This window comes from Achromobacter sp. ACM04 (assembly GCF_014851465.1).
Lineage (GTDB): Bacteria > Pseudomonadota > Gammaproteobacteria > Burkholderiales > Burkholderiaceae_B > Achromobacter > Achromobacter aegrifaciens.
The window spans coordinates 55442-111409 of the sequence record NZ_JACUZS010000002.1 but is presented as its reverse complement, the minus strand read 5'-3'; the positions used below and the strand labels follow the sequence as shown (position 1 = coordinate 111409).

Here is a 55968-nt window from a genome sequence, read left to right as displayed (position 1 = left end):
ACGAAGCGCTGGATGATGTGCCGCAGCTGTTCGGCTATTTGCAGCAGCTGCTGCGCTACGACCTGAAGCTGGAAGAGGAGGAACAGATCCTCAAGGGCGACGGCACGGGCAACAACCTGCCCGGCATCATGACCCAGGCCACCGCGTTCACCGCCTCGCTGTCCAAGGCCGGCGATACCTCGATCGATACGGTGCGGCGAGCCATCTATCAGGTGCGCAAGCAGGCCAAGCTGGCAGCCGATGCCACGGTCATGACCGAACTGGACTGGATGGACATCGAACTGCAGAAGGACTCGCAGAATCGTTACCTGTTCGCCAACCTGCAGGGCTTCGTGACCCCGATCCTGTGGGGGCGCCCGGTGATCACCTCCGACAGCATGGACGAAGGCAACGGCACGGACACCGGCGGCGAATTCCTGGTCGGCAACTTCCAGCGCGGCGCAACCATCTACGACCGCATGTCCTTCCTGTTCAAGGTGGGCATGATCAATGACGACTTCATCAAGAACCAGCGCGCGCTGCTGGTGGAAGAGCGTCTGGGCCTGGCGGTGCGTCGCAACTACGCCTTCGTGAAGGGTCGCTTCGCGGCCTAAGCCACTACCGGCGGGGGAGCACTTAGTGCGACCCCCGTCGCGGATCTATGGAGAGAACATGAAAATCAAGGCACTGTGGGGCTTTCGTGGAGATCCCGCGAAACTCGGCAAAGGCGATGGCCGTGTCCGCGCTGGCGAAATCTTCGACGACGTGAACCCCGAGTATGGCCATACGCTGGTCGGCAAGGGTTTGGTCGAAGAATTGGACGGTGGCAAGGTTTCGTCGCGGGCGTCGGACGGTATGACACCCGCGCAGCTGAAGAAGGCGCTGACCGAGAAGAACATCGCCATCCCCGAAGGCGCGACCAAAGAGCAACTGGTGGCGCTGCTGGACGGCGCGGAGGTGCAGTAATGGACATGGCCCAGGTGAAGGCGCACCTTCGCCTGGATCCGGGGTTCACTGATGACGATGCGTTGATTCAGGGCTATATCGACGGCGCTGTGGCGCACGTCGAGCAGCACTGCGACAGGAAGATCGTCACGGGGGATCCCTCCGGGCCCGGCGAGATGGCAATGACCAAGGACGTCGAGCAGGCTGTCCTGCTGCTGGTGGGCCATTGGTACTCCAACCGGGAAGGCGTTGTGGTCGGTGCGGTGGCGAACCAGGTGCAGCTTGGCGTCGAACGGCTCCTCTGGTACCGCAAACAGTTCTAAGGGAGGCGCCATGCTCCAAGCAGGAAGCTTGAACTGCCGCATCGTCATCTTTCGACGCGACAAGGTGCGGTCCCCTGGTGGGCAAGTCGTTGACGAATGGGTGGAGCACGCTCGCGCCTGGGCGAATGTGGCGAAGTTGACGGGTCTAGGAGCGATCAAAGCAGAAGGCGATGTGTCGCTTGTGAAAGCGAGCTATCGCGTCCGGTACCGGCGCGATGTGACCGCGGCGATGCGGCTGGCCCACGATGGCGCGATTTACGACATCAAGGCGGTCCTTCCCGATCACGCACGGCGGGAGTACGTAGACCTGGTGTGTCAGTCCATTCCAGGTGAGACGGCATGAAAATTTCCACCACGATGACGGGCGACATAGAAGGCAGTCTGATGGCGCTGGCCGAATCGCTGGAGCAGCGTGTCGTACGGCCGGCGGCGCATGCGGGCGCGCTGGTCTTCTACGACCGCGCCCGAGAACTGGCGCCGCTGTATGTCGGCCCGGAGAAAAAGGGAATTAAGCCAGGGCAGTTGAGGGCGGCGATCTACCGAGTGTTCTCGGAAGATCGCTCATCCGATGACCTGAAGGTTTATCAAATCAGCTGGAACCATGCCAAGGCCCCTCACGGCTACTGGATGGAGTACGGCAACAGCCGGCATGGGCCCAAGCCCTTTATCCGGCCAGCTTTCGATTTCTACGAAAGAGCGCTGGACGCCTCTCGCAAGCGGGCGCGCGAGCTGACGGCGGAGATCATCGCGGAGCATTCCCATGGTTGAAGAAGACATTTTCGCGGTACTGGGGCCGCTCGTGAGCGACGAGGTATATCCCGGAGTGGCGCCGCCCGAGGCAAAGTCGCCTCGGATCACATACCACTGGATAGGCGGGAAGCCGCTGAACTTCCTTGAGGGCGTTCCCGACAAGCGCAATGGCCGGTTGCAGGTCGATGTCTGGGCAAAGCTGGACACCGAGGCGGCCAGGCTAATCCGCTTGGCGGAAGACGCCATCCGTCTGGATCCGCGCTTGCTCGGAATGTCGGAGTCGGGCGCGCAATCCGATCACGAGCCCGACACGGGCCTGTACGCACGCAAACAGACTTTTTCCATCTGGTTCAAAGACTAGCCCGCCCTGGGCTTTCAACACAGCCGCCTCCGGGCGGCTTTTTCTTTTTCAGGAGGCCCAAATGGGCGTGAAACTTCCCAACGGCGCGATCTTCTCGATTGCGAAGACCTATGCGGCTGTGGCGCTGACCACGGCGGTTTCCAATGCCAATCCCGCGGTGGTGATGGCGGCAGCCCACGGCGCCGCGGATGGTGACGTGGTCGAAATGGCCTCGGCCTGGACGGCGCTCGATGGCCGCGTGGCCCGCGCCGATGCCGTCACAGCGGACCAGCTGTCGCTGGAAGGCATCGATACGACCGACTTGAACCGCTACCCCGCGGGCGGCGGCCTCGGTTCGGTTCGTCGAGTCGTCGACTGGATGCAGATTTCGCAGGTCATGGAATCGGCAAGCCAGGGCGGCGAACAGCAGTTCTACAACTTCTCGTTCCTGGAAGACACGGGCGACGAGCGTCAGATTCCGACCACGCGCAGCGCACGTTCGATCAACCTCACTATCGCCGACGACGACACGTTGCCGCAGTACCAGGTGTTGAAGGCCGCGAACGATGACCGCCTCCCGCGTGTGATCCGTTTCCGCCTGCCGTCCGGCTCCACGATCTATTTCCGGGCCTACGTGACGTTCAGCGAAATGCCCACCACCACCAAAAACGAAGCCATGACGCAGCAGGTGACGCTGTCGCTGACCGGCGCACCGACGCGCTATAGCGCCTAAGAGGAATCAGAACCATGAAGAAGACTGCCGCTGCCCGTGCCGTTGCCACCGTCTTTTCGTTGACTCCGCCGCCCACGTTCCCCGCGGTTGTGGAGATTCCCCGACCAGGCGCCGAGCCTGCGGAGCTGCACCTGGTGTTTAAGCACAAGGATGACGACCAGTTGAAGGAATGGCTGGCCAGCGCCAGCGGGGCCAAGTCCGACGCTGAATGGCTGCTTGGCATCGTGGATGGTTGGGAGGGTGTCAGTGCGAAGTTCTCGCCTGATGCCTTGGCGACGTTGGTACGCAATTACCACGCCCCGGCGGTCACGGCCATCGTGGACAAGTACCTGGCTGAACTGACGGAGGCCCGCCGGGGAAACTGATCGCGGCGGCGCGGCGTAGGTACTGGCGCCCTCCGCCGGAGGATCAGTACGCATGGCTCGGGCTTACGGTCGCCGACCTTGAGCCCGAGCCGGTGGCCCTTCTACCCGTCAACGAACTGCCGTTTGGCGTCTTCTGCGCGATGGACACGCAGTGGCGGGTGGGAGTGACTGGGCCTACCGGCCTGGACTACGGAGTACTGCCCACCGTTCTTCGGCTGATGGGTGTTCAGCGGTCGCAATGGCCGCGGATCTGGGATGCGCTGCGCGTGATGGAGCGTGCCGCCCTGGAAGCAATGCACGAGGATTGAAATGTCAGACGTTGTAGGCAAAGCCACACTGGAGTTTGCCGCAGACGGCAGCGGCGTCAAATCCGAGGTGCGTGAGATTGGCCGGGAGGTCGACGGTCTTGCGGCTACCGCGGCGGCCGCGTCCGTCAAGGCTTCGGGAAGCCTGGCAGGGGTCGGAAAGACGGCCGACGGTGCGGCGCAAAAGCTCACCGCCGCCCAGCAGCGCGTGCAGCAGTCTCTGGAGCGGACCGCAGCGACCTTCGGGAAGTCACGCGCCGAGGTGGCCGAGTACCGCGCCATTGCGGCCGGTCTGCCCCAGGCGGTATACGCGCCTCTGGTGGCGCGGATCCGCGAATCGGAAGCCGCAATGGGCGGCATGTCTGCGGCGCAACGGTCCGCTGCTGCCTCGGGTGCGCAGTTGGCCGAGTCCGAGGCGGCCGCTGCCGTTCGCCTGAAGTCCGTAGCGACCGCCGCCGTCGAGCGGGCCCAGGCGCTGCACCGGCAGGTTGAAGGCGCCCGCGCTGCGGTCGCGGCCGAGCGCGAGCTGGCGGCTGTAGCGGGAGGATCTGTCCGGCAGCAGTTTCAGCCGGCCATTCCGGCCCAGAATCGCGGCTTCCAGGAGCTAACCCGCGATATCAATGAGGTCAATGCTGCGCTCGCTGCCATCGAGCGGGGGGCGGGGTCGCAGTCGGCGATCAACGCGCAGACCGAAAAGCTGGTTTCGCTGTGGAACCAAGGCCGAATCTCGGCCGAGCAGTACGGTGCAGCGGTGAAGCGCCTGGACGCTTCGGAAGCGGCCCTGGCGCGCTCCAGCGCCCAGGCTGCCGCCCAAGGCGATCGCTTCATTGCGGGCTTGCGCGAGCAGGCGGAAACGGCCGGCTTGAGCGCGCGGCAGTTGTTGGAATACCGGGCCGCTCAGCTTGGCGTTGGCGACCGTGCCGCGCCGCTGATCGCCAAGCTGGCGCAGGTGAATAAGAACCTGGACGGCACGGGGATATCTGCGCGGCAAACGGCGGCGGCGATGCGCATGGTGCCGGCGCAGATGACGGACATCGCCACGCAGCTTGCCGGCGGCCAAAGCCCGTTCCTGATCTTGATCCAGCAGGGCGGGCAACTGAAGGATAGTTTCGGCGGTATCGGCCCGATGTTCCGCGCGTTGCTGGGCATGGTGTCGCCGTTCACGTTCGCGGTGGGTGGGGTGGCGGCCGCGCTCGCCGCGGTGGGATACGCGGCCTACAAGGGATCGAGCGAATCACGCAATTTCGCGAACTCGTTGGCATTGACGGGCGACTTTGCCGGCAAGACCACCGGCCAGCTGGTGGATATGTCCCGGCGCGTGGGCGAAGCGCATAGCACGATTGGGCGCTCTGCTGATGTGGTCAATAAGCTGGTTTCGTCCGGCCGCATAACCGGGGGTGCGCTGGAAACGGTGGCCGGCGCTATCGTGAACATGAGCGAGACCGGCGCCAGGTCCGTCGACGACCTGGTGGCCGAGTTCGCGCGCCTGGGCGACAGCCCCAGCCAGGCGATCGCCAAGATCAACGAATCCATGCACTTCCTGGATGCGGCGACCTATGAGCGTATCCGCGCCCTGGAACAGCAAGGCCAGAAGGAACAGGCGGTGGCGCTGGCACAGGCCACTCTGGCCGACGCTACGAACCGCGCGGCGGATCGTGTCCGTGCTAGCGCTGGTGCTCTGGAGCGCGGCTGGGACAGCCTGGGCCTGGCCGCCCGTCGCGCCTGGGACTACATGCTCAACATTGGGCGACCGACGCCCATCGGGGAGTTGCGTAAGCAACTTGGCGAGCTGGAACGCCAGGCTGAGGGTCTCCAGAAAAATCAGGGCTTCTATACGACCGATGGGGGCGCCGCCGTCGGGGCAGGTCGAAATCGGGCCGCCCAGCAGTTGAAGCGACTGCAAGACGACATAGCAGCTAGAAAGCTCGAGATTGAGCGCCAAGAGAAGGCTGAGGCGGACGCCCGCGGCGAAGCGTTGCGCGGTCAAGCCACCCAGGAAAAGATCGCGGCGGGTGACCGCCTGCGGGAAATGATGAAGGCCACGCGCGACCGCAGCCAGATTCGTGCCGACGAGATCAAGTCGATGCGAGAGGACGCGGCGCTTGCCGGCTGGACTGCGGAGAAGATCGCCGAGGCGGAAAAGCGGATCAACGAGAAGTACAAGGATCCGAAGGGCAGCGGGGGCGCATACAAGGACGACGCGGCCACGCGTCGGCTGGCCGAACTGCGGGAGCAGGAAGCCTCCCTGACCGCACAGCTGGTCGGCGAGCGGAAGCTGACCGACGCCGGTAAGGCGCGTGCGCAGTTTGAGCAAGAGATTGCCGACCTCAAGGGTAAGGCAATTCTCACTGCCGAACAGCGTAGCTTGCTGGCGAATCAAGATGCCATTCGTGCTCAGCTGACGAAGAACGAGGGAGTGGCGAAGGAGCTGGCGGCCAAGCAGGAAATGCTCAAGCTGGACGAGCGCGCCGCCCAGATCCAGCAGGCAATCGCCTCTTCTGCTGAGTCCCGTCAGGAGCAGTACGACAGGCAGCTTGGGGCTGCGGGCTTGGGCCAGGTGGCCCGACAGCGCGTCGAAGCTGAAAACGCGATTCGGCTGGAGTTCAAGCGGTATCAGGACCAGCTGGCGAAGGCGACCCCCAAAGATCAGCTTGGCTCGGAACGCTTTAGGGAAGAGCAGTCGAAGATCCGCGAAGCCCTTCAAGGTGCTTTGGGGGAGCAACGCGCCTACTACGACCAGCTGGACAAGCTTAACGCTGATTGGAGCGTGGGCGCCCGCGAGGCCTTGTCCGACTATGTGGAGTCCGCCGCGAACGTTTCCCAGCAGGCGCAGGGCCTGTTCTCGGGCGCGTTCAAGGGCATGGAAGACGCCCTGGCGCGCTTCGTCACTACCGGGAAACTCAGTTTCAAGGACCTGGCGACATCGATCCTAGCGGACTTGGCACGCATTGCCGCCCGCCAGGCAATCGTGGGGGCGATCGGCAGCATCGCCGGCGCGTTCTCCAGCGGGGCTTCTGCCGGTATCGGCGGCGCGACTGCTTCTGACGTTGCCAATGCTTCTGCCCGCTCAGGTGGTGGCCTGATGTTCCTGTCCTCGGGTGGCTACACCGGCAACGGCGACAAGTATGAGCCCGCAGGCATTGTCCACAAGGGCGAATACGTGCTGAACGCCGCGGCTACTTCACGGATTGGCGTGGAGCAGCTGGACCGCCTGAATCGGATGGGATACGCGGAGGGCGGGCTGGGCGGCCGCCCGCCCGGAACCTGGTCTGGTGGAGGTATGGGTGCCGGGCCCGCATACCAGATCACCAATCAGGTGATTTTCAACGACACGGGGCGCGAAACGCGTCAGACCGGCCAGGACGAGGCGGTAGGACGGGAAATGCTCCGGCAGATGGAAGCGGTCGCGCAGCGTGTTGTGGACCGCTCCTATCGCCAGGGCGGTACCGCCTGGAATGCGCGAAATGGGAGGGCCTGATGGCTGAAAGATTCACTTGGAAGGCCACCGGTCAGCCGAACGGGACAGTCACGTTTCGGCGGCTGACCGCCCAGTTTGGCGATGGGTACCGCCAGGTGGCGGGCGACGGCATCAACAGCAAGGTGCAGTCCTGGCCCCTGACATTCTCCGGCAGCAAAAAGGAGATGGACCTCATCGCGGCCTTTTTTGACCGGCACGCCGGCATCCGGTCGTTTCTCTGGACGCCGCCACTCGGTGAAGAGGGGCTGTACGAGGTGCCTGGATACAGCATCAACCCGGTGGGCGGGGTGGCTTACACCATCTCCGCCACCTTCCAGCAAGTTTTCAAACCGTAAGAAAAATGCAGACACTCGAAATGATCAACGTTGGGCAATCGCCCAATGACGGCACCGGCGAGCCTCACCGCGATGCGTTTGAGAAGATAAATCGCAACATGACTGTCTTGAAGGCGGCGTTGGAAGACGCATTCAAGGCTGTCGAGATTCCGGCGTCCGCAAACCTGAACACCTACACGACCACCGGCACATTCCACCAGTCCGCGGACGCTGGCGCCGTGGGTGGTACGAACTATCCCGAGGGTGCCGCAGGCTTGCTGCAGGTCGTGGCGGCCGGTACGTCGTTTGTGTACCAGCGCTATGTCACCACAGCACGCAGGAGCTACTGGCGGACGCGCGTCGGCAGTGAGTGGACTGGCTGGGTGCGAATGCTGGACGCGTCGATGCTGGGGGCTGCAAATGGCCTTGCTTCGCTCGGCACCGACAGCAAGATCCCGCGCGAACAGCTGCCGGTCATGACGGCGCAGGTTATCGTAGCCGGCACCGACGCCAATGCGGTCACCGACCCAGGCTCCTACTACATCAACAGCGACGCTGACGCGGCGGCGGATCTCAACTGGCCGGAGCTGCGGGCAGGCACGCTGGTGGTGGAACGAGCTGGCACCGGCAACCTGCAGGTCACCCAGACCTACACGACTCGCGGCGGTTCTGGTGGCATATCGCGCACCTACAAACGCGTGCGGTTTACAACGTCGAATACCTGGTACGCCTGGCAGGAGCTGGCCCGACTCGACGAGGCGATGAAAAACGTCGCGCTCTCTGTCGGTACCGACGCCAACACGCTGACGGCCGCTAACACTTTCTACACCTGGGGCGCAGGCGCTGTGGTGTCCCAGGGCACGAATTGGCCTGCGGTCATCCCGGGATCAGGTGCGTTGACCGTAGCCGTGATGGCCGCGACGACCGTCATCCAAAGCTTGGAACTGCTATCGGGTGTTGGCCGCCGCCCTCTCTGCCTTCAGCGGGCGCGCATCAACGGAGCTTGGGACTCTTGGTACGTGGTCGCACCGATTAGCGCTGTGGTGGACCTGCCCACAGCGAATCTCGGCGATGTTTATGTGGACGGCGACGGCTGGTACACCTGGAACGGGTCGGCTTATGCGCGCCGCAGCTTGGCCAAGACGTTGGTCGGCGTCGACTTGAATACGGTAGATGCCCCGGGATCCTACGCCTGCAACGTCAGCCTGGAGGCCACACCAGCCCTGAACTACCCGGTGCAGCTGGCCGGCATTTTGGAGGTCGTCGCCTCTCAGGCGAGCAACCTGCAGGTCACTCAGACCTACACTGCTTTCCCCGAAACCAGCCCGGTGACCTACAAGCGCGTCCGCTTTGGGGCCTCCAAGGTGTGGGGGCCGTGGCTTGAGCAGGCTCGCCTTCGAGACGCGATGCACCGGGTGGCCTTGAGCACTGCCGGCGTGAATGCCAACACGCTCGTCGCGGATAACACGTTCTACAGCTGGGAGTCTGGCTCTACCATCACGGGCAGCGGCGGCGCCAACTGGCCTCCCGTGGATAACGGTACGGTCGGTGCAGGCTTCCTGGAAGTGTTCTATATCTCTTCTGGCGCGATCGTGCAGCGTTGTACGCTGCTGGGTAACGCCCAGAAGCCCCGTGTGTTCCAGCGGTTCGGCGCAGGTAGCTCCTGGGAAAGCTGGAAGATCACAGCAAGTCTCAGCTCGTCTGCGTTCCTGCCCGTGGCCGACTGCGGCGAGGTGTACGTGGATGGCGTTGGCGTATACCAGTGGAATGGTTCGACTTACACGCCCCAGACCCCGCTTACTGGCGTGTTGCTGATGAAGCCAAGCGCGGTGGTAATGGGCGAATTTCCTGGTCAGGCGTCGTCTACGGGCAACCGTTTCATGTCCTACTCGGGGGATACCTATCTGGCAGCTGTACCCGGTTCAGGCGGGACGGTTGCGGGGCTTATTGCGCGGGGCGCCGACTCCGCTAATTCGCAATTCGTGGGTCTGTCTGTCAGCTCGTCCGCGTGCTACCTGCTTTTCAGCCGACACGGAAGTGCTGCGGTTCCCCCTAATCTGATCATCACGTCGGCGACTGGGGAATGCGGCCGCGTGGTCGAGGACGGCCGCTGGCAGTTTGGCCGCTTCATCATGCCCAATGTGCAAACGAAGCTCCACGTCTCCTTCAATGGCGGCGGCCTGGAGTACGGCATTGTGACCCGTCCAGTCAACGCATCGGATTCCACAGCCATCCAGTTCCAGTCCTCCACAGGTGGCGTGGCAGGCTACATCTATTCGACGCAGGCGCTGACCACGACCTACGCCACCACCTCGGACTACCGCGCCAAGACCGACCTGGGGAACCTGGACCCCGAGAACTCGCTGGCCACCATCAACGCGCTGCGGCCCATCCTGTTCCGCATGAACGAGGCGCCGGAAGGCTCCGAGATCCAGCGGGGCTTCATCGCGCACGAACTACAAGAGAAAGTCCCCAACGCGGTGGTGGGCAAGAAGGACGAGATGATGGCCGGGCCTGGCGGTCCCGATGCGCCGGAGGTGCCCAGATACCAGGGCGTGGACATGTCACGCATCATGCCCGACATGGTGGCTGCGGTGCAGCGCCTGACTCAGATGCTGGCGGAGTCCAATGCGCGGATCGCACAGCTGGAAGCTGCGCGTTCATCCGCAGCCCAGGAGTAAATCATGGGTATCTATGCAGATGTTCAAAAGCTGGAGGTCGGGGAGGAAATTCAGCTGTTCGAGCTGGACGCAAGCAACATCGGCGGCACGCTACAGCGGTTTCACGGATACACGCAGATTGGGCCAATCTGGTGGCAGGGCAATCAGTACGACCCCTGGGCGGTCCAGGCTGAAGGCATTGAGGAGGTGGGGGAGGGACAGCAGCCCACCCCCACGCTGTCTGTGGGCAACATTGGCCAGGACGCTGACGGCAATCCCATACCGGGCGTGATATCAGCCCTGTGCATTCAGCTTGACGATCTGGTAGGCGCTCGCGTGGTTATCCGGCGGACGCTCGGGAAGTACTTGGATGCGCGCAACTTCCCCGATGGCAATCCTACCGCTTCGCCCGACGAGGAGCTGGCGCAGGAAATCTGGATTGTCCAGCAGAAGACGAGCGACCTTCCCGAAGTCGTGGAGTTCGAACTATCGAGCGCGCTGGATTTCAACGGCCAGCAGCTTCCCGGCCGCCAGATCATCGCCGGCGTCTGCGGTTGGCTGACGAGGGGCGGATACCGCGGCACGTACTGTGGATACACCGGCTCGCGCATGTTCGATTTGGAAGGGAACCCCGTCACGGATCCCGCCCTTGACCGTTGCTCTGGCCTGTTGAGCGACTGCAAGAAGCGCTTCGGCGAGTTCGAAGTTATCAATTTCGGCGGCTTTCCCTCGGCTGACCGGATCAGAGGTTAACCATGCGTAAGAAGACTTTGACGGCCATCCGAGCTCACGCGATGGCCGAGTACCCGCGCGAGTGTTGCGGCCTGGTCGTCATGGCGGCCAGGCGCGAATCGTACTGGCGGTGCCGGAATCTGGCGACCGGGACAGACCATTTCGTGATGGATTCAGAGGACTACGCCAAGGCAGAGGACGCTGGGCGGATTACCGCCATCATCCATTCCCACCCGGACGTACCTATTGACCCCAGCGAGGCGGACCGCGTTGCATGCGAGGCGAGCGGCTTACCGTGGTTCATTGTCGGGGTGGAGAAGGATGCCGCCGGCGCCGTCGTGGCAGGAGACGTACGCGGGTTCGCGCCCGAGGGGTATGTGGCTCCGCTGCTTGGGCGTCCCTTTGCCCACGGTGTCCTGGACTGCTACAGCCTGATTCGTGACGGGTACGCGCGCGAGCTGGATATCTCCTTGCCGGACTTCCACAGGGATGATGGCTGGTGGGAGCCAGGCAGGGAAGGAGACCTTTACATGGACCATTTCGCCGAGGCGGGCTTCCGACCTCTGACCGTCGGCGAGGAATTGCAGTTTGGTGACGTGGTGCTGATGCAGATCCGTTCGGATCGTGTCAATCACGCCGGCCTGTTCATCGGAAGCCGCCCATTGAAGGAAGCGCCCGATCTCTTTCCGGTGCCCAACGCGATGCTCCATCACCTGTACGGACGGGATTCTGAACGCGTGGTCTATGGCGGCTACTGGCGCGAAGCCACGCGCCTGGTGCTTCGGTATGAGGGCTTGCAATGAGCGAGATTCTGCGTGAAGTTCGGTTGTATGGCCGGCTGGGCGCGCGATTCGGGAGAGTTCACAGGCTCGCCGTACGCAGCACCGCTGAAGCAATCCGCGCGCTATGCGTGCTGATACCAGGGTTTGAGCGCGAGTTATCGGAAAGCGAGCTGCACGGCGTGCGCTACGCCTGTTTCCTCGGCAAGCGCAACATCGGCGAGGACGACATTCGGCATCCAGTGGGTTCCGATTCGATCCGCATCGCACCCGTCTTGGCTGGCGCCAAGCGCGGAGGCCTTTTCCAAACCATTCTCGGCGCGGTCCTGATTGTGGCGGGGGCGGTAGTGAACGTCATTACCCCCGGGGCCGGTACGCCGTTTATGCAATTGGGAGCGGCGATGGCGCTTGGCGGCGTCATTCAGATGCTTTCGCCGCAGCAGCGTGGGCTGAGTGCGCGGGATAGTCCTGAGAATGGCGCCTCCTACAACTTCAATGGCGCGGTCAACACTTCAGCGCAGGGCAATCCTGCGCCGCTCTTGTATGGCCGGATGATCGTGGGCAGCGCGGTGATCTCGGCAGGGATTTACGCAGAGGACCAGGTATGACGATGCAATTCAATCGAGCCAGCGGGGCGCCTTCGGGCGCCCTTTTCGTTTCTGGTGGCTCGCGTCGAAGAGGTAGGCCCGTGGTCGGCCACGGGGGCGGGAAGAGTGGGGGCGGCGGCCGCTCTCCGAAGGAGGCGCCCGACAGTCTCCATAGCACTGCCTACGCCCGCATTATCGACTTGGTGTCGGAAGGGGAGATTTTTGGGCCAACCCATGGTTTAGGCGGCGCGTTGCGTGATGTGTACTTGGACGGTACGCCAGTAGCGAATGAAGACGGCTCGCTGAATTTCCAGAATGTCGCTATCGACTTTCGCACTGGCACACAGACGCAGGACCCGCTGCCGGGATTTCCTGCATCCGAGGTGACTACCGCTGCCAACGTCGAACTGACCGCGGCGTTGCCATGGGTTCGTTCGTTCTCTGACACGCAGCTGTCTGCAATTCGAATAACGCTCGCGGTCAACGGCCTGTCCCAAGCGAACACGAGCAATGGCGACATTACAGGCTATCGCGTTGAGTATCGAATCGAAGTCAGTACAGACGGGGGCGTGTATCAAACTGCGCTTACATCGGCCTTTGACGGCAAGACTACGCAGCGCTACGCCCGATCGCACCGGATTGATTTGCCGGCGGCTCGTTCTGGTTGGTCAGTTCGCGTGGTGCGCATCACAGCCAACGCAAGCAGCAGCACCGTTTCTGATCGGACTTTCGTAGAAGCCTATACCGAAGTGATCGATGCGAAGCTGCGCTACCCGATGTCGGCCGTGTTCGGTATCAAGGTCGATGCATCCCAGTTTCAGAACGTGCCTGTTCGGGCGTATGACTTGAAAGGGCGCATCATTCGCGTTCCGTCAAACTATGACCCGGAGTCGCGCGCCTATTCGGGGACATGGGACGGCACATTCAAACTCGCATGGACGGATAATCCAGCCTGGATCTTCTTTGATCTGGTGAGCAACGACCGATACGGCTTGGGCGAGCGTATCCCGGCCGGATGGTTGGATAAGTGGGGTCTGTACCAGATCGCTCGCTATTGCGACGAACTGGTGCCGGACGGGTTCGGCGGGCAGGAACCGCGTTTCACCTGCAATGTCTATCTGCAAACGGCCGCTGACGCGTATCGCTTGCTCCAAGATCTGGCATCTGTGTTTCGCGGCATGTCGTACTGGGCTAGCGGTTCCGTCTTTGCAGTGGCGGACATGCCTGGCGACCCGGTCTATACGTTCACGTCCGCGAACGTCATTGAAGGGCGCTTCCACTACGCCGGATCGGCCCTTAATACCCGCTACACCGTGGCGCTGGTGTCGTGGAACGACCTTTCCGACATGGGGCGGCAGAAGGTTGAGTATGTGGAAGACCGCAGCGGCCTGGTGCGATATGGCCTCCGGCAGATCGAGGTCAGTGCGTTCGGGTGTACATCGCGAGGGCAAGCGAACCGCGTAGGAAAGTGGCTTTTGCTGACCTCCCGGATGGAAACGCGGTCCGTTTCGTTCTCGGTAGGCCTGGATTCCTGCCGTGTTCATCCGGGCAGCATTATCCGCGTGGCAGACCAGCACCTGGCTGGCCGTCGTATCGGAGGGCGGATTCATGCGGCGACCAGAACGGTGATTACTGTTGACGCCGCGCTGGGTGTCCGGCCAGGCGATCGCCTGACGGTCAACCTGCCCAGCGGTGTGTCCGAGACGCGAATCATCAGCACCGCGGTGGGCCAGGGGCTGACTGCGGACATGACGACCTTTACAGTCGATTCCACCGAGTTGACTGCGGATATGGTGGGTCTTCCGGGAACGGTCCTTATCCTGACCGTTACGGCACCCTATTCGGAGGTTCCCGAGGCCGAATGCGTGTGGACACTGGAATCCGAGACGCTATCTGCACAACGCTTTCGAGTGTTGAAGGTGAAGCGCAAGGAAGGGCTTGTCGCCGAGATTTCTGCGATCCAGCACGAGCCGGGAAAGTTCGATAACGTGGATTTCGGCACGCGGCTGGAACCGGTGCCGATCACGGTTATCCCTCCTGGCGTGCAGCCGCCTCCGACCGAGGTGGCCATCACGTCCTATCCGGTGATCAGTCAGGGCTTCGCCAGCCATACCGCCGTCTTCTCTTGGAAGCGCGCGGAGAGTGCGGTTGCCTACGAGGTGCAGTGGCGCCGGGATAACTCGGAATGGGTGAATATGCCGCGCACGGGGTCGACGAGCGTCGAGGTGCCGAACGTCTACGCAGGGGCATTCCTATGCCGGGTGCGCGCCTTGAATGCGCTGGATATCGCTTCTGTGTGGGCCTCGTCGACGCTCACGCAGTTGGACGGCATTCTGGCTCCGCCTCCGACCGTCACCAGCCTGGTGCCGACCGCGCTGGTCTTCGCTATTCGATTGAAGTGGGGATTGCCTGCGGGGCCGTCCATTCTGGAACGGACGGAGATCTGGTACAGCGCTTCGCCTGCATTCGAGTCCGCGCAGAAGTTGGGTGACTATGCGTTCCCCCAAGACAGCACGACGCTGATGGGCTTGTCCGCCGGCGCGCGGCTGTACTTCTGGGCGATCCTGCGAGACAGGAACGGCGTGGCGGGGCCGCGCTATCCGGCGGGGAATGGCGTGCTTGGCCAGGCAAGCTCCGACGCCGGCGAAATTCTTGAGTACCTCACCGACAAGATCACCCAGACCCAGCTGGCGCGAGACGTCCTCGCGCCGATTGAGCGGATCCCGGTGCTTGAAACTCGGATAGCTCAGGAAGAGACGACTCGGCAGAGCCAAAATGAGGCGATGGCTCAGACCATCAGTACCGTCAGCGCGAAGGTCAACGAGAACACCGGCCTAATTCAGCAGGAATCGCTTACCCGCGCGAACGAGAATGAAGCGATGGGCCGACGCGTCACGGACGTGCAAGCGACGGCGGGGGCAGCGTCACAAAAGGCAGATCAGGCGTTCGCCGGAGTGCAAGAGACAAGCCAGGCCATCGCCAAGACCAATGGCGATTTGTCGGCGATGTGGACGATAAAGGCGCAGACCACTGCGGGAGGCCGCAGCTACATGGCCGGCATCGGGGTTGGTGTGTCGAACACAGGCGGCATCCGCGAATCGCAGGTGCTGGTGATGGCGGATCGCTTTGCGGTGTTGCATCCGAACGGAAGCAGCGTTACGTCGCCCTTCGTTATTCAGGGTGGACAGGTCTTCATGAGCCAGGCCCTGATTGGTACGGGCTGGATCACCAACGCAATGATCGGCAGCTACATCCAGTCCGACAACTATGTGCCGGGGGTTTCTGGCTGGCGCATTGATAAGGCGGGGAACTTCGAGATGAACGGAAGCAATGGTGCCGGCCGGCTGCTTATCTCTCCCGGGCTCATGCGCGTCTTTGACGCAAATGGGGTGCTTCGCGTTAGGGTTGGGAACTGGTAATGCCGAGCGGAATTGAAACCTTCGACGCGCAAGGCCGTATTACCTGCGGTGTTCTTGACGAGATGGGACGGCTCGCTGTCCATGCAGACCTTGGTGGCTACAACCAGGTTTGGTCGTTCACGGTACCTCCCGAGGTGGAGTGCAGGGAGATCATCGGGTTCACCATGATGATCTATGGCCCCGGCTCGATGTGGGGGTACTACCCTCCGGTGATAGCCCAAAGCGGGCGGACAGTGACATTCACGACCAGCCCGTATACGGCATTGCCTGCCGCGACTTGGCGCTGCTTTGTTATGGTGATTTGACATGCCTAGTGGACTGTATGTGAAAGGCGATCTTGGGCAAGTGCAGATCGATGAGAATTATCGGAATGTGGCGCTGATCGCGCGTGGAAGCGTGTCATTGCCGGCGGCCTGGGGCTCGGCCATCCTCCAGGTGCCTGCATCGGTCGTGATGGTGGCGTTCCGCAGTGAGAAATGGATCTACGTCCATGAGACACAGCTGTCTGGCGCGACCATCAGGTACGAACTGCGCAACGGTGAAGTGGGCGGAAGTGCGCCGGTTTATTGGTACGCGTTCGGCGCGCCGGCCGGCGGCGGGAACAGTGGCATTGAGGTGTTCGATGCGGCGACCCGCCAGGTGTTCCATTCCGATTTTTCGTACTGGAACTACTACGGCTTTTTCACCTCCCAGGGCGCGGGGCAGGAGATCGATATCACGACCCCATTCGTGCCGCTCGTGGTCCAGTTGGGCGTGTCCACGTACATATCCATGTACAACGAGGTCGACGCCTATCAGTCCATCACCTATTTCCGAACTATCGGAAATCGAGTCCAGACGAAGAATGATGGAGGTATCTCATCCGGGAACTGGCCGGGAAACTACACGTATGGGGAGGATGGCGCGTCATTGCTGGTCTTGAATTCGTCGCGTATCTATTGAGAAGGCCTGTTGCCCCGCCTCGCGCGGGGCATTTTTTTGGAGTTCGGATAAATGGCAGAACCTGCAAGCACAGGTGTTGTGGCGGCAGCGGCTGCGGGCGTGACGCTCGCCGGCCTGCTGCCGGGGATCGATGGCAACGCCCTCATTGGGGCCTTTGCTGGGGCGTCACTTTTTGTGGTGTCGCGAAAGGAGGGGGGCTTGCTCTCGCGCGGGATCTACTGGGCTATTTCCTTCGTGATTGGTTACTTGGCAGCACCGGACGTGGTGGCGCTGACACCCATCAAGGAAACGGCCATCGCCGCGTTCGGCGCTGCTGCGCTAGTCGTGACTATCGCTCTGGCCGCGATCGAGCGCGTCAAGACGTTCGACTTCACCACGGTCTTCAAGAAGGGGGGCTGAGATGCAACCTGCCGAAATGATCAGTATGGGCCACCAGCATCTGGTGGCCCTTTTGTTTGTGGTGGCGAATTTCGCTTCGGCCGTGCGGCTGCTGCTTTACCGGCGCAACGGCGCACGGTTCCGGAGAGGGATGTCTTGGCTGGCCTACCTGCTGATTGTCGGCACGGGCGGCCAGGCCCTGGATGTGCTCGTGCGGCATGAGCCTGTGACGGTGTGGCAGGCGGTGGTAGCGGTGCTGATCGCCGTGCTGGTTTATCGCGCCCAGGGGAATGTGGCGTGCATTGTGAGGGTTAATTCATGACGCTGAAAGAGATTGTCGCGGGGGCGATCAACCCGGCGCTGGCGCTGTTGCCAGCCGATATGGACACGCCTGCGGCACGCGTCCAGATGCTGGCTACCGGTCTGCAAGAAAGTCGCTTTGTGGACCGCCGTCAACTGGTCGGAAGCCCGCCGCGGCCGGTTGGTCCCGCCAAGAGCTTCTGGCAAGCGGAGCGGGGCGGCGGCATGGTGCACGGCGTCCGGCTGCATGCGGCAACGAGCGCCGCGGCTGCCCACCTCTACCAGGCCCGGGGCGTGCTCGCGCGCGATGGCGCGATCTGGGACGCCATCGAGCATGACGACGTGCTGGCGGCCGGCCTGGCCCGTCTGCTGTTGTGGAGCGACCCAGGCCGGCTGCCGCTTATGGGTGACATAGAGGGCGCCTGGCGGTTGTATCTGCGCACCTGGCGGCCCGGCGCTTACGACCACGGCACACCCGCCCAGCGCGCAGAGCTTCGCGCCAAGTGGGGCCGCAACTACGCCCAGGCAGTTGCAGAGGTGGCTCCATGACCGCCTTGACGCGCGCGGCCGACGTGCTGGCAGGGTGGAGGGGCTACGCGGTCGTCGCGCTGCTGGTGGCTGGCGTGGTAGGTGGTTCGGCGTGGACGGCTCGCGGCTGGCTGGCCGACGCGTCCGAGGCCAAGGCCGCCTCGGATCGCGACAAGGAGCGGCTGGCCGAAGCCCAAGCCAAAATGACCGCCATCGAGGCGGCACGAGAGGAAGGAAGACGGCGCACCGCCGAAGTGGAGAAAGCCCGAGATGATGCCAAGAAACAAGCCGCTGCCGCGGTTGCTAGTGCTGCTAGCGCTCGTACTGAGCACAACAGGTTGCGCGACCGCGCCGACGCACTGGCTCGCGCCGCAAGCGGCCGAGATCCCGCCGCTGCCGGCGGAAGCCCGCCAGGGGCCGACGGCGTCGACCTGCTCGCCTACATGCTCAGACGCGTTAGCGACCGAGCTACGCAGCTTGCGGACATTGCAGACGGTGCCCGTGTCGCGGGACTGACCTGCGAGCGGATATATGATGCACTACGTCAATAGTGATGCAACTGAATCGAGAGGTCGGCGAAGCAAACAGCGCAAATCGTCATAGAGCGAAAGTGCGACAACAATACCCACGCCGCCGTCCGATATTGTGATAGCGTCACGAAATCCCTCTATCAATTGGTTACACCATACGGGAGAAGGCGATGTTTCGTGCGAGCGATTGGACTAAAGCCGGAGAAGTATGGGAGGGTTGGGGAGAGGTCGCATTCCTCACAGTGGCATATTTGCTTGTCGGCCATCAGGTCTTAGTGGGCGCGGATGCCTATGAGCTGATCCGGATCCTTGTAATTCAGCATGAGCACTCTCAACTCGCTGAGGTCTTGCTTCTTTCAGCAATGGCGTTTCCCGTCGCCTGTATCGTGCTCTTCATCCAGCTGCGCCGCCTACAGCTGGAAACTCGGCGCCGAAGGGCGCTAGACGCGCGCATCACTGAGCTCTTTAAGCGGGTGCGGGATGCGAGGCACGGCAAAATCAGCCGTAGCAACCCCTAGCGGGCGCCATCCCCTTGCGCAGCTTGCGGCGATTCCAAGTCTTGGGCCCCATGCCAGACGTAGCGGATGGCAACACCCGAGTCTTTAGCTCGTTGTATGTCCAGTGCTACCCTGGGTATGAATCTTGCTGCTCTCAACAAGAACTCTTGGGGATCGATGTGAATACGGACGAGTTTGTTTCTAAGATGATTGTGACCGCCGGCCCTGAGAATTTGGGATTCGGAGACTGGACGGAGGTGCTCTACGCCTACGCTGCAGTGTTGGAGCGGATAGAAGCGCGGTTGACCGTGGAGGAGACTCACGAACTGGTTGGCGTGGGCGGCCAGTTCTATCGGACTCTCGCGCGTGCTGAAGACTATCGCCGCACGTTTACGCGTAATTCTTCCGCGGAGTGAACCTCGCGGCGATTCAGGTACGCGCCCCGTAATGGGCGCGTGCTTGAGACTTACACCGCATGTAGGCCTGCAAATTGAACGGGGCTCGGCGGCGGTCTTGTCACTTCCTTTTCCTTCGCCCATCCTGCTTCCCACGCATCGACCTTGGCCTGCCAAACTCTGGGTGATTCTCCCGTGTGCCCGGGCATTGCCTGGGCCTTGAGGTAGGGGCAGTCCCAAAGGGTCAATCCTTGGCGGGCGGCGGCTCCTCCCTGCTTTCGGATGTCGTCATACATTCCTGAACCCTCCAAAAGTAGATGGTCGAATAGAAAGTATGAAATGAGTTGGGATGCGAGTGCAATGGTGTTTCCGTACCAGAGTACGACGTCAACACGTACTAGGGCTGCACCAACCCTTTGCGCAGCTTGGTTGTTAGGGAGCGATACACTGCCTCCACCATCGCTATCTTTTCGAAGCGCACGTTCGCTATGCCGCAACTTCGACTTGGGGTACGCGCTCGAGCCTATCCAGCCAATTTCATGGAGACATCGACGTGCGTACCGCGATCCAGATCGACTCCTGGCCCCGCCGTACACTCGGGAAGGTCAAGCTGTTCGCTCGTAATTTCACCGGCCTCAATTCGCTTAGTGATGTCATCGAGCAGCAGCGTGCGCGAAGCGAACCCCCGGCCTGTGAGACCTTTCACGAACAGCCGATAGGCTAACGTGGGCTCAGCTCCTTTCATAATGCCGAAGTCAAAGATTCGGCCTTGCTCATTCCGGAGAAACAGGCGCCCAGGGCGAGCATAGATTCTGTACACACGCCAAGGCGACAAGGTCGCAGCCTGGGGGGAGGGCCGATGTTCTCGGTGGCCACCGTCGTGATTGAACGATGTCGTTGCAGGGAGGAACTTTCGGCAGGCAGAAACGACGCGTGAAAATGACTTACTAAAAAGCTTCATGATGGGTAGCGGCCTAAATGAATCGCAGCGCGGCGTATCCGCGAAATAGCAAATCAGCCGACCAGATCTGAGTTTTTGTTTTCTGGGCCGATAGGCCTCTATCGTGGCCTTTGAACCGGTGCAGAAGTATCGTGTCGGGATGGATACGCGACAACGCTGGCCCTCGCAATCACGCGATGAGTCAGCGTCCGCTCACAAGCTTTCAGTCATCCATCACCGGCCAAGCAGCTGCACTTTCCGTGACGGGAAGGGGCCGAAAGCGTGCGATTCGCTACTGAGGGGTACGCTGTTTCAGAGGGTCGTCCTGTGCTTGTTTACGAGCTGCCTCTTCTTTTTGTTCTTGGCTTTGCTGTTCTTGCTGCTTGTTAGGCACGTCCGATTGACCAGGTTGGGCGGGAGGACCTGCGGCGCTGAAGCGGGTAGGAAATGTCATGATGTTTGCCTTTTTGGTTGTCGTGGTGAGTACCACATACCCACAGTACGCCCTGTGGTAGGTCTGGCCTAAGACTAAATTGAAACAGGCGTAAGTCGTCGAGCAGTGCCTGCCCTACACTGGTTGTATGCAATCCTCTGGGAGGCTGCAGCATGTCACAGACAATCGGTACTAAAGCGCTAGAGCGATGGGACGATGAGGGAGGCTCGCAACTTGCTTCTCTGGCTCAGGCGTTCGCTATTGAGGAATTCGAGGTGTCTGAACGTCGAATTCTCGCTTTTCTAGGGGCGTCGGTGTTGAGCCTTTGGGATGAGCTCCCGCTCGACGCGCGTCGGCGGGTATTGAATAGCGAGATCGCTCAAGCAGCATTCGACAGGTCTGCACTCAAGGCGAGGATTGCGCGCATCGCTGAAGGGGCTTTTTCGGGGCAGAAAACATGATTCACGATCATGATGACTCGGACATTGAGCGCTGGCTAAATGAAGGTGGCGTACGATTGCCCACGTCGGTTGAGATGTTAGACACTGGGGTGCTTGACGAAGGCGAGCGGCGAGTCATTGCTTGCCTTGGGGCTGCGATCTTGAGCATCTGGCGTGAAATGCCGACTGAAATCCGGAGAAAGGTGCTACAGAGTGCACTCAGCACTTCTACCTATGATGCCTCGCTGCTAAAAGCAAAGGTTGCAGTGTTTCTCAGGGGAAACAAGAATTCTTAGCGAAAGTTCCAGCTACCGCGCGATTGAGGGTGAAGACTTCTTCCAGCGTCTCTGCCAAGAGGCTGCCGCGTGGAATACGTCGCGAACGGTAGGTCTCTACTTGCAGCATATACGTGGGCTGTCGGAAGGTGCGGGTTGTACTGAATTGTTGGCTTGGCTCGAGCGTGCGGAGCAAGCCGCGAAAAACTGGATCCGACGAATCGTCGTCTCGGAACGGTGTAATTGATCTGAGCAGTCTTCTATACATCACTGGATGGGAGCCAGCCGACCGGCTGTCCCAGTAGTGTGGTGAGATGTAGCCCAAGGGCTTCGAACGCATCTTTCCGCTGGGGCAGCATTGTCTGGCGTTGATAGGTCCGGGTGGTCTTCTTCGCCTTCTTATGGTTTAGGCACAAGTCAATAACGTCGGACGAGATTCCGAGCTCACCCATGATCGTGGCGCCCGTGCGGCGCAGGTCATGCTGACTCCAGTGGCCGCCGGGCAGATCAAGCACCGTGCTGTTCTTTCGCCCCTTGACCGGCTTGGCGCGAGTTTGGCGATCGGTCAGTCGGCGAGTTACCTCGGTTTCCGATAGGTGGCCGCCATCGCGCCCTTCAAATAAATACTCGCCTTCGCCGGGCAGCTCACACATTCGGTCCCACACCGCCAGGGCGAATTCACTCAGGTGCACCAGGTGGGGCTTCTTGTTCTTCGACACATCGGCAGGAATGGTCCACGTGGCAGCTTTCCGATTGACAGCACCCTTGCGTTTGATGGTAGCGACCTCGACTGCGCGGCCCAGTGTCGCCAGCGTCCACCACACGGCAAGCTCGGTATGAACAGGCAGTACCCGGCGCGTTGCCGTGTAGTAGCGCGATTTCGACTCGGGTGGTGTTGCCAGGATGTCGCGCAACATGACGATTTCCGCATCATCCAAGACGCGATCGCTTTCGTTGTCTTGGCCGCCAGCGTCCTTGCGCGTGATGGCGGCAGTGGGGTCACCCTGCATCCACTCTCGCGCCGCAGCGTATCGGAACATCTGGCCAAGCTCGCCAAGGAGTAGGTTCGCGGTCCGCATCTTGTTCGCGTCGCGGGCTGCATCAATGACGACCATGAGCTGTCCGCGGCGGATCTTGCTCAGGGGGATATCGCCTACCCTGGGACGGACATAGTTCTCAAACCGGCTCTTGATCGAATCCTTGTCGCTTTTGCTGGAGCGATTGCGCTCGACGTGCTTGGTGTACCAAATGTCGTATAGCTCGCCCACAGTACTCGGGGTATCCCCATCTTCCGCCAGCAGAACCGCAGCTGCGTCGGGGCTTACGCCTTGCGCTACAAGCGTCTTTCGTTGGGATGCCTTCTCGCGCGCATCTGCGAGGCGAAGCGCCGGATAGGCGCCGATGTACTCACGCACGCGCTTTCCGGTGGTCGGACTGGTGTACCGCACCGCCCACATCCTGGTGCCATTGGTCTTGATGCGAAGGGCGAGGCCTCCGCCGTCGGTGAGTTCATATTCACGGTCTTTCGGCTTGGCTGCCAAGATCGTGCGGTCGGTTAATAAGTTCGTTGCCATTGCCGAATCGTCAGAGCGCGTGGGAAGGTGGACCAAAAGTGGACCACTGAAACGCCGCTTCAGTCAATCGATAACAAACTGGTGCAAACTGTGATTTCATCTATCCTATTGAAATATCGAAAAAAAATCGCCTATAACAAACTGCGTCACACCCTCAAAAACGCGACTAAAAACGATTTGGGAGCAGAGGGTCGTGAGTTCGAATCCCACCGCCCCGACCAATGAAAAAAGGCCGTCAGCGACATGTCGCTGACGGCCTTTTGCCATTTCCGGGCCGACCCTCAGGTCAAGCGCAGCATCCGCCGCATCCTGTCCGTCAGCAGCTGCTTGATTGCATCATCCGGGAGGCGCATTGGACCCGGGTCCGTCAGCATCATGGCACTGAGCGTTCCCAGCAGCATCTGCATGGCGATCTGGATTTCCAATTCTGTGTCCACGCCCGCCTGGACCGGCATTTTTCGAGCCAAGGCCGGCACGAACAGGGCATGCATATGGCGATTCAAGATGACCAACGGACTCGATTCTCGTTCGGCCATCGAGAAATCCTGTAGCACGGCCTTGAAAGTCCCCTGGCTTTCGCGGCAGCCATCGACGTAAAAATCCACCATGGCTGCGACGATATCCGAGGCGGTGCCTTCGGTCCAGACGGCGTCTTGGCGGACAAGATTATCGGCTTGCGCTTTGCTTTCCGTGACGGCAGCGTCCAGGACTGCCGCAAGAAAGGTCTCTTTGTCCTGGAAACGGCCATAGAACGCGCCGATGGATGTGTCCGCGAGACGTATCACGTCACCAATCAGTACCAGGTCCAGGTTGGCGTGCCGTTCTATCAATTCGCGGCCGGCGCGGATCATCCTGGCCAGGGACTCCTCGCTGCGTAACTGACGGGGAGGGCGCGGAACGCCCGGTGATTGCGCGACCGGGCGAGCGGCTTTCCGCTCCCTGGAAGCGCGCGTTGTCTTGGTAGTTGTTTTCTGCGATGGAGGGGCTGCCATGACAACATCTATCCAAACCTGAAGTGCCACATTATGCCGTAGCAGATGCGCTCTCTTATCGATCAAGCGCCTGTTGCTGCCACGTCATAACGGGGAGGTTGTTTGCAGGACGAACGGCGGTCACAGGTGCTTGGCCCAGCACTGATCTCGGCCTAGGGAAACCTCGCGTTGAACGGCCTCAAGTACCTTCCAATAATAGAATTAGAATTCTAATTATTGTGTGACAACGAAATATGGCCGTGGGTTGGTCCTCCTGCCAGCTCTGCCGTATCCCACGGATCAGTCCGCGACTTGCGTGGATGCAACGGCAGGTCATGCGCACGGCGGCGATGCGGCATGGCGCGGCTCCTCGCATAGCGGCATTGGAGAAGAGAATCATGAGCGATTACATCTCAGGCAAGACCATCGTCATTACCGGGGCAGGCGGCGGCTTTGGACGCCAGGTCGCGCAGCAGGCCGCCGCCCGTGGCGCGCTGGTGACGTGCGGCGATATCGACGCGGACGCTGCGGCGGAAACCGTCGCGCGCATTACCGCGGCGGGCGGCCGGGCGCAGGCCCTAGCCGCGGATGTCCGCATTCTGGATGACCTGAGAGGCCTCGTCGGCGCCAGCGTGCAGCGCTATGGTTCGATCGACGTAATGCTCAACAATGCAGGCATCATGCCGCTGGCTTTTGTCGCGGATCACTCGCGTGCCTACGATGCCTGGATGCGTTGTATCGACATCAATATGAGGGGCGTGTTCAATGGCATGATTGCCGCCCACGATGCGATGATCTTTCAGGGGCGGGGCCACTTCATCAACATCTCGTCCATCTATGGGGACTTCCCCGCAGTGGGCGCGGCAATCTACGGCGCCACCAAAGCCGCAGTCGATTTCATGTCGGAAGCCGTGAGGACGGAGGCGCGCGGGAAGATCAAGGTTACGACCATCAGCCCCACCGGAGTGCCCAACACCGGACTTGGCGGGTCCGTAGCCAACCACGCTGCCGCCGTCGGGAGAGTCGGGAACAACATGGAGCAATTCATGGCAATGGTAAAGGGCCTGCAGGAAGGGGCCCTGCCGCCTGATCTCCGCGATCCGGAGAGCCTGTCGCATATGCCGGTGGAGCCTGACTCGATCGCCGACGCGATCCTGCTGGCCATCGATCAACCGTGGGGCGTTTCGGTCAGCGACATGACGGTGCGCGCTTCGGCGGATTGCTTCGTGCTGTGATGGATCCGTGGTTTGTCGGCCAGGCGCCGCCAGCCTGCCAATTGATGGCGTGGCCGGGAACCTGAATCAGGCCGACCAATCTGCCACGAACTCATCACGAAACCGCCGTATCCAGTCCAGCCGCGTTGCTGCAAGCGCGCGGCCGCCATCCGTCTGCATGGTTCCCGCGATACGTGAGAGCTTCAATTCGATGTGATCCAGCGCGTAGGCGCCGTCGTCCAGTTGCCGATGCGTGCCCATAGGGTCGGTGGGGTGCGCAAGCGCCCGCCCCAGTTGCCCGCCGACATGGAACATGCGGGCCAGTCCCACCGGTCCAAGCGCATCCAGGCGGTCGGCATCCTGCACGATGCGGGCCTCGATGGTCCGGGGCGGGATGTTGGCGGAGTAGCTGTGGGCCTCGATGGCGTGATGGACGGCTGCGAGCTTGGTTGAGGGATAGCCGGCGGCCTGCAGCTCACGCACGGCCTCGTCAGCCGCCATGGTCGATGCGCGCGCCCGGTCGGGATGGTTCTTGGGCAGGTTGACAAGGTCATGCAGGTAACTGGCGGCCATGACCACCATGGCGTCGGCTTCGGGGTGGTGCGCCAGCATGCTGTTGGCGGCCTTCCATACGCGTTCCAGATGGCTCAGGTCATGGGCGCCGTCACCGGTATCCGCGCTCTGGGCGATCAGTATGAGCTGCGGCCGCAATGCCGCCAAATCTTCGCGCATCTTCATTTTCTTCCGCCAGCTTCGGGACCAGCGGAAAGTGTACACAGGACGTTTTCGGGCCGGGCGTTTTGCCGCGCGGCCCGCAGCGCGGCCTTAGCCGCCCTGCGCCTGCATCCGTGCCGCCGCCATGGAGCAGATCCGGTACACCAGCGCCGACACCACGAAGCTGGCCGGCGCGGCCAGCGTCGCCGCGAAACCCTCCGTGTGCATCAGCGCCAGGCCGCAAATCGCGCCTGCGAACCAGCCGGCCAGGCCTGCGCGGTTGAATGCGGCCCCGCCATGTTGCGGCGCGGACTCCTGGTCGCCCAGAATGTGCACCAGGGCCACCGCCACCCACGACACCACGAAGATGCCCTGGTAGGCGAGCGCCTGCAGCAGATACGAGAACACGTCCAGCAGCATCAGCGCATACGTCACCGCGCCCACGATGACCGCCCACATCGCCTTGGGCCAGCGCATGCCCGGCCAGCGCGCGAAGAATGCCTGCATGTTGATGGTGGCCAGGTAGTAGTTGGCGGTGTTGATGCGGGTCTGCGTGATCCACACGAACAGCAATCCGCCCAGGCCCATCAGCTTGAGCAGCGCCAGCACCACCGACACTTCCGACAGCGCGGCGTCGCTGGGGATGGTGCTGACCAGATAGATGCCGGCCACGCCGTTGAGCAGGAAGGTCACCAGATAGAAGGGCATGCCGAAGTTGTAGCGGCTATGGTAGGTCTGGTCTTCGCGCTTGCCGAAGCGGGCATAGTCGAAGGTGAACATCATCAGGACCCATACGCCCATGTAGTACACGAAGGCGTCCCACCAACCGCCGGGGACCGGGCCTTCGGGCGGACCGAATGACAGCCAGGCATCGCTGTAGCCGTATTCCTGCGTCGCCATCACCACGGCCAGCAACAACCCCAGCAAATAGAAGGGCAGCAGCACGCCGTTGAACTTGTCGAGCCATGTTTGCACGCTGCCGAAGATCAACAGCACGCTGTAGATGACCACCACCAGCGCCACCAGCCAGTACGGCACGGCAGGATAAAGATGATGCGCGGCGACCGACATCACCGCGCCTTCGAACACCGCGTAGTAGATGGCGGTGGCGAAGAAGATCAGGGTGGCCAGCGCCGCGCCCGAGGTGCCGAAGAGCCGGCGCGAGAACAGCGCCACCGACAGGCCGCTGCGGATGGCGTAGCGGCTGATGACGCCGTTGATCAGCCCGTAGCTGATCACCGACAGCACCATGCCGATGATGGCGTTGCGGGCGCCGTATTTCAGCGCCAGCGTGGCGCCGACGACGATGTAGAACACGGCGCTGCACACGGCCCACCAGGCCATGGTGAGGGCGTAGCGGGGCATGCGGTCGCTGTCGGCGACGGCATGCAGCGAGTTGTCCGTCTCATCGGACGGTTTGCGTGGGGTCATGTTGGCCATGTCGGATCTCCTGGCGGGATCGGATGCTGCGGTTCGACTGCGGAACGGGCGCGTGTCGCCCACCGGCCTTGCCAGGGGGCAAGGCCGGGATATACGAAAAACCGGGAGAAGGGCGCGGACCGGCCGCGCCCCGAGGATCAGCCGCTGAGCGCCTGATGCAGCCGCTCGAAGCGGGCGCGGTAGTCGCGCCTTGCGGCCACCGCCTGCTCCAGCGTCACCCGCTCGAAATGGGCGCTCTGGTTGGGCTGCATCTGCCCGACCTTGTCCAGGTCGGCGCTGATGACCGTGCCTATCATGGCGTAGCCGCCGCCGGACACCGCATCGCGATGCAGGATGATGGGTTCCACGCCCGCAGGCACCTGGATGGAGCCGATGGGATAGCAGGCGTCGACGATGTTCGACGGATCGGCGCCCGCGCCGAAAGGTTGCTCGCGGGCGCGAAAGCGTAGCGGGCGGCCCTGCTTGTAGCGGTAGCCGATGCGATCGGCCTCGGAGGTCACGGTCCAGGCGTCTTCATAGAAGGTGGCGGCGGATTCTGGCTCCAGGCGGTGATCGTATAGGCCCGGCAGCACGCGCAGCGTCTGAGTCTTGGGCGGGGCCTCGGCCAACGCGGCCGGCAGTTCGCGGCCCACGCGCGTGCGGATGGACGCCCGGCCCACCGCCAGCCGGTCGCCGGCCTGCAGCTTGCGGCCTTCGTGGCCGCCGATAGCGCCCAGCGCGTAGGTCGAGCGGCTGCCCAGGACCACAGGGACGTCGATGCCGCCCGCGACCGCCAGGCAGGCGCGGGCGCCGGCCTGCACGAAGTCGAACGACAGCCGGCTGCCGGCCTGCACCGCCAGCGCCACATTGCAGGCCTGCGCCACGCCGTCGATCTTGGGGATCATGCTGGCGCCCGTCACGGCAATCACGGCGGTGCGGTGGAACAACAGTTCCGGGCCGAGCAGCGTGCATTCCAGCACCGCGTCGCCGGCGGCATTGCCCACCAGCAGGTTGGCGGCGGCCAGCGCGTACTGATCGAGCGCGCCGGACGGCGGTATGCCCAGGTGGTAGTGGCCTAGGCGGCCCGTGTCCTGCACCGAAGTGGCCAGGCCGGGCTTGATGACTTCGATGATGGGATCGTTAGGCATGGAGCGTCTCCAGCAGTTGGGCGTTGCAGGCATCGGGCGCGCGCTGGAACTCGGCCAGCGAGAACGACACGGGCCGGATGCGCAGGTCGAAGCTGCCGGCCTCGACCTGCGCCGTGGCCTGGTCGTACTCGTCGCGGGTGATGGGCTTGAACTTCACGATGTCGCCCGGGCGGAAGAACACCATCGAATCGCGCAGATGCGCCTGGCGCTGGGCAGGTTCGAAGATGGGTGCTGGCGTGACGCCGAACATCTGGTAGCCGCCCGCGCCGCGTACCGAATAGATGCAGCCGAAGCAGCCGCCGTGTCCCACCGTGTGTTTGGGAGTATCGGTGCGGGGGCGCAGGTATTTGGGAACCTGCAGCTGGCGCTCGCGTTCCACCATCTGGTACATGAAGGGCAACCCGGCCACGAAGCCCACCATGGACACGAACCAGGGCGAACCGGAGTGGGCGTCGATGAAGCCCTGCACCGAGTCGTGGCCGTTGATGCGGGCCGCGTACTCCAGGTCGGTGGATTCCGGATCCTGGTGCCTTTCGCGAAACCGCATCAGGGTCTCGTGGGTCCAGGGGTCGTTGTAGTACACCGGCACTTCGATGATGCGGGTGGCCAGCGTGAGGTTGGCCAGGTCTATGCCCGCCTCCAGTTCGCGCAGCAGGGCCAGCAGAGCGTCCGGCGCGATGCGGTCGGGGTCGTACCGTACTTGATAGGACGCGTTGGCCGGGCAGATCTCGGTCACGCCGTCGACCGCGCGTTCGCGCAGCGCCCGCGTGATCGCCATGCCCTTGAAGAAGGATTCCAGCGACATGTCCTCGCTGATCTCGACGAAGATGAACTCGTCGCCGCCATGGGTGTAGCGCAAGCTCATTGGTTTTCCTCCCGGTCCCTTTGCATCCAGGCTTCAAGATAATTGGTGTGGTAGCGGCCCGCCAGCACGTCCGCATCCTCCAGCAGTTCGCGGTGCAGGGCCAGCGTTGAATGCACGCCCGTCAGTTCCACTTCGTCGAGCGCGCGCGCCATGCGCGCCAGCGCCGCCGTGCGGCTCTCGTCCCAGACGATCAGCTTGGCCAGCAGCGAGTCATAGTAGGGCGGCACGGAGCAGCCCGGATACAGCATCGAGTCCACGCGCACGCCGGGCCCGCCGGGCCAGCGCACGTGTTCCACCCGGCCAGGGCTGGGCGCGAAGTTGCGCTTGGGGTCTTCGGCGTTGATGCGGCATTCGATCGCTGCGCCGCGGATGGCGATGTCCTGCTGGCGTAAGCGCAGGGGTTCGCCGTCGGCGATGCGCAGCATTTCGCGCAGCAGGTCCACGCCCGTGATGGCTTCGGTGATGGGGTGCTCGACCTGGATGCGGGTGTTCATCTCGATGAAGTAGAACTCGCCGGCGCCGCGGCTGTCGTCATACAGATACTCCAGCGTGCCCGCTCCCCGGTACCCGACCGAGCGCGCCAGTTGCGCCGCCGATTCGCATAGTTTCTGCCGGGTGGCGGGGTTCAGGGCGGGTGAGGGCGCTTCTTCCAATACCTTCTGCCGGCGCCGTTGCAGGGAGCATTCGCGTTCATACAGGTGGACGGCGTTGCTGCCGTCGCCCAGAACCTGCACTTCGATGTGCCGCGCGCGCGGCAGATAGCGCTCCAGGTATACGCCGGCTTCGCCGAAGGCCGCCTGCGCCTCGGCCTGGGCCTGCGGCATCTGCGCGCGCAGTTCGGCTTCGTCGCGCACCACGCGTATGCCGCGCCCGCCGCCGCCCGCGGCTGCCTTGATCATGAGCGGGTAGCCGATGATGGCGGCATGGGTCAGGGCTTCGTCCAGCGATGACAGCACGCCTTCGCTGCCAGGCACCGTCGGCACGCCGGCCGCCTGGGCGCAGGCGCGCGCCGCCGCCTTGTCGCCCATCGTGCGGATGGTGGCGGCGTCGGGCCCGACGAAGATCAGGCCGGCGTCGCTCACGGCCTGCGCGAATGCCGCGTTTTCCGACAGGAAGCCGTAGCCGGGATGTACTGCCTGGGCGCCGGTGCTGCGGGCGGCCTCCAGCAGCGCTTCGGTGTTCAGATAGCTGCGCGTCGCGTGCGAGGGGCCGATGAGCACCGCTTCGTCGGCCATGCGCGTGGCCAGCGCGTCTCGGTCCGCTTCGCTGTATACGGCCACGGTGCGCATGCCCAGTTCGCGGGCGGCGCGGATGATGCGCAAGGCGATTTCGCCGCGGTTGGCCACCAGCACCTTGTGGATGTTGCGCGGCCGGTAGGGAAGATGGGTATCGGACATGGCGCGGCCTATCCCTCGATGCGCAGCAGGGGCTGTCCGGCTTCCACCGGCTCGCCGTCTTCCACCAGGATCTCGGCCACCACGCCGCCGGTGGGCGTTTCGATCTGGTTGAACTGCTTCATGACCTCGACGATGCCGATCACGGCGCCGGCGGCGACCGTGGCGCCCCGCTCCACGAAGGGGGCAGCGTCGGGGCTGGGGCGGCGGTAGAAGGTTCCGGGCAGGGGGCTGGGAATATCGTGCAACGGCATGGTTTTCTCCTTGGAATGTCGTTCGGGCGGCAGGGGGTCAGGGGCCGGTCACGCTGGGCGGCGCGATCCGGATACCGTGGGCTTCCAGCTTCTCGCGGGTGGCGCGCACCAGGGACAGGGCGCCGGGCGTGTCGCTGTGTATGCAGACGGAATCGAAGTCGATGGGGATGTCCTTGCCTTCGACCGTGCGCACGCGGCCCTCGGTGCAGGCGCGCAGCACTTTTTCGGCGACCTGGGCGGGGTCCAGCGGCTGGGTGTAGCGGGTGAAGACGATGGAGCCGCTGGCGTCGTAGTCGCGGTCGGCGTAGAACTCGCGCACCACGGGCTGGTTCAGTTCGCGCGCCAGACGGTAGGTGACCGAGCTTTCCATGCAGTACAGCGCCAGCGTGGGCTCCAGCTCCTGCAGCGTTTCGATCAAACGGCGCGACAAGGCTTCGTCGCGGGCGGCCTGCATGTACAGCGCGCCGTGCGGCTTCACGTGCTGCAGGCGCAGTCCGTGCAGTCGGGCGAATTCGCGCAGCGCGCCCAGTTGATAGACGATGTCGTGCACCAGCGCTTCGGCGCTTTCGCGCATGTCCCGCCGGCCGAAGCCGACCAGGTCGCGAAAGCCGGGATGGGCGCCGATGCAGACGCCGTGTTCGCGGGCCTGCAACACCGTGCGGTTCATGATCCGAGGGTCGCCTGCATGGAATCCCGTGGCGATGTTGGCCGAACTGATCAAGGGCATGATCGCTTCGTCCACGCCGTCCCCGATGGTCCACGGGCCGAATCCTTCCCCCATGTCCGAGTTGAGGTCGATGCTGCGTTTGCTCATTGCCGGAGGCTCCTTGGCGTTGCTCGCCGCATTCGACGCGGCGTGTGACGTGAACATTAGCCAAGGCCGAGGGGGACAAAAAGATCTTTTTATTGATCGATCAATATCTGTTTTCTAGATAACTGTCCGTTGAATTGGCAGCATCGTTCCGACGTTTTTCCTATGAAAAATAAGGGATACCCCTGATAAGACGCATCGGATCGCAGAGAGAATATTCAGATATTCTGAGGCAAAGATATCGATTAAAAAGATAAAACCGGACATGTCGATTACCCTACGTCAGCTCAAATACTTCATCGCCGCAGCCGAACTGGGCCAGATTTCGCAGGCGGCAATCCAGCTGGCGATATCCCAGTCGGCCATCACCAGCGCCATCCGCGAACTGGAGGAGACAGTGGGCACGGCGCTGTTCCTGCGGGGCGCCCACGGCGTGACGCTGACTCACAGCGGCCGCACCTTCTTGAACCACGCCTACAACATCCTGTCGTCGGTCGACGAGGCCCTGCGCATGCCGGCGACGGCGGAAGAGGTCTCGGGCCGCCTGTTGCTGGCGGCGTCCTATACGGTGATCGGCTACTTCCTGCCGTATCACCTGCAGCGGCTGTCTCAGCTGTATCCGCGCCTGGACATCCAGCTGCACGAACTGAACCGCAGCGCAATCGAGGAAGGCCTGATCGCGAACCGCTATGACATGGCGGTGCTGCTGACCTCGAACGTCGCCAATCCGGATCTGGCGGTGGAGCATTTCTTCGGCTCGCCGCGACGCCTGTGGCTGCCGGCCAGGCATCCCTTGCTTGCGGCGGACGCCGTGACCCTGGAGGACGTCTCGCGCGAACCCTTCATCATGCTGACCGTGGACGAGGCGGCCTACACCGCCTTGCGCTACTGGAACGAAACCCCCTTCAAGCCCGACGTGCGGCTGCGCACCTCATCCGTCGAGGCGGTGCGCAGCATGGTGGCCAACGGCAGCGGCGTGGCCCTGCTGTCGGACATGGTCTACCGGCCCTGGTCGCTGGAGGGGCGGCGGATTGAAACGGTACAGCTCAAGGACCCGATTCCGCCCATGAACGTCGGGTTGGCCTGGCGCCGGGGCGCGGAAGTGTCGCCCGCCATGCAGGCGGTGCGGGACTATTTCCGGCATGCGTACATGGCGCAGCGGGGCGGGGCGGGCTGAACGCGGACCGGCGCTACGCCCGCTTGCCGGGATGTATGCCCATGGTCTTCGCGATGACTTCCAGCATGATCTCGTTGGCGCCGCCGCCGATGGCCGTCTGCCTCAGGTCGCGATAGGCGCGAGAGATCCAGTTCTCGTTCATGACGCCCTGGCCGCCCCAGAACTGCAGGCATTCGTTGGGAATCTTCATGGACAGCTTGCCAGCGTAGTACTTCGCCATGGAGGCGAACTGCGCGATGTCCTGGCCGTCCAGGTATTGCTCGATGGCACGGTACAGCAGAGAGCGCAGTGCCTGGATCTCGGTCTGCATTTCGGCGAGCTTGTGGTAGACCACCTGATTGGACAGGATTGTGCCGCCGAACACTTGCCTCTGGCCGGCGTATTCGATGGTCTCTTCGATGGCCCGCTCCATCGACCGCATGCTGCGCGCCGCGACGAACATGCGTTCTTCCTGGAACTGCTCCATCTGGTAGATGAAGCCCATGTTCTCTTCGCCGATGCGGTTGCTGACTGGTACCCGCACGTCGTCGAAGAACAGTTCGGCCGTATCGGAGGCGCGCAGCACCAGCTTGTCCAGCTTGCGCGACACGCTGACGCCGGGAGCGTTCAATGGCACGATGATGAGCGATTTGTTCTTGTGCGGTCCGCCGTCCTGCGAGGTATTGCACAGCAGGCAGATCCAGTCGCCCTGCACGCCATTGGTGATCCACATCTTCGATCCGTTGATGACGTAGTCGTCGCCGTCGCGCCGCGCCCAGGTCTTTATCTGCGACACGTCCGAGCCTGCCGAGGCTTCGCTTACGCCGATGCAGCCGACCAGATCTCCCGCGATGGTGGGCGCCAGGTAAGCGCGCTTGAGCGCATCGCTGCCATGATGCGCCAAGGCCGGAGTGCACATCGTGCTTTGCACGCCGATGGCCGAGGTCAGCCCGCTGGACCGGACTTCGCCCAGGGTCTCGGCGAAGACCATTTCGTAGCTGAAATCCAGCTCCATGCCGCCATACTCTGCCGCCTTTCCTATGCCCAGCAGCCCGGCGGATCCGAAGGCCTTCATCACGCGGTGCGCAGGGAAAATCTGCTCGGCCTCCCACTCGTCCAGATAGGGGTCCAGGTGTTCGGCGATGATGCGGCGGGTGGTCCGTTCGAGTTCGCGATGCTCGTGGGTCAGGTGCATGGCTGTTTCCGGTTGGTTCAGTTGGCTGCCGGTGCGCCGGCGTCGGCTAGCGTGACGTGGCCGGCGATCAGCGCGACGCCGCCGGCATCTCTTACCCAGACGTCATATCTCCCTGGTGCATCGGCCACGCATTGGCCGCCTGCGGTGATGAGGCCGCCGGCATGCAGCGGCTTGAGAAAGCGGATGTCCAGGTCGAATCGTTCCAGCGCCGCGGCACCGAAGCTGCGCGCCAGCGATTGCCAGATCAGGTTGACCGACAGCGTGCCGTGGGCGATGGTGCCGCCCATGGGCGTGGCCGAGGCGAATGCCGGATCTACGTGCAGGGGATTGAAGTCGTTGGTCAGTTCGGCATAAAGATCGATGTCCGCCTGAGTGACCTTCATGGATACTTCTTCCAGTGTAGGCGTCATGGTGTGTCCTAGGCGGCCCAGATCAGATTCATTCGGCCGGTATAGAGGGGGCGTCCAGTTGCGCCCTCGCCAGCGACTTCAAGTCGTAGATAGCGACGTTCGCCCCGCATTTCCTTGTCCAGGCAGCGCACCGTGGAACGTACGCGTTCGCCAGAGCGCGGCAGCCCTTGGACGCAAAGCGCTTGCCGCGCATGGATGTTGCCGGGCGGGCGCGGCGTCACCACGTTCAGGTAGGCGCGCATCATCAGCGCGACGGCCAGGCCGGCCTGCCTGGCCGGTGCGTCCTGCGCGTGCTGGCCGAACAGGCGTTCCCAGAGCGCCAGCAGCCTCGCGTCGAGCGGCTCTTCCCATTCGCCCAGCACGGAACCAGGGGTAAAGCTGTCATAGGTATACAGCGCGCTCATGGCGTCTCCGGTTCGGCAATCGGGAGCAGGTGGTCGCCGCGGGGCTCGAATCCGATCCGCACCCGCTGGCCGATGGCGAGCGGCGAGTTGGCGTCATTGCGGGTGTTGACCATCAAGCGGAATCCCTCGTCCAGGTCGACCAGGGCGATTACATAGGGCGCTTCGGCCTTGAAGGCCGCGTTCGGTGCACGATGCACCGTGGTATGGCTGAGCACGGTGCCCAGTCCGGCAGATTCGTTCCACTTCAGCTGCTGTCCGTGGCAATGAGTGCAGACACTGCGCGGAATGCGCTGCACCGCGCCGCATTCGCCGCAGGTCTGGTAGCGCAGCTTGCGGTCGCGGCAACCTTGCCAGAAAGGCTGCGTTTCCGCGGTGGGGCGTATGGAGGGCTTTTCCATTTCAGGCGGCTCCCAGGATGAGTGAGCAGTGGGCGGAAAGGATGCCGCCGTCTCCGTGCACGAAGGCCAGGTTGGCGTCATCCACCTGGCGGGCATCCGCCTGGCCGCGCAATTGATGGACGGCCTCGACCGCATGGAACATGCCGCCGGCCGCGCCGGAGTGGCCATAGGACAGCAGGCCGCCATGGGTATTGCAGGGCAGGGCGCCGCCCAGGCCCAACTGGCCTTGCAGGGCGGCGGGCCCGGCTTCGCCGCGAGCAAAGAATCCAATGGATTCAAGTTCGACCAGCAAGGTGATGGTGAACGAGTCGTAGATGAGAGCGACGTCGATGTCGGCGGGCTTCAGGCCGGCCGCCGCGAACGCGCGTGCCGACGAGGCCTTGCAGCCGAAATCGACCAGGCTGGGTGCGGACACGATATGTTCGTGCGTGTGGCCCTGGCCCGCACCCAGGATCTCCACGGCACGGTGGCTGGTGTTGGTGGCAGGACGGCGGCTGACCACCAGCGCCGCGCCGCCGTCGGAAACCAGGCAGCAGTCCAGCATGCGCAGGGGCGCGCTGATCTCGCGCGAGTTCAACACGTCCTCAATGGAGATCGGCTCGCGCTTGTGGGCCTTGGGATGCCGGCCGGCATGGCGGCGGTGCTCCACGGCGATTGCTGCCAGGTGCTCGGATGTCACACCGTAATCGTGCATGTAGCGTTGCGCAACCAGCGCATAGGAAGCGGGCACGCTGATGCCGAAGGGGCGCTCGAACTGCGGGTGGCCGACCTCGGCCAGCGCCGCCACCGCGCCGTCGCGGGACAGCCCCGTCAGACGGTTGTCGCCCGCGACGACCAGGACGTGGTTGCACTGGCCGCTGGCCACCAGGGCGGCCGCCTGCATGACCATGATGCAGGCGCTGGCGCCGCCGGCCTGTATCGCGGTGCAGAAGTTCGGATTCAGGCCCGCGTATTCGCAGAACACGGAACCGAGCATCAGGTGCGGCTCGGTAAAGGAATAGGCGCACAACACGCCGTCGATGTCGCCGGGGTCCAGGCCCGCGTCGCGTATCGCGCCGAATGCCGCTTCCGCGTGCAGGCCCATGCAACTGGAACCTGGCAGTTCGCCGACGCGCGTGTCGCAGGCGCCAGTGATGTAGGCGTTCATGCTCATGCGGCGCCGTCCTTGCCAGGCTTGGCGGACCAGTTGAATGCGAGGGGCTGCTTGTCCAGGAAGCGCGCCACGGCGTCGTCGTGGTAGACCGTGTGCAGAGCCAGCGCCTGGGCATGGGCCTCCAGTTCGGCCAGCGTGTTCTGGTCCAGGTTGAAGGAGCGGTTGAGTATGTTCTTCGACATGCCCAGCGCTTCGGTCGATGCGGCATGGAATCGGGCGGCAAGCGCCAATGCCTCGTCCAGCAGGGATTGCGGCGGGACGATGCGGTACAGGATGCCGAGGGCGCGCGCTTCTTCGGCGTCCACTTCGCGTGCCGAGAACACGAGTTCCTTGGCGCGCTGAAGGCCGACGATGCGCGGCAACAGGAAAAAGCCGCCCAGGTCCGGCACTAGGCCGATGCGTCCGAAAACGGCACAGAACCGCGCGCCCGGCGTGCCCAGGATGAAATCGCAGGCCAATGCCAGATTGAAGCCCGCGCCGAAGGCGGGGCCGTCCACCGCGGCAATGACGGGCTTTTCCAGATTGACCAGTTCATGGAACCAGGTGTGCAGACGGCGTATGCGATCCCGGTCCTTGTACACAGGCCGTTTGGCCTCGGACAGCGATTTCAGATCGCCGCCCGCACAGAACACGCCCTGGGCGCCCGTGATGACCACGGCTTTGACCGTGTCGTCGTCGCGCGCTTGAAGCACGGCTTCGGCCAGGCTTTGGCGCACCTCGAGATCGAAGGCGTTGCGTCGTTCGGGACGGTTCAGGGTGATGAGGAGTGTCGCGCCGCGGCGCTCGCGCAGGACATAGTCGTTCATGGCTTGAATCCCAGGCTGTTGGCGATGATGTTCTTCTGGATCTCGCTGGTGCCTTCGCCGATGATGTAGACCAGCGCGTCGCGGTGGATGCGGCCGACCGGATACTCGCGCATGATGCCGGCGCCGCCGAAGATACGGATGGCTTGCTCGCTGACCGAAACGGCGGTTTCGCTGGCGACCAGCTTGACGCGCGCGGCCGTGGCCGCGTCCAGGGTTCCCTGATCCACGCGCCAGGCGCCGTAATAGACCAGCCAGCGGGCCGCTTCGATCTGCGCCGACATCTCGGCGAGCTTGTGGCCGATGGCCTGATACTGGCCGATGCGCTTGCCGGCCACCAGACGGTCGTTGGCGTAGGCGGTGGCGGCATCGAAGGCCGCGCGCGCCATGCCCAGGGCATTGGCCGCCACGCCGACCCGGTTTTCGCTGAGCGATTCCAGGATCAGCGGATACGTGCCTTCGGTTTCGCCGAGCAGGCAATCGTCGGGCACGAAGGCGTTGTCGATGTGGATAAGCGCGGTTTCCGACGCGCGTATCCCTTCCTTCTTGAGCTTGGAAATTTCGAAGCCAGGATTGGGCAGTTCGACGATGAACAGGCTGATCGAGTCAGGACGGAGGTCGGGACTGGTGCGCGCGGCTACCAGCAGGAAGTCGGCAAAGGGCGCATTCGTGATGTAAAGCTTGCTGCCATGCAGGCGCCAACCGCCTTCAACGCGTTCGGCCCGGGTCTTCATGGCGCGCACGTTGGAGCCGCCGTCCGGTTCACTCAGGCCGAAGCCGGCCACTTTCCGGCCGGCCAGCGCGGGCGCCAGGAAACGCGCCTTCTGCGCCGGCGTGCCTGCTTTCCATATGGGCCAGATGCCCAGATGCGTATGGGCCGACCAGGTGGAGGCGAACGCCTGGGACAGGTAACTCAGCTCTTCGCGCACGATGCAGTCGCTGATTTTGTCCAGGCCGCTGCCGCCATCGGCTTCCGGATAGCGCACGCCCAGCAGGCCCAGATCGCCCCAGCGTTCAAAGACGTGCTTCGGAAAGGTTTCCTGTTCTTCAGCATCGAAGACCAGGGGGGCGAGTTCATCCTGGCAAAGCCGCCGCACGGTATCGCGGACGGCTTCGTGTTCACTGGAAAACGCAAAGCTCAAGCTCACGGATATGCTCCTTTTGTCTCCGCTGGCGATGCCCGTCACCCTTGGCGTGTCGGGCATCTTTAAATTCTTTATAGAGAATAATATTCTCGTTAAAAAATATAATAGCCAGCGTTCATTGATGCGTCAATCATCGGATCAGGCGGTTTTGTCCTTGACAAGCCGGAGGGTCAATCCTAGACTTTATTCGCTATAAAGATAAATATTCGCTATACAGAATAAAGGAGACAACATGAAGACCGGATTACCCCTGCTTCAATCCTCATTCTCGTCGCGGGCGGCCAGCTTGGCTGCGGCTGCCTTTATGGCTTTGGGCTCAGGGTCGGCCCGTGCCGAGCCTGTCTACCCGTCCAAACCGATAGAGGTGATCGTGGCGTCCTCGGCGGGCGGCATCCTGGACACTATCGCGCGCACGGCCGCGCACGGCATCGAACGCTTGGGCCAGCCTGCCGTGGTCAAGAACCTGCCGGGAGGCGGCGGCACCATCGGCACGCAGGCAGTGGCGCGCGCGCCGGGAGACGGCTACACCTTGGGGGCGGTAGCGACCAGCCACGCCATCAATCCCAGCATGTATTCCAAGCTGCAGTACGACACCGCGCGCGGATTCAGCAACATTACGCAAATGGTGGAGCTGACCAACTTCCTGGTCGCCAATCCTGCGGTCCCCGCGTCCAACCTCAAGGAGTTCATCGCGCTGGCAAAGTCCAAGCCAGGCACCCTGACATACGGCTCTGCGGGCGTCGGACAATCCAATCATCTTTCAGGCGAGTTGCTGCAGCAGGCCGCCGGCATCAAGCTGGTGCACGTGCCTTACCGGGGCAGCGCACAGGCGTTGACGGATCTGCTCGGCGGGTCGCTTTCGGTGATGTTCGTCGACGCGCTTTCGGCCGAACCCTATGTAAAGTCAGGAAAGCTGAAGCTGATCGCGATTACCGGATTGGAGCGGTCGCCGGCCTATCCCGACTATCCCACGCTGAATGAATCCGGCTTGCCGGGGTTCAACGGCAATACCTGGCTCGGCCTGGTTGCGCCTGCCGGCGTGCCCAAGAACATCGTCGACAAATTGCAGGGAGCGGTGCGCGCGGAGTTCGAGGATCCCGTCGTGCGCAAGCGTCTGCTGGGGCAGGGCGTCATTCCGGTAGCTTCCGCGCCGAAGGCTTTCAGCGAGTTCCTGGACGGCGAGATGAAGCGCTGGGACCAGGTCATCAAGACGGCGGGCATCGATGCGAACTGAAATGATGGAAGACATGAACATCGTGGGCGGCGCGTCACCGCAGGCGCTGGCAGGGGCGGCGCGCGCGGCCGCCGTGCTGGAGGCGCGCAGCGTGGCCATCGTGGGCGCTTCAGCCGATCCGGGGAAGATCGCCGGCCGACCTTTGGCCTACATGCTGTCGCGCGGCTTTGTCGGCAAACTGTTTCCGGTCAATCCGACGCGCGATCAGGTGCAGGGTCTCAAGAGCTATCCCTCGTTGGCCGCGATAGGCGAGCCGGTGGATCTGGCCATAGTCGGTACGCCGGCGGGGCTGGTCGAGGATGTGATCCGCGAGGGCGCGGCCGCGGGCGTCAAGGCGTTCGTCGTGTTTTCTTCGGGCTTTTCCGAAACGGGCGAAGAAGGCGCGGCGCTGCAACGCAGGCTGGGCGAACTAGCGCGGGCCCAAGGCGTCACGATACTCGGCCCCAACTGCCTGGGCGTGGCCAATAGCGCCACCGGACTCATCGCCTCGTTCACCACCGCACTGGAGGAAACGCCAATCAAGCAGGGCGGCTTCGCCTTCGTCAGCCAGAGTGGCGCGTTGGGCGCGTACTGGATGGACATCTGCCTGCGTTCTGGCCTGGGATTCAGCAAATGGATCACCACCGGCAATGAGTGCGACATGGATGCGGCGTCGGCCATTGCCTATCTTGCCGACGATCCGCAGACGCGCGTCATCGGACTTTACGTCGAGGATATCCGCGATTCCCTGGCGTTCCGATGGGCGCTGCTGCGCGCGGCGGCAGCCGGGAAGCCAGTCATCGCGATCAAGGCGGGCCGCTCGCAGGCGGGCGCGGCGGCGGCTGCTTCGCATACGGGAGCGCTGGCCGGCGACGATGCCCTGTATGACGCCTGCCTGCGTCAGCATGGCGCGCTGCGGGTGGATTCGCTGGGCCAGATGATGGATGTGGCCCGGCTGTTCCTGTTCGACAGCGTGCCGCAGGGCAAGCGCTTGGCCGTCATGTCCGTGTCGGGAGGCGCGGGCGTGCTCATCGCGGACGAAGCCGAACGCTGGGCGCTGGAGCTGCCCGCGCTTGCGCCGCAGACGGCCCAGGCGCTGGCGCCGGTGTTGCCTTCCTTCGTCAAGGCGGCCAATCCGCTGGACCTGACCGGCAATGTGGTGCAGGACACCGCCAGCATTTCAAGGGCGCTGGAGGCCGTGGCGCGAGACCCGGGCAACGACGCCATCGTGCTGTTCGTTGGCCTGATGCACAGCATCGCCACGGCGTTTACCGACGCCATCGCCCAGGCGCGCCAGCGTACCCATCGTCCCATCGTGGTGATCTGGATCGGCGCCAAGGAAGAGTCGGTGAGTGTGCTGGAGCAGGCGCGCATACCCGTGTTCCGCGATATCCCGCCCGCGGTTGCAGCCCTGGGCGCTGCTGTGCGTCTGAACGGCTTGCGCCATGCGGCGCTGACGGCGCCGGCGTTGCCGGCACTCCGGTGCGATGCGATGCCGGCCGCTAGTATCGCGTTTCTGCTTGAGTGGGACAGCAAGGCGCTATTGCGCGAACTCGGAACCGCCGGCATCCCCGACGGCGTGCTGGTGGACGGCGATATGCCCGACCGCTTGCCCGCGCCCTTGGCTTACCCCGTCGTCGCCAAGCTGCAGGCCAGTACTGTCCTGCACAAGAGCGACATAGGCGGCGTGGTGCTCGGCATCATGGACGACGAGCAATTGCGAGCAGCCCTGCTGCGCCTGCGCGCAATCGCCAGCGACAGGGGCATCGACGCGAGGGGCATCCTGCTCGAATCCATGCAGCGCTTCGACCACGAATTGCTGCTGGGCCTACGCCGCGACGTCCGATTCGGCCCCACCTTGACGCTGGGCCGCGGCGGGGTGGAAGTGGAGCTCGATCCCGACGTGGTCTGCCGTTTGCTGCCGCTGGACGCACAAGGCATCCAGGAAATGATCGAGGGCCTGCGCTCGGCCAAGCTGCTGCAGGGGTTTCGGGGGCGCGGCGCCGTTGACCTGCCAGCTCTGGCTCGGCAGATTGCGGGGTTGTGCGAAGCATTCATGGCGCGGCCGGGCCTGGCGGAAATCGAGATCAATCCGCTGGCAGTGGGCGAGGGGCAGGCCTGGGTGCTCGATGCGGTCGTGAGCAGGTTCGAATGACGGCATCCTCGCACCATGTGCTGGTTCACGACGCCGCTGGCGTCCGTACGCTGATCCTGGACCGTGCGGCCAAGGCCAACGCCCTGAACGTGGAAATGCTCGACGTGTTGCGGCGCGCGATTGAAAGCGCCCCGGCCGCAGGGATTGGGCTGATCGTTCTCCGCAGCGCTTCGCCCTCCCTGTTCTGTGCCGGCGGCGATATCGAGGAGTTCGTCCGCAGTGCTGCGTTGTTGCAAGCGCAGGGGCAGGGCCTGCGTGAACTGATGGCCGCCATGGCGCGCTCTCCGGCTCCCGTCCTGGCTGTCGCCCGAGGCAAGGCGGCGGGGGCCGGCGTCATCCTGCTGGCGATGACGGACATCGTCATTGCCTCGGCGGACCTCACGCTCGCGTGCCCGGAAATCGCTTTCAACATGTACCCCGTCATGGTCCAGACCGCCCTGGAAACCAAGATCAGCGGCGCGCGGGCCCGCCAGTTGTGCCTCAGCGGCCAACTGCTGAAGGCCGAGCCCGCCCGAGACCTGGGACTGGTGACCGATGTGTTGCCGACCGAGGACTTCGAGCGGCTTTCCGCCGAGCGTCTGGCGTTCTACATCGCGCGCCGCGAGGCGCTGGTCATTGCCCGCAAGGCGCGTTTGTTGCTGGAGCCGCCCGATTGCGCCGTCGGACGCATCGAAGCGCTCGAGCCCCTGATGCACGAAAACTTCGCCAGGCCCGGCGTGCAGGAAACCATACGCGGCTATCTTTCCAGCATGCGCGCCAGGCGCTCCGGTTGATATGCCCGCCGGGTTTGTGCGGGCAGGCGCTCTATGCCACAATTTTTGCTCTTTTCTATCCAGAGAAATTCTCTGTCTTCAGAATGACGACCGAACAACCGGAAAAACTCGTAGGTGCTCTCGTGGGCGGATTACGCGTCCTGCGCTACCTGAGCGCGGCGCCCTCGGGCGTGGGGGTCACCCGCGTGGCGCGCGACCTGCAACTCAATTCCAGCACTTGCTACAACTTCCTCAAGACGCTGGTATATGAAGGCCTGGTGTCGTTCGATGAAGCCACGAAAACCTATTCCATCGCGTTGGGGCTGGTCGAGCTCGCCAAGGGCGCGCTGGAGCAGGGATCCTACGTGCGGCTGGTGCATCCGCATTTGCGCGATATCGCGCGCAGCCACGGCGTGACTGCGACGCTCTGGCAGCGCACGTCCAATGAGCGCGTAGTGCTGGTGGACCGTGCCGACACCGACAGTTCGGTGCGCGTGCACATGAGCGTGGGCCAGCGACTGCCCATGTACATCGCGGCGCTGGGCCGCTGCATGGCGGCCCATTCCGGGCTGGATGACAAGGAATTGCGGCAACGTTTCGACAACCTGAGGTGGGACGACAAGCCGCCTTTCAAGGACTATATGGAAGGCGTGCGCGACGCCCGTGAAAAGGGTTACGCGGTGGACGCCGGCAACTACGTCAAAGGCGTCAGCACGGTTTCCGCCGCGGTGCTCGACGAATTCGGCAAAGCCGCCATGGCCATCAGCGCCGTTGGCTTCAGCGCCCAGGTTTCGGGCGAGGCGCTCGAGCGCCTGGGCGTTGACCTGCGCGACCGCGCCGCGCTGATCTCCCGCGCACTCTCGGGCGGCCGCGCCTGATTCCCCACCGCTGACGCCGCGCTGCCCGTGTCGCCGTGCGGGCAGCGCGGCCGCTGCCCCTTCCAGCGCGGGAAACTCCCTGAAAAACCCGATTGACGTTCTCGAGAACCTTTGCTTATGATTCATCTAACCGTACGGTTAGTAAATTAACTGACCGATAACTTATATGTAACAGCATGGCACCAAGGCAGGCGGCATGGAATCAAAAATAGCGGTTGTTACGAGGAGGCAATGGTGGCTAGCGCCAACAAAGAGCAGTTGCTGGACGCATACCGGCGCATGTTGCGCATCCGGCTGGCCGAGCTCAGGCTCGGACGCTTGTTCGCGGACGGGGAGGTGCCCGGCTTCATCCATCTGAGCATCGGCCAGGAGGCCGTCGCCGCTGCGATGGGTATGGTGCTGCGGGCGGACGATACCGTCGCCTCGACCCACCGTGGCCATGGTCATGCCCTGGCCAAGGGCATCGACATCGAAGATTTCTTCCTGGAGCTGATGGCGCGCGAAGAGGGTATCTGCAAGGGCCGTGGCGGTTCGATGCATGTCGCCAACCTGTCCATCGGCATGCTGGGCGCCAACGCCATCGTCGGCGCCAGCATACCGATAGCCCTGGGCAGCGCACTGGCCCATCAGGTGCAGAAAAAGGACTGCGTGGCGGTGGCCTTCTTTGGCGACGGCGCCATGGCCGAAGGCGTGCTGCATGAAAGCCTCAACCTGGCTGCGCTGTGGCGCCTGCCGTTGCTGTTCCTGTGCGAGAACAATGGTTGGGCCGAGTTTTCTCCCACCCACAAACAGTTCGTGGCGCCGCTGGACAAGCTATCGGCCGCCTTTTCCATACCCCACGAAAAAATCGACGGCAACGACGTGTTGGGGGTGGCCGACGCCGCCAGCGCGGCCGTGGCGCGCATACGCGCCGGTGAAGGTCCGCGGGTGCTGGAGTGCATCACTCACCGTTGGCGCGGCCACTATGAAGGGGATCCCCAGAAGTACCGCCCTTCCGAAGAGATCGAGGGCCTGGGCGAGCATGATCCGGTAGCGCGCTTCGAAGCGGTGCTGGATCAGAACGGGGTCGCCAAGGCGCAGCGCGAACAGGCGTTCGAGGAGGTCCAGGCTCAGGTCGAACGCGCGGTCGAACGCGCGCGCATGGGGCGCCAGCCCGTGTGGGAGGACGCGCGCAATGATGTCTACACCATGAACGAGGCGAACTGAGATGGCTGAACTACGTTTTGCCCATGCCATCAACCGCGCGTTGGCCGAGTGCATGGAGGAGGATCCCACGGTGTTCCTGTTCGGCGAAGACATCGCCGAAGCCGGAGGGCCGTTCGGCGTCACGCGCGGGCTGCATGCCCGTTTTGGCCCGGACCGCATCCGCGATACGCCGATTTCCGAAGCCGCCATGGCCAACGCGGCAGTGGGAGCGGCTCTGTCCGGTCTGCGTCCCGTGCTTGAAATCATGTTCATGGACTTCATGACGCTGACCATGGACGCGCTGGTCAACCAGGCGGCCAAGGCTCGCTACATGTTTGGCGGGCAGGCCAGTGTGCCCATGGTGGTGCGGACCCCGCATGGCGGCGGCATCAGCGCGGGGCCGCAGCATTCCCAATGCCTGGAAGCATGGTTTGCCCACATTCCGGGCCTGAGAGTGGTGTGCCCCAGCAACCCCGCCGATGCTTATGGCCTGCTGAAGTCAGCCATTCGCGATCCGGACCCGGTGGTGTTCGTGGAGAACAAGGCCTTGTATGCCCTCAAGGGCGAGGTGGCCGATGATGCCGGACCGATACCGCTGGGCCGGGCCCGGGTTGCACGCCCGGGCCGAGACCTGACCGTGGTGAGCTACGGCGCGACCGTGCACAAGGCCTTGCGGGCCGCCGAGGCCCTGGTTGCCGATGGCATCGAGGCCGAGGTGCTGGATCTGCGCAGCATCCAGCCCTGGGACGAACAGGCGGTGCTGGCATCGCTCGAACGCACCCACCGGCTGCTCATCGTGCACGAAGCCGTGGAGGCATTCGGGGTCGGCGCCGAGATCGCTGCACGAATGGCGGACATAGGTTTTGACGAACTCGACGCGCCCATCGCTCGTGTCGCGGCGCCCTTCGTTCCGGTGCCATTCGCTCCATCGCTCGAAGAACAGTACCAGCCCCAAGAGGCCGATGTCATAGCCGCCGCGCGCAAGCTCTGCGCGTGAACCCAGGAGACAGCATGAACGAACCCAGCATTCTTGCCGAAGTCCGCAATCGCGTCGGCATCATCACCATCAATCGGCCGAAGGTGCACAACGCGCTGGACATTCCAACCTTGATCGAACTGGAGCGGGCTTTCGCCGCATTGGAAGCCAGCGACGACTGCCGCGTCATCGTCATCACGGGCGCCGGCGATAAGTCCTTTGTGGCGGGAGGCGACCTGGCCGACCTGAATTCACGCCAGGGGCTGGCGCACTACCAGGAGTTCGCCGAGGATATCCATCGCGTGTTCCGGCGCATCGAAGTCAGCGACAAGCCGACGATCGCTGCGGTCAACGGCTGGGCGTTGGGCGGCGGCACCGAGCTGCTCCTGGCCATGGACCTGCGCATCCTGGCCGACAGCGCCATGATTGCGCTGACCGAGATAAACCTGGGCCTGTTCCCGGGGGCGGGCGGTACGCAGCGCATCATCCGGCAGGTCGCGCCTTGCCTGGCCAAGGAGCTGATGTTCACGGGCGGGCGCATCAGCGCCGCCGATGCGGTGCGCATGGGCCTGGCCAACCGCGCAGTTCCGAAAGACGAACTCATGGCGCAGACTCTGGCGCTGGCGGAGCAGATAGCAGGCAAGTCGCCGCTGGTGTTGAAGCTGCTCAAGCGCACGCTGCGCGACGGCGCCGACATGCCCCTGGCCAATGCGCTGGCGCACGAGCAAGCCATGATAGGCCTGGTGCTGGACACGCGCGACGCGCATGAGGGCATCGGTGCATTCCTTGAAAAGCGCGAAGCGCGCTTCGCGGGGCAATAGCCCATGGGCGCGCTGAATGACCTGCTGATGCCCAAGCTCGGCCTGACCATGACCGAGGGCATGTTGATCGAATGGAGCGTGGCCGCTGGCGACCAGGTCAAGGCTGGCGATCCCTTGTTCGTGGTGGAGACCGACAAGGTCGCCAACGAAATCGCGGCGGAGGCAGACGGGCAGATTGGCGAGATCCTGGTGCAGGCGGGCGAAACCGTTCCCGTCGGCGCTGTGGTCGCGCGTTGGACGGGCCCGGGCCAGCGGGCGGAGCAGGAACCCGGCCTTGCTGCCGGGGAGGAGGCAACCGTCATGACCAAGCCGGCCGTGCCGGCGTGCGTCGAGCCGGCGCCAGTCGTGGGCGGCCGCATCGTGGCCACGCCGCTGGCGCGGCGCCTGGCCCGTGAACTGGACGTGGATCTGGCGAAGGTCGGCGGCACGGGGCCTGGCGGACGCATCAAGGCGGCCGATGTGCGCCAGGCGGGAGCGCCGGCGGCGCTGGCGAAGAGCGCCGACGAACTGACGGTTGCGGCAAAGGACGTCGGCCAGCGAGTCACCGCCAGCGGGCTGGTGCAGTCCATGGCCCGCCGCATGACGCAAGCCAAGCAGGTACCTCATTTCTATCTCTCGGCCGAAGCGGAAGTCAGCGAGCTGCTCGCCTTGCGCGGCCGGTTGAATGGCCAAGCTGACGCACCCCGGTTGACCTTGAACCACTTCGTCATCGCCGCGGTGGCGCGGGCGCTCGAGGCCTTGCCGCAACAGAACCGCATCTGGAACGACGACCATATCGTGCAGTTCCAGGCCATTGACGTCGGTGTGGCGGTCACGACCGAGCGCGGGCTGATGGCGCCCGTCCTGCACGGGCTGGCAGGCGCCACGCTGGACGGCATCGCACGGCAGTCGGATGCATTGCTCGAACGCGTGCGCTCGGGCAATGCCACCCGTGAGGACATGATTGGCGGCGCCATCTCGATTTCCAACGCGGGCATGTTCAACGTCACATACATGACGCCCATCATCAACCCGCCCCAGTCGGCCATCCTGGGCGTGGGCAGCATTCGCGAGATATTCCGGCCCGACTCGCAAGGCGCGCCCGCGCTGCGGCGCGAAATGGGCTTGGTGCTGGCAGCGGACCATAGGCTGCACGACGGTGCGGGCGCACTGAAATTCCTCAATCACGTCATCGAATTGCTGCAGGACCCCTACCGGCTGCTGCGTACCCATACTCAAGGATAGATCACATGGACTTTTCGCTTTCGGACGAGCAGAAGCTGATAGTCGAGACCGCGCGCCGCATTGGTGAAACGTATGGCGTGGAATACTGGTACGAACAGGACCGCAAGAACGCGTTCCCCCAGGCGTGCTGGCAAGCCATTTGCGAGGCCGGCCTGGCAGGCGCGGCGCTGCCCGAGGAGCATGGCGGATCCGGCCTGGGCATGGTGGAGTTGGCGCTCATCGTCGAGGAACTTTCCGCAGGCGGCGGCGGTTCGACGCTGGGCCAGCTATTCATGATCAATCCCATCTTCGGCGGCGTGCCGATTTCCAGGTTCGGCAGCGAGCAGATGAAGCGCGAACTGCTGCCCGGCCTGACCAGCGGCAAGATCAACTTCTGCATGGCGCTTACCGAACCCGATGCCGGCACCAACACGCTGGCCATGAAGAGCTTCGCCGCTGCCCAGCCCGATGGCAGCTGGCGCCTGGATGGACGGAAGATCTGGATCACCGCCGTGGATGCCGCGCAGAAGATGCTGGTCGTGGCGCGCACTGCCAAACCCGTCGAAGGGGCGCGGCCAACGGACGGTATCTCCATGTTCATGATCGACGTCGAACGCGAGGGCCTGAGTTACTCGGCCATCGAGAAGGTGGGCACCCAGACGCTCAGCGCATGTTCGGTGTTCTTCGACAATGTCCGCATCGAAGCACATGAACTGGTGGGCACGCTGGACAAGGGCTTTCGCGAATTGCTGGACGTGCTCAATACCGAGCGCATCGTGACGACTGCCAGCCTGGTCGGCGCGGGCAGGTTGGCGGAGCGCCTGGCGGTGCAGTACGCGAACGACCGCAAGGTGTTTGGCGGCAAGCCCATCAGTGCCTACCAGGGTCTGCAATTCCCCCTGGCGCAATCGCATGCGGAACTGCAGTGCGCGCGGCTCATGAACCTGAACGCGGCCTCGCTGTGCGACCAGGGCTTGCCCTATGGCACCGAGGCCAACATTGCCAAGCTGATAGGCTCCCAGGCTGCCAGCCATGCCATCGAACGCAGCATGCAGACGATGGGCGGCATGGGCTATGCGCGTGAATTCCATGTGGAGCGCTTGTGGCGCGACGCCAGGCTGTTCAAGTTCGCGCCAGTGTCGGAAGAAATGATCCTGAACTACATCGCCATACACGATCTCGGCATGCCGAAGTCATACTGAAGCGCCAGAATCGAGATGCGGGACCGGCCCAGGCCGCCACCCGCGCCGAGCCGCCATCCAAGGGAGACCCACCATGCTCAATCTGAGCGCAGCCATCGCCTATCACGCCCGGCGCACCCCCGATCGCGCCGCCATCATCTATCGCGATGAAGCCATCAGCTATGCCGACTTCCATGAACGCATCCGCCAGGCGGCGGCGTTGCTTCAGTCGCATGGCATAGGCCGCAACGACGTGGTGGCGCTCTTCATGAAGAACAGCGCCGCCTTCCTGGAACTGGCGTTTGCGGCCAGCTACCTGGGCGCGGTGTTCCTTCCCATCAACTACCGGCTGGCGGCGCCCGAGGCCGCCTACATTCTTGCCGACGCCCGCGCCAGGCTGCTTTTCGTGGACGAGGAGTTCGCGGAGGTGGCGGCCCTGGAAGTGCCGAAGGTAGTGCTGAACGCGGAGGGCCAGGCCGATTCGCGCAGTCTTGGCAAGCCAGGGCGGGAAGTGCCAGAACCGGCCGCCACGGCACAGGACGACCTGGTCCGGCTGATGTACACGTCCGGCACCACCTCGCGCCCGAAGGGCGTGATGCATACCTACGGCAACCTCCACTGGAAATCGATCGACCATGTGATCGCGCTGGGCCTGACGCGCCAGGAGCGCCTGCTGGTGGTGGGCCCGCTTTATCACGTCGGCGCCTTCGACCTGCCAGGTATCGCGGTGCTGTGGGTGGGCGGCACGCTGTGCGTGCACCGAGAGTTCGACCCGGAAGCGGTGCTTGCTTCCATCGAGCGCCATGGCCTCACCTGCGGCTGGATGGCCCCTGTCATGTTGAGCCGCGTGCTGGCCGTGCAGCACCCCGAACGGTACTCCCTCGATACCTTCGGCTGGTGCATTGCCGGAGGCGAAAAGACGCCGGAATCCCGCATCCGAGACTTCACCCGCGTGTTTACCCGGGGACGCTTTATTGATGGCTTCGGCATGACGGAAACCTGCAGCGGCGACACGCTCATGGAACCCGGCCGTGAGCTCGAGAAGATAGGTTCAACCGGGCGTGCATTGCCGCATGTGGAGATCCGCATTGCGGACAATGAGGGCCGCTGGTTGTCCGCCGGAGAGAAAGGCGAGATCTGCGTGCGCGGGCCCAAGGTGACCAAGGGCTACTGGAACGCACCCGAGAAAACCGCTGAAGCTTTCTTCGGAGATTGGCTGCGCAGCGGGGACGTGGGCTACCTGGACGATGAGGGATTCCTGTTCGTCACCGACAGGACCAAGGACATGATCCTGACTGGCGCGGAGAACGTGGCCTCCAGCGAAGTCGAGGCCGTGCTCTACGAAATGCCGCAGATCGCCGAAGCCGCGGTCATCGGCGTGCACGACGAGCAGTGGGGCGAGCGGATCACTGCGGTGGTGGTGCTCAACCCCGGGCACACGCTGACGCTGGAAGAGCTGGACCGGCATTGCCGCAAGCGCGTGGCCAACTTCAAGGTGCCCCGGGAATTGAAGGTGGTGGAGGAACTGCCGCGCAATCCTTCCGGCAAGGTCCTCAAGCGCGTGCTACGCGATCGCTACAACGGCTGACACGCGGCAAACACATAAGAAAGCAGGGGAGAAGACATGAGTTTGGCCAGAAAATTCGCGGCGTTTTCGACGGGTCTGACCGTCGACAGCCTTCCTGAACCCGTGGTGGAAAAGGTCCGCGCCTGCGTGCTCAATGGTTACGGCATTGCATTGGGCTCGCATCCCACGCCGTTCTTCCGCGTGGCCGAGCGGGCCGTCCTGGCGATGGACGGTGAACGTCCCGGCGGCGCCACGCTGCTTGGCAGCGGCCGCCGCAGCACGGTGGCGGGTGCGGCGCTTGCCAATGCCGCGCTGTTCCATGGCAGGGCGCAGGAAGATACCTGCGGCGTGGCACATTTCGGCGCCATCCTGCTGCCGCTCCTGACAGCGCTGGTGGAGCACGGCGAAGGGGCCATGGAGGATTTCCTGCCCGCATTGGTGGCAGGCTATGAGATCGGCGGCGCATTGGAATCTGCCTATTCGGCCCGGACGACCGCCGCAGGCTTGCGCGCTTCGCCGCTGTACGGCACGGTCGCCGCCGCGGCTGCCGTTGCCCGGTTATGGCGCTTGTCCGAGGAGCGCACTGCGGCGGCGTTGTCCAACGCCGCCTCGTTCACAGGCGGCATCCTGCAGTCTTTCGGCGATGGCACCGACGAATGGCGCTACCAGGTTGGAATGGCCGGGCGCAACGGGCTGGCGGCGGCGACGCTGGCGGCCCATGGTTCCGTATCCGCGGACGGCGCCTTCGAGGGCAAGTCCGGCTTCGCACGTGCCTTCGTCAGAGCCGAATGCGATGTCGCTGCCATAGCCGGCGGCTTGGGCAAGGACTGGTCGCTGCTCAAGGTGACTTTCAAGCCATACCCCGTCTGCGCACTCAACCAGACGCCGGTCCGCGCCTGCCTGCGGCTGCGGGACCTGCTGGGCACGCGCGGCAGCGCCCTGAGGACCCTGCGCGTATACCTGAACCCTACGGTCGTGGGCTATGCGGGCATGGACAAGGAGGGACCGTTCCAGAGCATTTCCGGAACGCTCATGAGCACGCAGTTCTGCGTTGCCACGACCTTGCTGCATGGAACGCCAACCATCGCGCATATGGCGCAATTTGGCGACACGGCCGTGGCAAGCCTGATCCCGCGGATCCGGCTGCATGCCGACGATGCTCTCGGCTTGCTGGCCTGCCGCCTCGAAGCGGAACTGGAGGGTGAGAGCGAACCTCTGATAGTGCGGCTGGACACCGACCACACGGAATACAGCTACGACCGGACCCGGGTGTCCGCGCTGATACGCGGCATCGGCGAAGAGACCGGTGTGGCGCAGCGCGCCTATGACCATATCGAACGTTTCGCGGCCGAACTGCCACAGGCGGAAATGGCAGACGTCCTTGCCGCCTTCAAAGAGATCCAGACGGCCCGCTGAGAGGCCAGTGGATGGCGCTTCGAGAATTCGGGGCGCGTCACTACAACGTGCAAGAACCTAGGAGGAGACGACATGTCCTGGTACAGGAAATCCACGCCTGCGTGGTTGGCGGCCGCCGTGGCGGCCTTGGTTTCGGGGGCCGCGTTGGCGGCGGATACGGTCAAGATCGGCATGACCTCGGCCTTGACCGGCCCCTATAGCGAGTTTGGCGAAGGCAACCGGCGCGCCGTCGAGCTCGCCGTCGAACAATGGAACGCCAAAGGCGGCATCAACGGCAAGAAGATCGAGATTGCGATGCTGCTGGATGACCAGCTGAATCCGGACCGCGCGGTGCAGAACATGCGCGCCATTCTGGACAACAAGGATATTGTCGGCATCATCGGTCCGGCGGGCAGCGGACCGACCCTGGCTGTGATCGACATGGCCCAGGCCGACGGCCGCCCCTACATGAACCCCATCGCGCAGACGCCGGTTGTGACCTATGCGGGCGAGAAGACCGGAGAAAAGCCGCGGCCCAATGTGTTTTCGTTCGCGCTGCAGAACGACATCGAGGCCGTGGCCATGGGCGAATACCTGGCCAAGCGCTTCAAGCGCATCGGCATCGTGCACGAAAGCACGGCCTACGGCGTGACCGGAGTCGATTACCTGTCTGCCTCCATAGGCAAGAACGGCGGCGCCAAGCCTGTTGCGACGGATTCCTACAACCAGGGCGCACAGGACATGACCGCGCAGGTGGCGCGCATGAAGCGCGCCAACGTCGATGCGATCGCCGCCATCGGCCTGGGCAAGGATCTGGCCGTGCTGCGCAGGACCATGGCGCGGTTGAACGTGAATGTGCCGCTGGTCGCCTCCAATGGCGCCTTGGGGCAACCCTATCAGGAAGGCGCGGGCGAACTGACCTTGGGCACGCTGGGCACGATGATCGGCGCGTTTGGCAATCCCATGCGTCCGGCTGCAGCGGACTTTGCCAAGGCCTACAAGGCGAAGTACGGCGCCGACCGCTGGTGGGGCAATGATCCGGAGAATCCGCAGCTGTTCATGGCGATCTCGGTGTCCAACGGCTACGACGCGGCCAATGTGCTGTTCGAAGGCATACGCCAGGCCAACTCCACCGATCCCAAGGCCATTATCGCGGCGATCGAATCGATCAAGGACTTCCAGGGCGTCAACACCACCTACAACTTCTCGAAGAGCCGTCATCACGGCATCGAGACGGATGGCGTCAAGGTGTTCGAGTACGTGAAGAAGGACGACAAGGTCCGGCTGCAGCCGGTCGCCCAGTAACTGGCACGTCGCGCGTCCGGCGCCATGAGGCGCCGGACGCGCCCGTCTGTATGGATGATGGTGATATGGATTTCTTTATCCAAATGATCGTGTCAGGCCTGAGCGTCGGCGCCGCCTATGCGTTGATCGGCCTGGGCCTGAACCTGACGTTCTGGACCACGCGCGTGCTCAATTTCGGACAGGGTTCGGTGTTGATGGCGGGGGCGATGCTGACGGCCGTCATGGTCGGCGCCGGGGTCAACGTGTTCCTGGCGGTGGGCGTGTCGCTGCTGGCCACGGCCTTCATCCTGTGGGTGGTCGAGGTGGTCGGCGTGCGGCCCACGCGGCGCATTGCCGGCAGCATGGGGTGGGTGGTCTCCACCCTCGGCATAGGCATCTTCCTGCAGGGTGTGGCGAGCTGGCTGTTCGGGACACAGGCTGTGGCGTTTCCGGACGTGCTCTTCAGCAGCACCGACACGGTGGAGTTCATGGGTGCCTACATTTCGCTGCAGTACATCGCCGTGTTCGTCATCAGTGTGATGATCGTCGGCCTGATGGAGCTGTTCCTGCGCCATTCCATCTGGGGTTACGGCGTGCGCGCGGTCGCGCACGATCGCGACCTGGCGTCGCTCATGGGCATACCGGTCTACCGCGTGGTGGTCTTCTCGTTTCTGGTGAGCGGCGTGCTGGCTGGCATCGCCGGCATCCTGGTGTCGCAGGTGTCGGGAACGGTGGATCCGAATTTTGGCCTGCATCTGCTGATCCTGGCTTTTGTCGCCGCGGTCATGGGCGGCATGGGCAGCGCGTTCGGCTCCCTGGTGGGCGGGCTGATCCTCGGCATCCTGGAGAAGCTGGTGGGGGGCTACGTCTCGCCCGCCGCGGCCGAGGTCGTGGCTTTCGTGCTTTTGATAGGCGTGTTGACGATCCGGCCGCAGGGCCTGTTCGGCAAGCGCGAAACCGTGAAGGTGTGAGGACGATGAAACAGCTGGGGAAAATCCTGTCGAACTCCTGGACGCTGGGCGTGCTGGCCGTGGCGCTGGCGATAGGCGCTGGCCATGTCGCCACTGGCACGGTGCAGATGTGGAGTTTCGTCATCATCAATATCCTGCTCGCCCAGGGCATCAATCTGCTGACCGGCATCAGCGGGCAGATCTCGCTGGGCCATGCTGGATTCTTCGCCATCGGCGCGTATGCCAGCGCGATCGCGATGAAGTCCTGGGGAGTGCCGTTTCCGGTGGCGCTGTTCCTGGCAACCTTCGGGGCGGCCGCAGTCGGCCTGCTGCTGGCGGGCCCGGCGGGCCGCGTGCGCGAGTTCTACCTGGCGATGATGTCGCTGGGTTTCGGCTTGATCGTCTACGAGCTGGCGCGCGAACTGCGCGGCGTGACGGGAGGAGTGATGGGCATGCGGGGCATACCTTCGTCGCAGATCGGCACCTTGCAGATCTTCGGTTGGACCATCGATACCGTGGCCTATTTCCGCATCCTGTTGGCAGTGTTGCTGGTGGTCATGCTGATGCTGCGCAACTTCGTCAAAAGCCATTTCGGCAGGGCATTCTATGCCGTGCACGTCAGCGAAATCGCGGCGGGATCGCTGGGCATCTCCCAGGCTGCCGTCAAGCGCGCGGCCTATGCGATCAGCGGCGGCCTGGCCGGCCTGGCTGGCGGTTTCTATGCGCACATGATCGGCTACCTGACGCCGGAAAGCTTTGGCCTGATGCGGTCCATCGAGATCCTGGTGATGTCGATCGTGGGCGGGCTGGGTTCGCTGGCAGGTCAGGTGTATGGGGCGGTGCTGTTCACCTACTTGCCGCAGAAGCTCCAGGCCTTCAATGACTATCAGTACATCGTCTACGGCCTGATCCTGGTGTTCATCTTCACTTTGCTGCCCAAAGGGCTTGCCGGCCTGCTGCGCACGCAGACGCGCTACAGCAAGTTCGACCAGTTGCGGCTCGCGGCGCCGGTCGAGGCCGAGCCGCCTTTGTCGCAGCGGCAGGCCGCCGCGGGCGCCGAAAGGCAGCAAGCGCTGGTGCGGGTTGAAGACGTGGTCATGGAATTCTCGGGCCTGCGCGCGCTGGCGGGCGTGTCGCTCGAGCTGCGCGCCGGCAGCATCACCGCGCTGGTCGGGCCCAATGGTTCCGGCAAGAGCACCCTGGTCAACGTCATCAGCGGCATCTATGCGCCGACCTCGGGGCGCATTTTGTACAAGGGCCGGGACATCGCGGGCTGGCCTTCGTACAAGGTTGCGCAGGCGGGCATTACCCGTACCTTCCAGGATCCGCGCAACGTGCCCAGCTTTACCGTGCGCGAGAACATCCTGATGGGAGCCCATCGGCGCTATCGGCATGGCGCGCTGGCAGCGGCGTTCAACACCCCAGGCGCAAGGCGCGAAGAGGGCGCATTGCTGCGCCAGGTCGAAGCCTTGATGCAGGCGGCCGGGCTGGCCGGCCATGCGGACGCCATCATGAGCGAACTGCCCTATGGCATCCAGCGCCTGGCCGAGGTCGCCCGCGCCCTGGCCAGCGATCCGGAGCTGCTGCTGCTGGATGAGCCTGCCGCCGGCCTGTCGGAGGTGGAGTCGGAACACCTTATCAGGCTGGTCCGCCTGGCGCGTGACCATGGCGTGGCCATCATGATCATCGATCACCACATGGATTTCCTGGCCGAACTGGTGGAGGAGGTGGTGGTGTTCGAAGCCGGCGAGGAAATCTATCGGGGCGACATGGACGGCATGCGCGCCGACCAGGCCGTGATCCAGGCCTATCTTGGCGTTGAGGAGCCCGTCCATGCTTGAAGTCCGCAATCTGCAGGTAAGTTACGGTGCAATCGACGCCGTGCGCGGTGTCAGCCTGACCGCCCGCCCCGATGGCATCACCGCTTTGATCGGTGCCAACGGCGCCGGCAAATCGTCGCTGATGCGGGCGATATCCGGAGTCACGCCGATCAGGGGCGGGCAGATCCTGCTG

At 63.5% G+C, this 55968-nt stretch carries 59 protein-coding genes (2 of these 59 only partly in view); 41 read left to right on the top strand and 18 right to left on the bottom strand.

Annotated features, from left to right (window positions below; all coding sequences use genetic code 11):
* From IB259_RS11200 to IB259_RS11090, 23 genes are all read left to right on the top strand, one after another.
* A protein-coding gene (locus tag IB259_RS11200; protein WP_192329028.1) for a phage major capsid protein crosses the window boundary here: on the top strand, positions 1-593 show its 3' end. It extends 607 nt beyond the left edge of the window; only the last 593 of its 1200 coding nucleotides appear in the window; the start codon falls outside the window, past its left edge; its stop codon occupies positions 591-593.
* Positions 594-651: 58 nt separating this feature from the next.
* Entirely contained in the window at positions 652-945 is a 294-nt protein-coding gene (locus IB259_RS11195) for a hypothetical protein (RefSeq protein WP_192329026.1), read from the top strand.
* On the top strand, positions 945-1247 hold the full coding sequence (locus tag IB259_RS11190; RefSeq protein WP_192329024.1) for a head-tail connector protein: 303 nt from the start codon (positions 945-947) through the stop codon (positions 1245-1247). The genes IB259_RS11195 and IB259_RS11190 overlap by 1 nt, the downstream gene beginning before the upstream one ends.
* A gap of 10 nt (positions 1248-1257) precedes the next feature.
* Positions 1258-1590: a phage head closure protein gene (locus IB259_RS11185; RefSeq protein WP_192329022.1), complete on the top strand. Its 333-nt coding sequence runs from the start codon at positions 1258-1260 to the stop codon at positions 1588-1590.
* A complete protein-coding gene (locus tag IB259_RS11180) occupies positions 1587-2015 on the top strand; it encodes an HK97 gp10 family phage protein (RefSeq protein WP_192329019.1) in 429 nt (142 codons plus the stop codon). Before IB259_RS11185 ends, IB259_RS11180 begins: the two co-directional genes overlap by 4 nt.
* On the top strand, positions 2008-2358 hold the full coding sequence (locus IB259_RS11175) for a DUF3168 domain-containing protein (protein ID WP_192329017.1): 351 nt from the start codon (positions 2008-2010) through the stop codon (positions 2356-2358). The genes IB259_RS11180 and IB259_RS11175 overlap by 8 nt, the downstream gene beginning before the upstream one ends.
* Before the next feature lie 61 nt (positions 2359-2419).
* Positions 2420-3070 (top strand): phage tail protein, encoded by a 651-nt coding sequence (locus IB259_RS11170; RefSeq protein ID WP_192329015.1) that lies wholly within the window; start codon positions 2420-2422, stop codon positions 3068-3070.
* Between the two features lie 14 nt (positions 3071-3084).
* Positions 3085-3435, top strand: a complete 351-nt coding sequence (locus tag IB259_RS11165; RefSeq protein ID WP_192329013.1) for a phage tail assembly chaperone — start codon at positions 3085-3087, stop codon at positions 3433-3435.
* The gene (locus IB259_RS31230; protein ID WP_225596871.1) at positions 3432-3743 is read left to right on the top strand and encodes a DUF1799 domain-containing protein; all 312 of its coding nucleotides are present in this window, start codon (positions 3432-3434) and stop codon (positions 3741-3743) included. The genes IB259_RS11165 and IB259_RS31230 overlap by 4 nt, the downstream gene beginning before the upstream one ends.
* A 1-nt stretch (position 3744) precedes the next feature.
* Entirely contained in the window at positions 3745-7218 is a 3474-nt protein-coding gene (locus tag IB259_RS11155; protein WP_192329010.1) for a phage tail tape measure protein, read from the top strand.
* Positions 7218-7553 (top strand): phage tail protein, encoded by a 336-nt coding sequence (locus IB259_RS11150; RefSeq protein ID WP_192329008.1) that lies wholly within the window; start codon positions 7218-7220, stop codon positions 7551-7553. Before IB259_RS11155 ends, IB259_RS11150 begins: the two co-directional genes overlap by 1 nt.
* A gap of 5 nt (positions 7554-7558) precedes the next feature.
* Positions 7559-10213, top strand: a complete 2655-nt coding sequence (locus IB259_RS11145; protein WP_192329006.1) for a pyocin knob domain-containing S74 family peptidase — start codon at positions 7559-7561, stop codon at positions 10211-10213.
* A 3-nt stretch (positions 10214-10216) separates the two neighbouring features.
* Positions 10217-10945, top strand: coding sequence for a phage minor tail protein L (locus IB259_RS11140; protein WP_192329004.1), 729 nt, complete (start codon positions 10217-10219; stop codon positions 10943-10945).
* Between the two features lie 2 nt (positions 10946-10947).
* Entirely contained in the window at positions 10948-11727 is a 780-nt protein-coding gene (locus tag IB259_RS11135) for a C40 family peptidase (protein WP_192329002.1), read from the top strand.
* Positions 11724-12311 (top strand): tail assembly protein, encoded by a 588-nt coding sequence (locus IB259_RS11130; protein WP_192329000.1) that lies wholly within the window; start codon positions 11724-11726, stop codon positions 12309-12311. Before IB259_RS11135 ends, IB259_RS11130 begins: the two co-directional genes overlap by 4 nt.
* Positions 12312-12313: 2 nt before the next feature.
* Entirely contained in the window at positions 12314-15709 is a 3396-nt protein-coding gene (locus tag IB259_RS11125) for a host specificity protein J (protein WP_192329618.1), read from the top strand.
* Entirely contained in the window at positions 15709-16014 is a 306-nt protein-coding gene (locus IB259_RS11120; protein ID WP_192328998.1) for a hypothetical protein, read from the top strand. Before IB259_RS11125 ends, IB259_RS11120 begins: the two co-directional genes overlap by 1 nt.
* A gap of 1 nt (position 16015) precedes the next feature.
* Positions 16016-16651: a hypothetical protein gene (locus IB259_RS11115; protein ID WP_192328996.1), complete on the top strand. Its 636-nt coding sequence runs from the start codon at positions 16016-16018 to the stop codon at positions 16649-16651.
* Positions 16652-16702: 51 nt separating this feature from the next.
* Positions 16703-17050 (top strand): putative holin, encoded by a 348-nt coding sequence (locus IB259_RS11110; protein ID WP_192328994.1) that lies wholly within the window; start codon positions 16703-16705, stop codon positions 17048-17050.
* Position 17051: 1 nt separating this feature from the next.
* A complete protein-coding gene (locus IB259_RS11105) occupies positions 17052-17351 on the top strand; it encodes a phage holin family protein (protein WP_217278776.1) in 300 nt (99 codons plus the stop codon).
* Positions 17348-17878: a hypothetical protein gene (locus tag IB259_RS11100; RefSeq protein ID WP_192328992.1), complete on the top strand. Its 531-nt coding sequence runs from the start codon at positions 17348-17350 to the stop codon at positions 17876-17878. Before IB259_RS11105 ends, IB259_RS11100 begins: the two co-directional genes overlap by 4 nt.
* A complete protein-coding gene (locus IB259_RS11095; RefSeq protein ID WP_225596844.1) occupies positions 17875-18408 on the top strand; it encodes a DUF2514 family protein in 534 nt (177 codons plus the stop codon). Before IB259_RS11100 ends, IB259_RS11095 begins: the two co-directional genes overlap by 4 nt.
* 655 nt (positions 18409-19063) lie before the next feature.
* On the top strand, positions 19064-19300 hold the full coding sequence (locus tag IB259_RS11090) for a DNA-3-methyladenine glycosylase (RefSeq protein ID WP_192328990.1): 237 nt from the start codon (positions 19064-19066) through the stop codon (positions 19298-19300).
* 50 nt (positions 19301-19350) lie between these two features.
* Here IB259_RS11090 and IB259_RS31165 read toward each other — a convergent pair whose 3' ends face one another.
* A complete protein-coding gene (locus IB259_RS31165; protein WP_304503462.1) occupies positions 19351-19575 on the bottom strand; it encodes a CrpP-related protein in 225 nt (74 codons plus the stop codon).
* A gap of 227 nt (positions 19576-19802) precedes the next feature.
* On the bottom strand, positions 19803-20240 hold the full coding sequence (locus IB259_RS30995) for a hypothetical protein (protein WP_225596843.1): 438 nt from the start codon (positions 20238-20240) through the stop codon (positions 19803-19805).
* Positions 20241-20825: 585 nt separating this feature from the next.
* On the opposite strand from IB259_RS30995, the gene IB259_RS11085 reads away from it, so the two are divergent.
* Positions 20826-21113 carry a hypothetical protein gene (locus IB259_RS11085; RefSeq protein ID WP_192328988.1) on the top strand — a complete coding sequence of 96 codons (288 nt, stop codon included), beginning with the start codon at positions 20826-20828 and terminating at the stop codon, positions 21111-21113.
* A 514-nt stretch (positions 21114-21627) separates the two neighbouring features.
* Here the strand turns inward: IB259_RS11085 and IB259_RS11080 are convergent.
* Together IB259_RS11080 and IB259_RS11075 are read right to left on the bottom strand one after the other, a co-directional pair.
* The gene (locus IB259_RS11080) at positions 21628-22941 is read right to left on the bottom strand and encodes a site-specific integrase (protein WP_192328986.1); all 1314 of its coding nucleotides are present in this window, start codon (positions 22939-22941) and stop codon (positions 21628-21630) included.
* Between the two features lie 281 nt (positions 22942-23222).
* Positions 23223-23792: a TetR/AcrR family transcriptional regulator gene (locus tag IB259_RS11075; RefSeq protein ID WP_225591306.1), complete on the bottom strand. Its 570-nt coding sequence runs from the start codon at positions 23790-23792 to the stop codon at positions 23223-23225.
* Positions 23793-24310: 518 nt separating this feature from the next.
* On the opposite strand from IB259_RS11075, the gene IB259_RS11070 reads away from it, so the two are divergent.
* Entirely contained in the window at positions 24311-25147 is an 837-nt protein-coding gene (locus IB259_RS11070; protein WP_119450670.1) for an SDR family oxidoreductase, read from the top strand.
* A gap of 66 nt (positions 25148-25213) precedes the next feature.
* On the opposite strand, the gene IB259_RS11065 is transcribed toward IB259_RS11070, so the two are convergent.
* The 7 genes from IB259_RS11065 to IB259_RS11035 all read right to left on the bottom strand — a co-directional run bounded on the left by IB259_RS11065 (position 25214) and on the right by IB259_RS11035 (position 31734).
* Positions 25214-25864, bottom strand: coding sequence for an HD domain-containing protein (locus IB259_RS11065; RefSeq protein ID WP_192328984.1), 651 nt, complete (start codon positions 25862-25864; stop codon positions 25214-25216).
* Positions 25865-25951: 87 nt separating this feature from the next.
* Positions 25952-27280: a cytosine permease gene (locus IB259_RS11060; RefSeq protein ID WP_192328982.1), complete on the bottom strand. Its 1329-nt coding sequence runs from the start codon at positions 27278-27280 to the stop codon at positions 25952-25954.
* 137 nt (positions 27281-27417) lie between these two features.
* Complete coding sequence (locus tag IB259_RS11055; RefSeq protein WP_054457871.1) at positions 27418-28407, bottom strand: biotin-dependent carboxyltransferase family protein; 990 nt, start codon at positions 28405-28407, stop codon at positions 27418-27420.
* On the bottom strand, positions 28400-29272 hold the full coding sequence (locus tag IB259_RS11050; protein WP_119450620.1) for an allophanate hydrolase subunit 1: 873 nt from the start codon (positions 29270-29272) through the stop codon (positions 28400-28402). Before IB259_RS11050 ends, IB259_RS11055 begins: the two co-directional genes overlap by 8 nt.
* Positions 29269-30669, bottom strand: coding sequence for an acetyl-CoA carboxylase biotin carboxylase subunit (locus IB259_RS11045; RefSeq protein ID WP_192328980.1), 1401 nt, complete (start codon positions 30667-30669; stop codon positions 29269-29271). Before IB259_RS11045 ends, IB259_RS11050 begins: the two co-directional genes overlap by 4 nt.
* Positions 30670-30677: 8 nt before the next feature.
* Entirely contained in the window at positions 30678-30920 is a 243-nt protein-coding gene (locus IB259_RS11040) for an acetyl-CoA carboxylase (RefSeq protein WP_119450622.1), read from the bottom strand.
* Between the two features lie 37 nt (positions 30921-30957).
* Positions 30958-31734, bottom strand: coding sequence for a 5-oxoprolinase subunit PxpA (locus IB259_RS11035; protein WP_054457867.1), 777 nt, complete (start codon positions 31732-31734; stop codon positions 30958-30960).
* Positions 31735-31996: 262 nt separating this feature from the next.
* Between IB259_RS11035 and IB259_RS11030 the strand changes: the two genes are divergently transcribed.
* Positions 31997-32908: a LysR family transcriptional regulator gene (locus tag IB259_RS11030; RefSeq protein WP_054457866.1), complete on the top strand. Its 912-nt coding sequence runs from the start codon at positions 31997-31999 to the stop codon at positions 32906-32908.
* A 13-nt stretch (positions 32909-32921) separates the two neighbouring features.
* Here IB259_RS11030 and IB259_RS11025 read toward each other — a convergent pair whose 3' ends face one another.
* Genes IB259_RS11025 through IB259_RS10995 form a run of 7 tightly spaced genes read right to left on the bottom strand, consistent with a single transcriptional unit; the run spans position 32922 to position 38398 of the window.
* Positions 32922-34082: an acyl-CoA dehydrogenase family protein gene (locus IB259_RS11025; protein WP_054457865.1), complete on the bottom strand. Its 1161-nt coding sequence runs from the start codon at positions 34080-34082 to the stop codon at positions 32922-32924.
* A 17-nt stretch (positions 34083-34099) separates the two neighbouring features.
* Positions 34100-34492, bottom strand: coding sequence for a MaoC family dehydratase (locus tag IB259_RS11020; RefSeq protein ID WP_119450623.1), 393 nt, complete (start codon positions 34490-34492; stop codon positions 34100-34102).
* Positions 34493-34500: 8 nt separating this feature from the next.
* Positions 34501-34896: a hypothetical protein gene (locus IB259_RS11015; RefSeq protein WP_119450624.1), complete on the bottom strand. Its 396-nt coding sequence runs from the start codon at positions 34894-34896 to the stop codon at positions 34501-34503.
* Positions 34893-35294 (bottom strand): Zn-ribbon domain-containing OB-fold protein, encoded by a 402-nt coding sequence (locus IB259_RS11010; RefSeq protein WP_119450625.1) that lies wholly within the window; start codon positions 35292-35294, stop codon positions 34893-34895. Before IB259_RS11010 ends, IB259_RS11015 begins: the two co-directional genes overlap by 4 nt.
* 1 nt (position 35295) lies before the next feature.
* A complete protein-coding gene (locus IB259_RS11005; protein WP_192328978.1) occupies positions 35296-36447 on the bottom strand; it encodes a thiolase family protein in 1152 nt (383 codons plus the stop codon).
* A complete protein-coding gene (locus IB259_RS11000; RefSeq protein ID WP_054457860.1) occupies positions 36444-37253 on the bottom strand; it encodes an enoyl-CoA hydratase/isomerase family protein in 810 nt (269 codons plus the stop codon). Before IB259_RS11000 ends, IB259_RS11005 begins: the two co-directional genes overlap by 4 nt.
* Positions 37250-38398: an acyl-CoA dehydrogenase family protein gene (locus IB259_RS10995; RefSeq protein WP_119450627.1), complete on the bottom strand. Its 1149-nt coding sequence runs from the start codon at positions 38396-38398 to the stop codon at positions 37250-37252. The genes IB259_RS11000 and IB259_RS10995 overlap by 4 nt, the downstream gene beginning before the upstream one ends.
* Before the next feature lie 229 nt (positions 38399-38627).
* Here IB259_RS10995 and IB259_RS10990 point away from each other — a divergent pair, with 229 nt between their 5' ends.
* The 15 genes from IB259_RS10990 to IB259_RS10920 form a co-directional block, all read left to right on the top strand.
* The gene (locus IB259_RS10990; protein WP_054457858.1) at positions 38628-39629 is read left to right on the top strand and encodes a tripartite tricarboxylate transporter substrate binding protein; all 1002 of its coding nucleotides are present in this window, start codon (positions 38628-38630) and stop codon (positions 39627-39629) included.
* Positions 39619-41763, top strand: a complete 2145-nt coding sequence (locus tag IB259_RS10985) for an acetate--CoA ligase family protein (protein WP_370528698.1) — start codon at positions 39619-39621, stop codon at positions 41761-41763. The genes IB259_RS10990 and IB259_RS10985 overlap by 11 nt, the downstream gene beginning before the upstream one ends.
* Positions 41760-42536, top strand: coding sequence for an enoyl-CoA hydratase/isomerase family protein (locus IB259_RS10980; protein ID WP_192328976.1), 777 nt, complete (start codon positions 41760-41762; stop codon positions 42534-42536). Before IB259_RS10985 ends, IB259_RS10980 begins: the two co-directional genes overlap by 4 nt.
* Positions 42537-42619: 83 nt before the next feature.
* Positions 42620-43393 (top strand): IclR family transcriptional regulator, encoded by a 774-nt coding sequence (locus IB259_RS10975; protein WP_054457855.1) that lies wholly within the window; start codon positions 42620-42622, stop codon positions 43391-43393.
* Positions 43394-43627: 234 nt separating this feature from the next.
* Positions 43628-44599, top strand: a complete 972-nt coding sequence (locus IB259_RS10970) for a thiamine pyrophosphate-dependent dehydrogenase E1 component subunit alpha (protein WP_119450671.1) — start codon at positions 43628-43630, stop codon at positions 44597-44599.
* Position 44600: 1 nt separating this feature from the next.
* Entirely contained in the window at positions 44601-45575 is a 975-nt protein-coding gene (locus IB259_RS10965; RefSeq protein ID WP_175214334.1) for an alpha-ketoacid dehydrogenase subunit beta, read from the top strand.
* A gap of 14 nt (positions 45576-45589) precedes the next feature.
* Positions 45590-46375, top strand: a complete 786-nt coding sequence (locus IB259_RS10960; protein WP_175161581.1) for an enoyl-CoA hydratase/isomerase family protein — start codon at positions 45590-45592, stop codon at positions 46373-46375.
* Between the two features lie 3 nt (positions 46376-46378).
* Positions 46379-47599: a dihydrolipoamide acetyltransferase family protein gene (locus tag IB259_RS10955; protein WP_054457851.1), complete on the top strand. Its 1221-nt coding sequence runs from the start codon at positions 46379-46381 to the stop codon at positions 47597-47599.
* 5 nt (positions 47600-47604) lie between these two features.
* Positions 47605-48780 (top strand): acyl-CoA dehydrogenase family protein, encoded by a 1176-nt coding sequence (locus tag IB259_RS10950; protein WP_054457850.1) that lies wholly within the window; start codon positions 47605-47607, stop codon positions 48778-48780.
* Between the two features lie 73 nt (positions 48781-48853).
* Positions 48854-50347: a long-chain-fatty-acid--CoA ligase gene (locus IB259_RS10945; RefSeq protein WP_192328974.1), complete on the top strand. Its 1494-nt coding sequence runs from the start codon at positions 48854-48856 to the stop codon at positions 50345-50347.
* A 36-nt stretch (positions 50348-50383) separates the two neighbouring features.
* The gene (locus tag IB259_RS10940; RefSeq protein ID WP_125471420.1) at positions 50384-51742 is read left to right on the top strand and encodes an MmgE/PrpD family protein; all 1359 of its coding nucleotides are present in this window, start codon (positions 50384-50386) and stop codon (positions 51740-51742) included.
* Positions 51743-51814: 72 nt separating this feature from the next.
* Positions 51815-53026 carry an ABC transporter substrate-binding protein gene (locus tag IB259_RS10935; RefSeq protein WP_192328972.1) on the top strand — a complete coding sequence of 404 codons (1212 nt, stop codon included), beginning with the start codon at positions 51815-51817 and terminating at the stop codon, positions 53024-53026.
* A 65-nt stretch (positions 53027-53091) separates the two neighbouring features.
* The gene (locus IB259_RS10930; RefSeq protein ID WP_054457847.1) at positions 53092-53976 is read left to right on the top strand and encodes a branched-chain amino acid ABC transporter permease; all 885 of its coding nucleotides are present in this window, start codon (positions 53092-53094) and stop codon (positions 53974-53976) included.
* Between the two features lie 5 nt (positions 53977-53981).
* On the top strand, positions 53982-55796 hold the full coding sequence (locus tag IB259_RS10925) for an ATP-binding cassette domain-containing protein (RefSeq protein WP_166738336.1): 1815 nt from the start codon (positions 53982-53984) through the stop codon (positions 55794-55796).
* On the top strand, positions 55789-55968 hold the 5' portion of the coding sequence (locus IB259_RS10920) for an ABC transporter ATP-binding protein (protein ID WP_119450636.1). It continues 546 nt past the right edge of the window; the window shows 180 of its 726 coding nt (coding positions 1-180); it begins with the start codon at positions 55789-55791; the stop codon falls past the right edge of the window. The genes IB259_RS10925 and IB259_RS10920 overlap by 8 nt, the downstream gene beginning before the upstream one ends.

Bases quoted from the DNA above. Each gene is read 5' to 3' on its own strand.
- IB259_RS11195 (WP_192329026.1), top strand. From the start codon at position 652: ATGAAAATCAAGGCACTGTGGGGCTTTCGTGGAGATCCCGCGAAACTC.
- IB259_RS11190 (WP_192329024.1), top strand. From the start codon at position 945: ATGGACATGGCCCAGGTGAAGGCGCACCTTCGCCTGGATCCGGGGTTC.
- IB259_RS11185 (WP_192329022.1), top strand. From the start codon at position 1,258: ATGCTCCAAGCAGGAAGCTTGAACTGCCGCATCGTCATCTTTCGACGC.
- IB259_RS11180 (WP_192329019.1), top strand. From the start codon at position 1,587: ATGAAAATTTCCACCACGATGACGGGCGACATAGAAGGCAGTCTGATG.
- IB259_RS11175 (WP_192329017.1), top strand. From the start codon at position 2,008: ATGGTTGAAGAAGACATTTTCGCGGTACTGGGGCCGCTCGTGAGCGAC.
- IB259_RS11170 (WP_192329015.1), top strand. From the start codon at position 2,420: ATGGGCGTGAAACTTCCCAACGGCGCGATCTTCTCGATTGCGAAGACC.
- IB259_RS11165 (WP_192329013.1), top strand. From the start codon at position 3,085: ATGAAGAAGACTGCCGCTGCCCGTGCCGTTGCCACCGTCTTTTCGTTG.
- IB259_RS11155 (WP_192329010.1), top strand. From the start codon at position 3,745: ATGTCAGACGTTGTAGGCAAAGCCACACTGGAGTTTGCCGCAGACGGC.
- IB259_RS11150 (WP_192329008.1), top strand. From the start codon at position 7,218: ATGGCTGAAAGATTCACTTGGAAGGCCACCGGTCAGCCGAACGGGACA.
- IB259_RS11145 (WP_192329006.1), top strand. From the start codon at position 7,559: ATGCAGACACTCGAAATGATCAACGTTGGGCAATCGCCCAATGACGGC.
- IB259_RS11140 (WP_192329004.1), top strand. From the start codon at position 10,217: ATGGGTATCTATGCAGATGTTCAAAAGCTGGAGGTCGGGGAGGAAATT.
- IB259_RS11135 (WP_192329002.1), top strand. From the start codon at position 10,948: ATGCGTAAGAAGACTTTGACGGCCATCCGAGCTCACGCGATGGCCGAG.
- IB259_RS11130 (WP_192329000.1), top strand. From the start codon at position 11,724: ATGAGCGAGATTCTGCGTGAAGTTCGGTTGTATGGCCGGCTGGGCGCG.
- IB259_RS11125 (WP_192329618.1), top strand. From the start codon at position 12,314: ATGCAATTCAATCGAGCCAGCGGGGCGCCTTCGGGCGCCCTTTTCGTT.
- IB259_RS11120 (WP_192328998.1), top strand. From the start codon at position 15,709: ATGCCGAGCGGAATTGAAACCTTCGACGCGCAAGGCCGTATTACCTGC.
- IB259_RS11115 (WP_192328996.1), top strand. From the start codon at position 16,016: ATGCCTAGTGGACTGTATGTGAAAGGCGATCTTGGGCAAGTGCAGATC.
- IB259_RS11110 (WP_192328994.1), top strand. From the start codon at position 16,703: ATGGCAGAACCTGCAAGCACAGGTGTTGTGGCGGCAGCGGCTGCGGGC.
- IB259_RS11105 (WP_217278776.1), top strand. From the start codon at position 17,052: ATGCAACCTGCCGAAATGATCAGTATGGGCCACCAGCATCTGGTGGCC.
- IB259_RS11100 (WP_192328992.1), top strand. From the start codon at position 17,348: ATGACGCTGAAAGAGATTGTCGCGGGGGCGATCAACCCGGCGCTGGCG.
- IB259_RS11095 (WP_225596844.1), top strand. From the start codon at position 17,875: ATGACCGCCTTGACGCGCGCGGCCGACGTGCTGGCAGGGTGGAGGGGC.
- IB259_RS31165 (WP_304503462.1), bottom strand. From the start codon at position 19,575: ATGTATGACGACATCCGAAAGCAGGGAGGAGCCGCCGCCCGCCAAGGA.
- IB259_RS30995 (WP_225596843.1), bottom strand. From the start codon at position 20,240: ATGAAGCTTTTTAGTAAGTCATTTTCACGCGTCGTTTCTGCCTGCCGA.
- IB259_RS11085 (WP_192328988.1), top strand. From the start codon at position 20,826: ATGTCACAGACAATCGGTACTAAAGCGCTAGAGCGATGGGACGATGAG.
- IB259_RS11080 (WP_192328986.1), bottom strand. From the start codon at position 22,941: ATGGCAACGAACTTATTAACCGACCGCACGATCTTGGCAGCCAAGCCG.
- IB259_RS11075 (WP_225591306.1), bottom strand. From the start codon at position 23,792: ATGATCCGCGCCGGCCGCGAATTGATAGAACGGCACGCCAACCTGGAC.
- IB259_RS11070 (WP_119450670.1), top strand. From the start codon at position 24,311: ATGAGCGATTACATCTCAGGCAAGACCATCGTCATTACCGGGGCAGGC.
- IB259_RS11065 (WP_192328984.1), bottom strand. From the start codon at position 25,864: ATGAAGATGCGCGAAGATTTGGCGGCATTGCGGCCGCAGCTCATACTG.
- IB259_RS11060 (WP_192328982.1), bottom strand. From the start codon at position 27,280: ATGGCCAACATGACCCCACGCAAACCGTCCGATGAGACGGACAACTCG.
- IB259_RS11055 (WP_054457871.1), bottom strand. From the start codon at position 28,407: ATGCCTAACGATCCCATCATCGAAGTCATCAAGCCCGGCCTGGCCACT.
- IB259_RS11050 (WP_119450620.1), bottom strand. From the start codon at position 29,272: ATGAGCTTGCGCTACACCCATGGCGGCGACGAGTTCATCTTCGTCGAG.
- IB259_RS11045 (WP_192328980.1), bottom strand. From the start codon at position 30,669: ATGTCCGATACCCATCTTCCCTACCGGCCGCGCAACATCCACAAGGTG.
- IB259_RS11040 (WP_119450622.1), bottom strand. From the start codon at position 30,920: ATGCCGTTGCACGATATTCCCAGCCCCCTGCCCGGAACCTTCTACCGC.
- IB259_RS11035 (WP_054457867.1), bottom strand. From the start codon at position 31,734: ATGAGCAAACGCAGCATCGACCTCAACTCGGACATGGGGGAAGGATTC.
- IB259_RS11030 (WP_054457866.1), top strand. From the start codon at position 31,997: ATGTCGATTACCCTACGTCAGCTCAAATACTTCATCGCCGCAGCCGAA.
- IB259_RS11025 (WP_054457865.1), bottom strand. From the start codon at position 34,082: ATGCACCTGACCCACGAGCATCGCGAACTCGAACGGACCACCCGCCGC.
- IB259_RS11020 (WP_119450623.1), bottom strand. From the start codon at position 34,492: ATGACGCCTACACTGGAAGAAGTATCCATGAAGGTCACTCAGGCGGAC.
- IB259_RS11015 (WP_119450624.1), bottom strand. From the start codon at position 34,896: ATGAGCGCGCTGTATACCTATGACAGCTTTACCCCTGGTTCCGTGCTG.
- IB259_RS11010 (WP_119450625.1), bottom strand. From the start codon at position 35,294: ATGGAAAAGCCCTCCATACGCCCCACCGCGGAAACGCAGCCTTTCTGG.
- IB259_RS11005 (WP_192328978.1), bottom strand. From the start codon at position 36,447: ATGAGCATGAACGCCTACATCACTGGCGCCTGCGACACGCGCGTCGGC.
- IB259_RS11000 (WP_054457860.1), bottom strand. From the start codon at position 37,253: ATGAACGACTATGTCCTGCGCGAGCGCCGCGGCGCGACACTCCTCATC.
- IB259_RS10990 (WP_054457858.1), top strand. From the start codon at position 38,628: ATGAAGACCGGATTACCCCTGCTTCAATCCTCATTCTCGTCGCGGGCG.
- IB259_RS10985 (WP_370528698.1), top strand. From the start codon at position 39,619: ATGCGAACTGAAATGATGGAAGACATGAACATCGTGGGCGGCGCGTCA.
- IB259_RS10980 (WP_192328976.1), top strand. From the start codon at position 41,760: ATGACGGCATCCTCGCACCATGTGCTGGTTCACGACGCCGCTGGCGTC.
- IB259_RS10975 (WP_054457855.1), top strand. From the start codon at position 42,620: ATGACGACCGAACAACCGGAAAAACTCGTAGGTGCTCTCGTGGGCGGA.
- IB259_RS10965 (WP_175214334.1), top strand. From the start codon at position 44,601: ATGGCTGAACTACGTTTTGCCCATGCCATCAACCGCGCGTTGGCCGAG.
- IB259_RS10960 (WP_175161581.1), top strand. From the start codon at position 45,590: ATGAACGAACCCAGCATTCTTGCCGAAGTCCGCAATCGCGTCGGCATC.
- IB259_RS10955 (WP_054457851.1), top strand. From the start codon at position 46,379: ATGGGCGCGCTGAATGACCTGCTGATGCCCAAGCTCGGCCTGACCATG.
- IB259_RS10950 (WP_054457850.1), top strand. From the start codon at position 47,605: ATGGACTTTTCGCTTTCGGACGAGCAGAAGCTGATAGTCGAGACCGCG.
- IB259_RS10945 (WP_192328974.1), top strand. From the start codon at position 48,854: ATGCTCAATCTGAGCGCAGCCATCGCCTATCACGCCCGGCGCACCCCC.
- IB259_RS10940 (WP_125471420.1), top strand. From the start codon at position 50,384: ATGAGTTTGGCCAGAAAATTCGCGGCGTTTTCGACGGGTCTGACCGTC.
- IB259_RS10935 (WP_192328972.1), top strand. From the start codon at position 51,815: ATGTCCTGGTACAGGAAATCCACGCCTGCGTGGTTGGCGGCCGCCGTG.
- IB259_RS10930 (WP_054457847.1), top strand. From the start codon at position 53,092: ATGGATTTCTTTATCCAAATGATCGTGTCAGGCCTGAGCGTCGGCGCC.
- IB259_RS10925 (WP_166738336.1), top strand. From the start codon at position 53,982: ATGAAACAGCTGGGGAAAATCCTGTCGAACTCCTGGACGCTGGGCGTG.